At 58.8% G+C, this 57,671-nt stretch carries 49 protein-coding genes, 1 tRNA gene and 2 pseudogenes (2 of these 52 running past the window's edge); 29 read left to right on the top strand and 23 right to left on the bottom strand.

Going from position 1 to position 57,671, the window contains the following annotated elements; translation table 11 throughout:
- From ureE to CFAEC_RS12270, 4 genes are all read right to left on the bottom strand, one after another.
- Nucleotides 1-103 carry the 5' end (the start) of an urease accessory protein UreE gene (gene ureE / locus CFAEC_RS12285; RefSeq protein WP_290277222.1) on the bottom strand. It extends 374 nt beyond the left edge of the window, so 103 of the gene's 477 nt are visible here — the first part of the coding sequence; the start codon lies at nt 101-103; its stop codon lies off the left edge, out of view.
- A gap of 155 nt (nt 104-258) precedes the next feature.
- On the bottom strand, nt 259-1,971 hold the full coding sequence (ureC, locus tag CFAEC_RS12280; RefSeq protein ID WP_290277221.1) for an urease subunit alpha: 1,713 nt from the start codon (nt 1,969-1,971) through the stop codon (nt 259-261).
- A 48-nt stretch (nt 1,972-2,019) separates the two neighbouring features.
- Nucleotides 2,020-2,331, bottom strand: a complete 312-nt coding sequence (locus CFAEC_RS12275) for an urease subunit beta (protein ID WP_290277219.1) — start codon at nt 2,329-2,331, stop codon at nt 2,020-2,022.
- Between the two features lie 30 nt (nt 2,332-2,361).
- Nucleotides 2,362-2,664: an urease subunit gamma gene (locus CFAEC_RS12270; RefSeq protein ID WP_290277218.1), complete on the bottom strand. Its 303-nt coding sequence runs from the start codon at nt 2,662-2,664 to the stop codon at nt 2,362-2,364.
- A 642-nt stretch (nt 2,665-3,306) separates the two neighbouring features.
- On the opposite strand from CFAEC_RS12270, the gene CFAEC_RS12265 reads away from it, so the two are divergent.
- Nucleotides 3,307-4,419, top strand: coding sequence for a DMT family transporter (locus CFAEC_RS12265; RefSeq protein WP_290277217.1), 1,113 nt, complete (start codon nt 3,307-3,309; stop codon nt 4,417-4,419).
- Nucleotides 4,420-4,851: 432 nt separating this feature from the next.
- Nucleotides 4,852-5,970 (top strand): DMT family transporter, encoded by a 1,119-nt coding sequence (locus CFAEC_RS12260; protein ID WP_290277215.1) that lies wholly within the window; start codon nt 4,852-4,854, stop codon nt 5,968-5,970.
- Between the two features lie 90 nt (nt 5,971-6,060).
- On the opposite strand, the gene CFAEC_RS12255 is transcribed toward CFAEC_RS12260, so the two are convergent.
- From CFAEC_RS12255 to CFAEC_RS12245, 3 genes and pseudogenes are all read right to left on the bottom strand, one after another.
- Nucleotides 6,061-9,099: an alpha-(1->3)-arabinofuranosyltransferase domain-containing protein gene (locus tag CFAEC_RS12255; protein ID WP_290277212.1), complete on the bottom strand. Its 3,039-nt coding sequence runs from the start codon at nt 9,097-9,099 to the stop codon at nt 6,061-6,063.
- Nucleotides 9,100-9,189: 90 nt separating this feature from the next.
- Nucleotides 9,190-9,387 (bottom strand): annotated as a pseudogene (locus CFAEC_RS12250) (DUF2613 domain-containing protein); the annotation flags it as partial.
- Between the two features lie 21 nt (nt 9,388-9,408).
- Nucleotides 9,409-9,876 carry a universal stress protein gene (locus CFAEC_RS12245; RefSeq protein WP_290277210.1) on the bottom strand — a complete coding sequence of 156 codons (468 nt, stop codon included), beginning with the start codon at nt 9,874-9,876 and terminating at the stop codon, nt 9,409-9,411.
- 164 nt (nt 9,877-10,040) lie between these two features.
- On the opposite strand from CFAEC_RS12245, the gene CFAEC_RS12240 reads away from it, so the two are divergent.
- Nucleotides 10,041-11,210: a glycoside hydrolase family 3 N-terminal domain-containing protein gene (locus CFAEC_RS12240; RefSeq protein ID WP_290277208.1), complete on the top strand. Its 1,170-nt coding sequence runs from the start codon at nt 10,041-10,043 to the stop codon at nt 11,208-11,210.
- A 159-nt stretch (nt 11,211-11,369) separates the two neighbouring features.
- The gene (locus tag CFAEC_RS12235; RefSeq protein ID WP_290277207.1) at nt 11,370-13,070 is read left to right on the top strand and encodes a VanW family protein; all 1,701 of its coding nucleotides are present in this window, start codon (nt 11,370-11,372) and stop codon (nt 13,068-13,070) included.
- A gap of 59 nt (nt 13,071-13,129) precedes the next feature.
- Here CFAEC_RS12235 and CFAEC_RS12230 read toward each other — a convergent pair whose 3' ends face one another.
- The 5 genes from CFAEC_RS12230 to CFAEC_RS12210 form a co-directional block, all read right to left on the bottom strand.
- The gene (locus CFAEC_RS12230) at nt 13,130-14,062 is read right to left on the bottom strand and encodes a cation diffusion facilitator family transporter (protein ID WP_290277206.1); all 933 of its coding nucleotides are present in this window, start codon (nt 14,060-14,062) and stop codon (nt 13,130-13,132) included.
- Entirely contained in the window at nt 14,059-14,541 is a 483-nt protein-coding gene (locus tag CFAEC_RS12225) for a transporter substrate-binding domain-containing protein (protein ID WP_290277205.1), read from the bottom strand. Before CFAEC_RS12225 ends, CFAEC_RS12230 begins: the two co-directional genes overlap by 4 nt.
- Before the next feature lie 69 nt (nt 14,542-14,610).
- The gene (locus CFAEC_RS12220) at nt 14,611-15,723 is read right to left on the bottom strand and encodes an SDR family oxidoreductase (RefSeq protein ID WP_290277204.1); all 1,113 of its coding nucleotides are present in this window, start codon (nt 15,721-15,723) and stop codon (nt 14,611-14,613) included.
- Between the two features lie 236 nt (nt 15,724-15,959).
- The gene (locus CFAEC_RS12215) at nt 15,960-17,759 is read right to left on the bottom strand and encodes a BCCT family transporter (protein WP_290277203.1); all 1,800 of its coding nucleotides are present in this window, start codon (nt 17,757-17,759) and stop codon (nt 15,960-15,962) included.
- 237 nt (nt 17,760-17,996) lie between these two features.
- Nucleotides 17,997-18,070: transfer RNA gene (locus CFAEC_RS12210), tRNA-Gly, on the bottom strand.
- Between the two features lie 65 nt (nt 18,071-18,135).
- Here CFAEC_RS12210 and dcd point away from each other — a divergent pair.
- Both dcd and CFAEC_RS12200 read left to right on the top strand, forming a co-directional pair.
- On the top strand, nt 18,136-18,705 hold the full coding sequence (gene dcd, locus CFAEC_RS12205; protein ID WP_290277202.1) for a dCTP deaminase: 570 nt from the start codon (nt 18,136-18,138) through the stop codon (nt 18,703-18,705).
- 127 nt (nt 18,706-18,832) lie between these two features.
- The gene (locus CFAEC_RS12200; RefSeq protein ID WP_290277200.1) at nt 18,833-20,152 is read left to right on the top strand and encodes a UDP-glucose dehydrogenase family protein; all 1,320 of its coding nucleotides are present in this window, start codon (nt 18,833-18,835) and stop codon (nt 20,150-20,152) included.
- Between the two features lie 259 nt (nt 20,153-20,411).
- On the opposite strand, the gene CFAEC_RS12195 is transcribed toward CFAEC_RS12200, so the two are convergent.
- From CFAEC_RS12195 to CFAEC_RS12185, 3 genes are all read right to left on the bottom strand, one after another.
- Entirely contained in the window at nt 20,412-21,728 is a 1,317-nt protein-coding gene (locus CFAEC_RS12195) for a pyridoxal phosphate-dependent aminotransferase (RefSeq protein ID WP_290277199.1), read from the bottom strand.
- Between the two features lie 103 nt (nt 21,729-21,831).
- The gene (locus CFAEC_RS12190; RefSeq protein WP_290277197.1) at nt 21,832-22,467 is read right to left on the bottom strand and encodes an NADPH-dependent F420 reductase; all 636 of its coding nucleotides are present in this window, start codon (nt 22,465-22,467) and stop codon (nt 21,832-21,834) included.
- Nucleotides 22,468-22,578: 111 nt separating this feature from the next.
- Complete coding sequence (locus tag CFAEC_RS12185; protein WP_290277195.1) at nt 22,579-23,175, bottom strand: DUF1707 SHOCT-like domain-containing protein; 597 nt, start codon at nt 23,173-23,175, stop codon at nt 22,579-22,581.
- Nucleotides 23,176-23,446: 271 nt separating this feature from the next.
- Between CFAEC_RS12185 and CFAEC_RS12180 the strand changes: the two genes are divergently transcribed.
- A complete protein-coding gene (locus tag CFAEC_RS12180; RefSeq protein ID WP_290277193.1) occupies nt 23,447-24,607 on the top strand; it encodes a globin domain-containing protein in 1,161 nt (386 codons plus the stop codon).
- Here the strand turns inward: CFAEC_RS12180 and CFAEC_RS12175 are convergent.
- The 4 genes from CFAEC_RS12175 to CFAEC_RS12160 form a co-directional block, all read right to left on the bottom strand.
- Nucleotides 24,604-25,200, bottom strand: coding sequence for a DNA-3-methyladenine glycosylase I (locus tag CFAEC_RS12175; protein ID WP_290277191.1), 597 nt, complete (start codon nt 25,198-25,200; stop codon nt 24,604-24,606). The genes CFAEC_RS12180 and CFAEC_RS12175 overlap by 4 nt on opposite strands.
- Entirely contained in the window at nt 25,197-25,391 is a 195-nt protein-coding gene (locus CFAEC_RS12170) for a type II toxin-antitoxin system antitoxin (protein WP_290277189.1), read from the bottom strand. Before CFAEC_RS12170 ends, CFAEC_RS12175 begins: the two co-directional genes overlap by 4 nt.
- Nucleotides 25,392-25,394: 3 nt before the next feature.
- Complete coding sequence (locus tag CFAEC_RS12165; RefSeq protein WP_290277187.1) at nt 25,395-26,405, bottom strand: SPFH domain-containing protein; 1,011 nt, start codon at nt 26,403-26,405, stop codon at nt 25,395-25,397.
- Between the two features lie 281 nt (nt 26,406-26,686).
- Entirely contained in the window at nt 26,687-28,114 is a 1,428-nt protein-coding gene (locus tag CFAEC_RS12160) for a cytochrome b/b6 domain-containing protein (protein WP_290277185.1), read from the bottom strand.
- Nucleotides 28,115-28,887: 773 nt separating this feature from the next.
- Here CFAEC_RS12160 and CFAEC_RS12155 point away from each other — a divergent pair.
- The 7 genes from CFAEC_RS12155 (at nt 28,888) to CFAEC_RS12125 (ending at nt 41,300) form a co-directional block, all read left to right on the top strand.
- Nucleotides 28,888-29,709 (top strand): MetQ/NlpA family ABC transporter substrate-binding protein, encoded by an 822-nt coding sequence (locus tag CFAEC_RS12155; RefSeq protein ID WP_435384288.1) that lies wholly within the window; start codon nt 28,888-28,890, stop codon nt 29,707-29,709.
- Nucleotides 29,709-30,713 carry a methionine ABC transporter ATP-binding protein gene (locus CFAEC_RS12150; protein WP_290277180.1) on the top strand — a complete coding sequence of 335 codons (1,005 nt, stop codon included), beginning with the start codon at nt 29,709-29,711 and terminating at the stop codon, nt 30,711-30,713. Before CFAEC_RS12155 ends, CFAEC_RS12150 begins: the two co-directional genes overlap by 1 nt.
- Nucleotides 30,710-31,375, top strand: coding sequence for a methionine ABC transporter permease (locus CFAEC_RS12145; RefSeq protein WP_290277178.1), 666 nt, complete (start codon nt 30,710-30,712; stop codon nt 31,373-31,375). The genes CFAEC_RS12150 and CFAEC_RS12145 overlap by 4 nt, the downstream gene beginning before the upstream one ends.
- Before the next feature lie 10 nt (nt 31,376-31,385).
- Nucleotides 31,386-32,711, top strand: a complete 1,326-nt coding sequence (locus CFAEC_RS12140) for a M20/M25/M40 family metallo-hydrolase (RefSeq protein WP_290277176.1) — start codon at nt 31,386-31,388, stop codon at nt 32,709-32,711.
- A 470-nt stretch (nt 32,712-33,181) separates the two neighbouring features.
- On the top strand, nt 33,182-39,127 hold the full coding sequence (locus tag CFAEC_RS12135; protein WP_290277175.1) for a choice-of-anchor G family protein: 5,946 nt from the start codon (nt 33,182-33,184) through the stop codon (nt 39,125-39,127).
- A gap of 763 nt (nt 39,128-39,890) precedes the next feature.
- Nucleotides 39,891-40,124 carry a hypothetical protein gene (locus CFAEC_RS12130; RefSeq protein ID WP_290277173.1) on the top strand — a complete coding sequence of 78 codons (234 nt, stop codon included), beginning with the start codon at nt 39,891-39,893 and terminating at the stop codon, nt 40,122-40,124.
- 213 nt (nt 40,125-40,337) lie between these two features.
- A complete protein-coding gene (locus tag CFAEC_RS12125) occupies nt 40,338-41,300 on the top strand; it encodes an integrase core domain-containing protein (RefSeq protein ID WP_290277172.1) in 963 nt (320 codons plus the stop codon).
- A 179-nt stretch (nt 41,301-41,479) separates the two neighbouring features.
- Here the strand turns inward: CFAEC_RS12125 and CFAEC_RS12120 are convergent.
- Nucleotides 41,480-41,814: pseudogene (locus tag CFAEC_RS12120) on the bottom strand (transposase); the annotation flags it as partial.
- Nucleotides 41,815-41,994: 180 nt separating this feature from the next.
- Here CFAEC_RS12120 and CFAEC_RS14290 point away from each other — a divergent pair.
- From CFAEC_RS14290 to CFAEC_RS12110, 3 genes are all read left to right on the top strand, one after another.
- Nucleotides 41,995-42,150, top strand: coding sequence for an integrase core domain-containing protein (locus tag CFAEC_RS14290; RefSeq protein WP_353960112.1), 156 nt, complete (start codon nt 41,995-41,997; stop codon nt 42,148-42,150).
- 38 nt (nt 42,151-42,188) lie between these two features.
- Nucleotides 42,189-42,380, top strand: a complete 192-nt coding sequence (locus tag CFAEC_RS12115) for an efflux permease Rv1217c-related protein (protein ID WP_290277169.1) — start codon at nt 42,189-42,191, stop codon at nt 42,378-42,380.
- Between the two features lie 68 nt (nt 42,381-42,448).
- Nucleotides 42,449-43,138, top strand: a complete 690-nt coding sequence (locus CFAEC_RS12110) for a YczE/YyaS/YitT family protein (protein ID WP_290277166.1) — start codon at nt 42,449-42,451, stop codon at nt 43,136-43,138.
- On the opposite strand, the gene CFAEC_RS12105 is transcribed toward CFAEC_RS12110, so the two are convergent.
- Nucleotides 43,129-44,325, bottom strand: a complete 1,197-nt coding sequence (locus CFAEC_RS12105) for an MFS transporter (RefSeq protein ID WP_290277165.1) — start codon at nt 44,323-44,325, stop codon at nt 43,129-43,131. The genes CFAEC_RS12110 and CFAEC_RS12105 overlap by 10 nt on opposite strands.
- A gap of 59 nt (nt 44,326-44,384) precedes the next feature.
- On the opposite strand from CFAEC_RS12105, the gene CFAEC_RS12100 reads away from it, so the two are divergent.
- Genes CFAEC_RS12100 through CFAEC_RS12090 form a run of 3 tightly spaced genes read left to right on the top strand, consistent with a single transcriptional unit; the run spans nt 44,385 to nt 46,741 of the window.
- Nucleotides 44,385-45,110: an AAA family ATPase gene (locus CFAEC_RS12100; RefSeq protein WP_290277162.1), complete on the top strand. Its 726-nt coding sequence runs from the start codon at nt 44,385-44,387 to the stop codon at nt 45,108-45,110.
- The gene (locus tag CFAEC_RS12095; protein WP_290277160.1) at nt 45,110-45,847 is read left to right on the top strand and encodes an AAA family ATPase; all 738 of its coding nucleotides are present in this window, start codon (nt 45,110-45,112) and stop codon (nt 45,845-45,847) included. Before CFAEC_RS12100 ends, CFAEC_RS12095 begins: the two co-directional genes overlap by 1 nt.
- 48 nt (nt 45,848-45,895) lie before the next feature.
- Entirely contained in the window at nt 45,896-46,741 is an 846-nt protein-coding gene (locus CFAEC_RS12090) for an NADPH-dependent oxidoreductase (protein WP_290277158.1), read from the top strand.
- Here CFAEC_RS12090 and CFAEC_RS12085 read toward each other — a convergent pair.
- Entirely contained in the window at nt 46,680-47,105 is a 426-nt protein-coding gene (locus CFAEC_RS12085) for a hypothetical protein (protein ID WP_290277156.1), read from the bottom strand. The genes CFAEC_RS12090 and CFAEC_RS12085 overlap by 62 nt on opposite strands.
- 536 nt (nt 47,106-47,641) lie before the next feature.
- Between CFAEC_RS12085 and CFAEC_RS12080 the strand changes: the two genes are divergently transcribed.
- On the top strand, nt 47,642-48,310 hold the full coding sequence (locus CFAEC_RS12080) for a hypothetical protein (protein WP_290277154.1): 669 nt from the start codon (nt 47,642-47,644) through the stop codon (nt 48,308-48,310).
- A 153-nt stretch (nt 48,311-48,463) separates the two neighbouring features.
- Here the strand turns inward: CFAEC_RS12080 and CFAEC_RS12075 are convergent, their stop codons facing one another.
- Complete coding sequence (locus CFAEC_RS12075) at nt 48,464-49,837, bottom strand: FAD-dependent oxidoreductase (RefSeq protein WP_290277152.1); 1,374 nt, start codon at nt 49,835-49,837, stop codon at nt 48,464-48,466.
- A 481-nt stretch (nt 49,838-50,318) separates the two neighbouring features.
- Here CFAEC_RS12075 and CFAEC_RS12070 point away from each other — a divergent pair, with 481 nt between their 5' ends.
- The 8 genes in view from CFAEC_RS12070 to CFAEC_RS12035 are tightly spaced (at most 24 nt apart) and all read left to right on the top strand, a layout consistent with a single transcriptional unit that may run on beyond the window.
- Nucleotides 50,319-52,043 carry a nitrite/sulfite reductase gene (locus CFAEC_RS12070; protein ID WP_290277151.1) on the top strand — a complete coding sequence of 575 codons (1,725 nt, stop codon included), beginning with the start codon at nt 50,319-50,321 and terminating at the stop codon, nt 52,041-52,043.
- On the top strand, nt 52,040-52,303 hold the full coding sequence (locus tag CFAEC_RS12065) for a hypothetical protein (RefSeq protein WP_290277149.1): 264 nt from the start codon (nt 52,040-52,042) through the stop codon (nt 52,301-52,303). Before CFAEC_RS12070 ends, CFAEC_RS12065 begins: the two co-directional genes overlap by 4 nt.
- On the top strand, nt 52,300-53,085 hold the full coding sequence (locus CFAEC_RS12060) for a phosphoadenylyl-sulfate reductase (protein ID WP_290277147.1): 786 nt from the start codon (nt 52,300-52,302) through the stop codon (nt 53,083-53,085). The genes CFAEC_RS12065 and CFAEC_RS12060 overlap by 4 nt, the downstream gene beginning before the upstream one ends.
- Entirely contained in the window at nt 53,082-54,008 is a 927-nt protein-coding gene (gene cysD / locus CFAEC_RS12055) for a sulfate adenylyltransferase subunit CysD (RefSeq protein ID WP_435384235.1), read from the top strand. The genes CFAEC_RS12060 and cysD overlap by 4 nt, the downstream gene beginning before the upstream one ends.
- Nucleotides 54,008-55,366, top strand: coding sequence for a sulfate adenylyltransferase subunit 1 (locus tag CFAEC_RS12050; protein WP_290277145.1), 1,359 nt, complete (start codon nt 54,008-54,010; stop codon nt 55,364-55,366). Before cysD ends, CFAEC_RS12050 begins: the two co-directional genes overlap by 1 nt.
- 24 nt (nt 55,367-55,390) lie before the next feature.
- Nucleotides 55,391-56,128 carry a sirohydrochlorin chelatase gene (locus CFAEC_RS12045; RefSeq protein WP_290277143.1) on the top strand — a complete coding sequence of 246 codons (738 nt, stop codon included), beginning with the start codon at nt 55,391-55,393 and terminating at the stop codon, nt 56,126-56,128.
- A gap of 11 nt (nt 56,129-56,139) precedes the next feature.
- Nucleotides 56,140-57,084: a sulfite exporter TauE/SafE family protein gene (locus tag CFAEC_RS12040; protein ID WP_290277141.1), complete on the top strand. Its 945-nt coding sequence runs from the start codon at nt 56,140-56,142 to the stop codon at nt 57,082-57,084.
- A protein-coding gene (locus CFAEC_RS12035) for an LLM class oxidoreductase (RefSeq protein WP_290277140.1) crosses the window boundary here: on the top strand, nt 57,081-57,671 show its 5' portion. It continues 366 nt past the right edge of the window; only the first 591 of its 957 coding nucleotides appear in the window; it begins with the start codon at nt 57,081-57,083; the stop codon falls past the right edge of the window. The genes CFAEC_RS12040 and CFAEC_RS12035 overlap by 4 nt, the downstream gene beginning before the upstream one ends.

The raw sequence follows: 57,671 nt of genomic DNA, 5'->3' as shown, positions 1-57,671 counted from the left end.
TGGTCAGATCCAGGTTGGTGAGCACGAGACGCTCTTCCTTTTTCCCGTTGAGCTCGGATTCGGTCAGTTCAGACCGGTTGCCGAGGATTTCAGTGATTAACAATCGACTGCTCCTTTGCGCGTGATGATGATCATTCAAATAATCAGTAATAGTGGCGGCGTGGCTGGATAAAGACCATGCCCACTGAATGGCAGAACCCACCCACGGCTGTGGCACGGCCTGGCACAACCGTGGGTGGGTTCTAAAGGGGAGGGCTACTAGAAGAGGAAGTAGCGCTGAGCCATCGGAAGCTCGTCGGATGGCTGGGAGGTGATGACCTCGCCGTCCACGCGAACCTCATAGGTCTGGGGATCGACCTCGATGCTCGGGGTGGCGGAGTTGAACTTCAGATCCGCCTTGGTGATATTGCGCATGTTCTTAGCTTCTGCGAAGGTGCGCGTGGTGTTCAGCTTGTCCGGCAGTCCATCCTCCAGTGCCACGGTGGGCAGGAAGGTGAGGGAGGAGCTGTGGACAGCGGTGCCCAGGGAGCCGAAGGAACGGCGGTGGGTAACCGGCTGAGGGGTCGGGATGGAACCATTGGAATCGCCCATGGCGCTCATCACGATCTGTCCGCCCTTGAGCACGATGGAGGGCTTGATGCCGAAGAAACGTGGCTCCCAGATCACGATGTCAGCGAACTTGCCCACCTCGATGGATCCGACCTCGTGGGCGATACCCTGGGCAATCGCCGGGTTGATGGTGTACTTGGACACATAGCGCTTGATGCGGTTGTTGTCATTGCCCTCGGAGTCACCCTCCAGCGGGCCACGCTGCTTCTTGTTCTGGTGGGCAACCTGCCAGGTACGCAGCACCACTTCACCGACACGGCCCATGGCCTGGGAGTCAGATGAGGTGATGGAGAAAACGCCCAGATCGTGCAGTACGTCCTCCGCGCCAATGGTGGCACCACGGATACGGGAGTCGGCGAAGGCAACATCCTCCGGAATATCCGGGTTCAGGTGGTGGCAGACCATGAGCATGTCCAGGTGCTCATCGATGGTGTTCTTGGTGTACGGCAGCGTCGGGTTGGTGGACGCAGGCAGAACATGGGGAAGCTCGGCGATCTTGATGATATCCGGAGCGTGTCCGCCACCGGCACCCTCAGTGTGGAAGGTGTGGATGACGCGACCATCAATCGCGCGGACAGTGTCCTCCAGATAACCACCCTCGTTGAGGGTGTCAGTGTGGATCGCGACCTGGAAGTCCAGGTTGTCAGCAGCGGTCAGGGTCTTATCGATGGAAGACGGGGTGGAGCCCCAGTCCTCGTGGATCTTCAGGCCGATGGCACCACCACGGATCTGATCCTCGAGTGGCTTGAGGGTGGAGGCGTGACCCTTGCCCAGGAAACCGACGTTGATCGGCAGGTCCTGGGTTGCTTCGATCATGCGCTGGATATGCCAGGAGCCAGAGGTGATGGTGGTGGCCTTGGTGCCCACGGAAGGTCCGGTTCCGCCACCGATGAGGGTGGTGGTGCCGTTGCCCAGCGCGGTATCAACCTGGTCTGGGGAAATAAAGTGAATGTGGGTATCGATCGCACCGGCGGTGATGATCATGTGCTCACCAGCGATGATATCTGTGCTGGCACCGATCGGGATGGTGATGTCATCCTGAACATCCGGGTTACCCGCCTTGCCGATTCCGGAGATGCGGCCCTCGCGGATGCCGATATCAGCCTTGTAGATTCCGGTGTAGTCAAGGATGAGGGCGCCGGTGATGACAGTGTCCGGGACGCCTTCCTCGCGGGTGAGGCGACCGTTCTGGCCCATGCCATCGCGAATGGTCTTGCCGCCACCGAAGCGGACTTCATCGCCGTAGCTGGTCAGATCTTTTTCGACGCGGAGAACCAGGTCGGTATCGGCCAGACGCACACCGTCACCGGTGGTTGGTCCGAAAAGCTCCGCGTACTGCTGACGATTCATCTCAAAAGACATTTGACAGTACTCCTTTAGAAAGTTTGTGGGTCTGTAGGGTGCGCCGGGTTAGCTGAGCGGGCCGTTGATTTCGTCGTTGAAGCCGTGAACCTCACGGGCTCCGCCGAAGTCGATCAGCTGAACGCTTCGCTTATCGCCGGGCTCGAGACGTACTGCGGTGCCGGATGGGATGTCGAGACGCTTGCCACGGGCGGCATCGCGGTCGAATTCGACCGCCTTGTTGATTTCCGCGAAGTGGTAGTGGGAACCGACCTGGATGGGGCGGTCGCCGGTGTTAACCACGTCGAGGGTGATGGCTTCATAGCCATCGTTACAGACAATGGGGCCGTCGGTGCTGATGAAGTACTCGCCAGGTTTCATTGCAGAATCTCCAGGGTTCTCAGAAGTGGATTATCGGATCGGATCGTGGACGGTGACCAGCTTGGTGCCATCAGGGAACGTTGCCTCAACCTGGATGTCCGGGATCATCTCTGCAACGCCGTCCATGACGTCAGCCTTGGTGAGAATTTCCGCTCCAGAGCTCATCAGCTCGGCGACGGTGCGACCGTCACGTGCTCCCTCCATCACCTCAGCGGTGATGTAGGAGACTGCCTCTGGGTGGTTGAGCTTCAAACCGCGGTCCTTGCGACGCCGTGCCACATCTGCGGCAACAACAATGAGAAGCTTCTCCTGCTCGCGTGCTGAAAGGTGCATGTCACTCCTTGAAGTAGAGGTCGATAGGTATTACTTAACCATTTGATTTAGTTTTAGCATGTTCTATCCGAGATGTCACAGAGAAAATAACCACCAATTGGAAGTGCAGGGCCGTAGTCCTTGCGGGTGACGATGTTTATGGCGGTTCCGAGTTCTTCCGTGAAGCCATTATGGAAGCCATTATGGAAGCCATTATGGAAGCCATTATGGAAGCCATTATGGAAGCCATTATGGAAGCCATTATGGAAGCCATTATGGATACTTCCCGAGTCTATCGACTTATTTAAAAGAGGGCAGCGGATCGCGTCAATTGAGAGGCCCGGTGAGATGCCCATCTGCCCAATGCGTGAAATCGATGAGCTTATCGGGCAAGTTTCGTGTTACCAGTAGGCACCCTCTAGTGGGCTGTTCTCCGGCGAGCTTGATGTGGTTGTGTTCTACTAAAGTGAGATAGACAACACTATGGATGGACGGCGAGGATTTTCCGCGGGCGTCTACCATGCACACTATTTTCCAAAAACTGATTCCTGTGCGCAGTCTGGTGAGCCATGGGGGTCTCCACAATAAGACTTTTAGGAAGGGAAGTGAGAAAACATGCCTGAGCGATCTTCTACGAATAAAACGGGCGGTCCGGTTTTTAGCATGAGCCATGGCCGTGCGGTATGGATTCTGATGATCGGTACTGCCTGCCTTGCGTTTACCGCCATCTGGGTTAAGGGTGCCAACTTCGAGCCGGCCACTTCGGTGGTTCTTCGCTGTTGGTTGCCGATGGTCATCTTCATTCCGTTCGCCTATCGCGAATATAAGAAGAAGGGTGGCATCAACAAGGCCGGTTTCTTCTGGTCTGCAGTTGCAGGCTTCATCCTGGGTATTGACTTCACGGCCTGGAACTATTCAATCTTCTTCGTCGGAGCCGGTATCGCTTCGGTGCTGCTGAACCTTCAGGTGATCATCCTCCCGGTCCTGGCTTTTGTCATCGACCGTGAGCGCATTCCTAAGTCCTACTGGTTCGTTCTCCCGATCATGTCCGTCGGTATCGTCGCAGTCGGTGGTGTCTTCGACATGCTGCTGCCAGGTTATGAAGCTGCTGCAGGTCCTGCTGAGGTGTGGGGAGTTCCGACCGCGGTCATGGGTACTCTCGCTGGTCTGACCTCGGGTGTTTGTTACGGTGTTTACCTCTATACCTCCCGTAAGGCCACCGTGGTCAACCCGGGCAAGTATGTCCAGCCGATTGCGATCGTCTCCATCTTCCAGGGTTTTGCACCGATCATCTGGATGTTCATGCGTGGCGAAGGCTTCAACTTCACCCAGGGTGTCATGATCGATGGTCAGCTCCCGCTTGAGAACCCGGAGGCCATGGCTGGCGATCCCATCACTGCTATGAACTGGGTCAATATGATCCTGCTCGCTGTGCTCGGCCAGTTCATCGCCTGGACCTTCGTCCAGATCGGTTCCTCCAACATGAACGCAACCGTGTCCGGCGGCCTGCTGCTGCTGTCCCCGGTGTCCACCATCTTCATCGCTGCCGCGATCTATGCCGAGATTCCAACCCTGCTTCAGGTCGCCGGAGTGGTTCTGGTGCTGGGTGCGGTGAGTTACCAGAATGGCTTGCACACTCTGGTCATGAAGAGAAGGGATCCCATGTCCTTCCATGAGGAAGACGTGGCCAAGGGGATCCCCCATGATGATGAAGGGGGTGGCGGGACTGTCACGGCGACAGGTAACTCCGACACCCCCGGAAAGCTCGATTCGTGAGAATAGTGCCTCTTCCTTTCTTTATGTAAAGGTTTGATGGCGTGCGGGGGATGAGATCTCCCCACTGTGATGTCCCCGGTTGCCGAATTCGGTAGCCGGGGACATTTTTGTCTTGGTGGGATGATGTGCCGTTGTTTTGACTGCAGCGCGCCACTATTCATCAACGCCGAGGGGATGCTATTTGGGCAACCAAATAACACTGATAGGTGGGCCTGTGATGCGGTTAATAGGATGATCGTACTTCCAGGTCAGGGGCACTTTTTGGGCCTAAAAAAGCGGGGCTTCAACTTAATTAACACGGGACTTATTGCGCTAATTAAATGGTGGTACTAATCTGAAAAACATCAAATGATCGCACCTTTCAGGAAGGAAGTAGAAGACCACATGTCTGAGCCATCTTCTACCAAGCAGGCAAAGAGCCCTGTATATAGCATGAGCCACGGTCGAGCCGTCATGATTCTGCTGTTCGGCACCGCGTGTCTCGCATTCACCGCCATCTGGGTCAAGGGAGCCAACTTCGAGCCAGCCACCTCAGTTGTCCTCCGCTGTTGGCTGCCAATGGCACTCTTCATCCCCTTCGCTATCCGCGAATACAAGAAGAAGGGCGGCATCAACAAGGCCGGTTTCTTCTGGTCTGCAGTCGCCGGCTTCATCCTGGGTATTGACTTCACGGCCTGGAACTACTCAATCTTCTTCGTCGGAGCCGGTATCGCTTCGGTGCTGCTGAACCTCCAGGTCATCATCCTCCCGGTCCTGGCCTTCGTCATCGACCGTGAGCGCATCCCGAAGTCCTACTGGTTCGTTCTCCCGATCATGTCCGTCGGTATCGTCGCAGTCGGTGGTGTCTTCGACATGCTGCTGCCAGGTTATGAAGCTGCTGCAGGCCCCGCTGAGGTATGGGGAGTTCCGACCGCGGTCATGGGTACTCTCGCTGGTCTGACCTCCGGTGTTTGTTACGGTGTTTACCTCTACACCTCCCGTAAGGCCACCGTGGTCAACCCGGGCAAGTATGTCCAGCCGATCGCGATCGTCTCCATCTTCCAGGGTATTGCGCCCATCATCTGGATGTTCATCCGCGGCGAAGGCTTCAACTTCACCCAGGGTGTCATGATCGATGGTCAGCTCCCGCTTGAGAATCCCGAGGCCATGGCTGGCGATCCCATCACCGCTATGAACTGGGTCAACATGATCCTGCTCGCTGTGCTCGGCCAGTTCATCGCCTGGACCTTCGTCCAGATCGGTTCCTCCAACATGAACGCAACCCTCTCCGGCGGCCTGCTGCTGCTGTCCCCGGTCTCCACTATCTTCATCGCTGCCGCGATCTACACTGAGATCCCAACGATGCTGCAGGTGATGGGTGTCATCCTAGTCTTGGGTGCGGTTGGTTATCAGAATGGTCTGTTTACAATCTTCACCAAGAAGAAAACCCCTGAAGTCGAACACCCAGAGAATCTTCCTGACATGGGTCATCTCGGCACCGGGGGGAGAGAAGCAGACAGTGTCGTCAGTATCGTAGGTGGCTCCGAGGAAACTGACAAGGCTAGAACTTAGCCCTGATACCTTCCGCTCCCATCCAGAAGCGGAATCACGAAAGTGAATTCTCCTCACTGCCCCCGGGAATCAAATTCCCGGGGGCATCGCCTATTTCTGAAACCTTCGAGGGAGATATACGGACGCCACCGAAATGGCAGCGAGCAGGCTCAATGCCCCGGAATCTCCTGGGTATGCCGCTGCGGGCCAAGGCGCCTGGGCTAACCAGAGGCCTGCGATGGTGATGGGGGCCAATGCAAGAACCCATCGGGGGATGAGGGTGAAACGGGGGACGAGCCAGGCAGCCACAGCGGGAAGCAACCACCATCCGAAGACCGGAAGTAACAGCAAGGCAGCAAGGGGGGCGTCGCCCTGATCCTGAAAGGAGCCTCCCTCAGAGGGACGGCGGACAAACACCAGGCATCCTGAAATGACAAGAATCGCTAGACCCGCGCCGGTGAATAGACTGATCCGATAAGGCAGCTCGCCGGCGAAGCGGAAAGAAACCTCTCCGGACACCCCGGCAGGAATGACAAATGCCTGTGCGGCTGCATCCACTTCCTCTGCGACAAGACGCTGATCCTGAATGAACGCCTGTGACCCCGGGTTGAAGGCGCGGGAGGTGAGAAGCAGACGGTCAGTATCCGCCGCGGACACCATGGGGCCGGTGGGGACGGCTCCTGCGGTCGGAGCCATCGCGGTGAGCGTGACCCATTCCGAGCTGGTGCGCAGGAGGTGATCCCCCTGGGGAAGTTCCACGACCCCGCAATCGACGCGTTCGCCATTGAGTTCAATATTGCGACAGGATTCAGCGTCAACCGTCACGGTCATAGCCCGGGGTGCGGTGAAGGCGCGGTCCAGGTGGGGTGTGGGCACCGTGAGTCGTTGGAAGATGAACTGCTGTACATCGGGTGAGGTGTCGGGGACCGTGATCGTCCGGGAGAGTCCTTCCATGCTGATCTCGGCGATGCCGGCATATCGGTCCAGATCAATCCGTGCGTCAGGTTCAGGCAGAGTAAAAGTGGTCCACTCGCCCTTGGTCAATTCGCGGACGGTCACCGAACCACCGGAAGTCACCGTCACGGTGACGTTATCGGTCGGCATGACATCAAGAGTGGTTCCGGAGCCTGAGATCTTCATCCAGGGCTCCACATCACCCGGTGTGGGGTACCAGGCTGTGGTGGTTCGGCCATCAACCAGGGCGTTTGGTGAGCGAGCTGGATTCGATCCGCCGAAACTGGTGGCATCAGATGCGGAGGACGACACGCTTATGGAACCCTCTGTGGCCACCTGCGTCATGGGCCCGGTGGAGGGGTAATCTACGATACGGTTCCGCACCTCTGTCTCTGAGAGATCCGCCAAGGCGGCAGAGGACTGCCCATCGCCGTAGTTGGTGCCCACCAGTTGGGGAGTGTCGGTGACGATATCGGCACCGCCGGCCACGAGTCTGCGTGGGGAATGCCCGTTGACGGTATCCAGCAGTGACAGGATCTCACCACCGCCGGCCACGGTGGGCACCTCGGCATCCGCCAGCCACATGCTGCGGTCAGTGTCCAGGAGATGCACATCCACCTCACCGAAGGTGGTTTTCTGTCCGCCCAGTTCAGGGATCGTTCGCGTTTCCGGCCCGGCTTCCAGGTCATGCCTCACGATCACCGCCCCGATCCCCAGGCGTTTCAGGGCTTCGTCGTTAAGATCCGGGCCGAGGGAATCCAGGCCGTCCAGTCCACGAATCGCCTCCGGGGGAACCAGTGGGATGGCATCACGGACAGCCCAGGGGACATCAAGTAATGGTTGGGCTGGTTCATCACGTGTCCATCCCCAGTCCTGACGGGCGAAGGGTGAGCTGGGCAGGATGAGCGTGCGGGTTCCGGCTGCCTCCCGGTTGAGGAACTCAGTGGCCTCATACCAGTAGGCGGGAATTTCCTCCCAGGTGCCGCGGTGGAGTAGGCGACCGGACCACGCCGGCGCGATGGAGCCGACAGCAACCAGAATGACAAGAATTCCCACGGCTTCCCGCCTGCCTGGGATCAGATCACGTGGCACCGCGATATATGAACCCAGTGCCGCCACCCCCACCAGCAGTGGCATCCTGACCAGCAGGTCGAATTTATGGATATTGCGCAGCGCCGCACCGGGGCCATCAAGGAAGGTCTGCACCGCCTCCAGTTGGGTAGCGCCCAGGATCAACAGCCCAACCGCCAACATGAGCGCCCATAATCCCCTGCGTTCCATAAGCGTGAGGCCAGCCAGACCCAGAGCCGCCACCAGTACCGTGAGCATGACAAACAGTGGGTTGTTGACCAGCAGGTAACCGGCCTGGCGTTCGGTGTCCACGAATGGGGTCCAACTGGTGGTGCCACGGAGGATCTCCACGGGATTGAGCCAGTTGGTGGTGACCGCTGCGCTCTCAATGAATTCCGTGAAGGGTGGTGCGTAGCGGCCCAGTATCAGGAGGGGGCCGATCCACCAGGCGTTGACCGCCAGCACGCCAGCTGACCACGCCAGGCCGTGGAGCCAGTGGCGTCGATAAGCAATGATCAGTGCGGCAGGCACCAACGCCGCCAGGGTGGCGGTGGCGTTGACCGCGCCGATGGCCGCCACCGGGATGAGCGAGAGGGCTATGCTGCGGGCGTTGATGCGTTTATCCAGCAGCGGCAGGCAAATCCACGGTGCCACCATCGCGGGCCAGGTCTCGGATGAGATCGCGGTGAGTGTTGTCAGCGTGCGCGGCGATAACGCATAGAGCAACGCCGCTATGACGCGTAACGGTATGGAACCTACGCTGAGCTTGGATAACAGCAGGTAGAAGCCGGAGAACCCAATGCCCAGCACCATCCACCACCACAGGCGCTGGGCTATCCAATCGGGGAGCGGATCAGTGAGAAGGAAGAAGAGACCCTGGGGGAAGAGGTACCCATAGGCCTGGTTCTGCAACTGCCCCAGGGTGAAATCATCCGTCCAGGCGTGCAGCGCGCCGCCGAGAAAACCTGCGGGATTGAGCACCAGATCAAGTTTGGTATCGGCGGCCACCTGCCCGGGAGGCTGGAGAAACGCGATCAACCCCAGAATCAGCCACACCGGGACATGAACACCTGAAACAAGACGCCGCAGGGAGTGGCCAGGTGAGGCCGGAAGGGGCCGGTTCATGTGTTCAGCCTCCCGCACGGGGTGGGGTTAGTCTGAGTCGGACTGCGCAGGCTGACCTGCCTGCGCCACCCGGCCGCCGACGGTCTGGGTGGATTCGCGGGATCCGTATTCAGGACCGCCCAGGAGAGCATCATCAGCGGTCACCGCATTGGTGGCGGGGACGCTGTCCTGCCCGGAGATGATAGAGACACCCGCGACGGCGACAGCGCCAAGTGCAATGCCGATGGCGGCGCTGGCGATTGCAGGGCCGAGCGTGCGACGGTTGAGTGAATCGGTTTCATAAGCCATGACGAGTGTCGAGAGTACCAGTTATTCTTCCCTGGTAGCCAATGGTGGAACCACAAAAACCGGAATGCCGGCATGGTGGACAACATTATCGGCCGTGGAGGACTGCCACAGGGACTTCCACCCGGTGACCCCACGCGTGCCCGTGACAATCACATCAGGACGCAACTCTACGGCGGCGTCCACGATGGCGCTCCAGACGGCGGTGGCGGATTCCACCAGGTGAGCCCGTGCGCGCAGCCCCAGGGATTCGGCGAGATCCACGCCCTCGCGGCAGGTATCACGCGCCGCCAGATAGGCGGGGTCATCATTCTCCGAACCCAGTGTGGTCAGCGTGATGGCCCGGGCAGCCTGACGGTGCAGAGGCTCCCAGGCGGTGAGGATCTCCACCTTGCGCGGTCGCAGCAGCTTCGCCGAATAGGTCAGCGCACGTCGGGCTTCCTCCGAGCCGTCATAGGCGATGAGCATGGTCTGATCAGCTTGGTCGGTCATGGATGTCCCTTCCGCTTCTTGTAGCAGTGTGACCCAGCTTAGCCCGCACGCGTCGAGGCGTCGGGCCGACGCCGGGTCCCGCAGCCGGGTGCCGACGCCTGGTGCTGACGTCCCCCAGCTGTCGATTAAGAGATTCTCAGGTTGTGTTTCTATAGTTGTTAATCGTGTTCAAGCAATCTCGCGCAGCCGCCCTACTTGTCTGCCTCGCTCTGGTTGGCTGCTCTGACGAGAGCTTGTCGACGCCCCCCTCGCCGTCCACCACTGACCCCGCATCAGTTGCGGCGTCCTCGGCGGCGCCCCCGGCGCCCACCACCAGCGCCGCTCCCACCCCGGAGGATCTCGCCCGTGAGCAGATCCCCGGAGATCAGCGGGCCCAGGTGGCCTCGCTGATGATGGTGGGCGTGGGAAATTTTGATCAGGCACTCGATGCCCTCCACCAGGGTGCTGGTGGGATCTTCATCGGTTCCTGGACGGATGAGGCACTGCTCACGGAACCTGGCCGGAATATCGCGGCACTGCGCGAGATCGTGGGCCGGGACTTCTCCGTCAGCATCGACTTTGAGGGCGGCCGCGTCCAACGCGCCAGCCACCTGCTGGGGGATTTCCCCGCACCGCGCGTGATGGCTCACACCATGACACCGGAACAGGTGGAGGACCTCGCCGAGATCCTCGGCACCGGACTCGCGGCACATGGTGTGACCGTCAACTTTGCCCCTGTGGTGGATGTGGATGCCTGGGGGCTGCCCGTGGTCGGTGACAGATCCTTCTCCGACAACCCGGATATCGCCGCCACCTATGCCGACGCCTTCGCCCGCGGACTGGAGAACGCCGGCATCATCCCCGTGTTCAAACATTTTCCTGGTCACGGTCGTGCCAGCGGTGACAGTCACCTCCAGGATGTGATCACCCCGCATCTGGAAGAAATGAAAACCTATGACCTCATCCCTTATGGAAAGGTCCTGCCCGACACCGGGGGAGCGGTGATGGTCGGACACATGATCGTCCCCGGACTGGGCGCAGATGGTGTCCCCTCCACCCTGGATCCGGCCACCTACCAATTGCTCCGCAGCGGTGACTATCCGGGCGGGGTGCCTTTTGATGGTGTGGTGTACACCGATGACCTCTCCGGCATGAGTGCGATCTCTGCAACACTCAGCCCACCCGATGCGGTGCTGACCTCCCTCAAAGCTGGTGCGGATCAGGCGCTGTGGATCGATTTCCATTCGCTCGGTGCCGCCATCGACCGGGTGGATGCCGCGGTGACCAGTGGCGATTACCCCAGGGAACAGATGCTGGAATCCGCACTGCGGGTGCAGCTGCAGCATATTCGCTGAGTGCCGGTTGCTGGGTAGGTGCTACTGGTTTGACCCCGGGGAAAGTCGGGGAGGATGTTCCCAGTGAGTGACTGGGTCACACGGGCAATGATTCGTGAGGTTTTCTGTTTTTCGTGCATTAAAGTAGGAAAAACGGTAACTCGGCGATAGCCTTGGTCTGTGAAAGATTCCGGTAAGCATGCCTCAGGTAAAGCGCGTAACCGGGCCAGTGGCATCATCGTCGGTGTTCTCGCTGGTCTGGTGTTGATCATCGCTGCGATCTACGCAGCTGATGTGATGCTGTCCAAGGACCGCATCCCCCGTGGAACCACCGTCGGTGGAGTGAATATCTCCAACATGACCAATGAGGAAGCCAGGAGCACCCTCGAATCCGAGCTGCATGAGGCCTACACCAAACCCGTCACCGTGATCGCCGATGAGGCCACCGCCGAGTTTGATCCCGCGGTCTCCGGCCTGGGCATCGATTGGGAGGGTACAGCCGCCGGCGTGCCGGAGCAGTCATGGAACCCGATCAACCGAGTCATGGGATTGTTCACGGAGACGGAAGCCCCGATCGTGAGCATCGTTGATCCAGCACTATTCGGCCCCACCCTGGATCGTCTGGTCGGGGAGCTCTACCGGGAGCCTGTCGTAGGTGATGTCTCTATCGATAACGGCACTGTCGTCTCCAATCCTTCTCTGGAGGGACAGTCCGTTGACCGGGCAGTCCTGGAGACAGAAATCACCGAGTTCTGGCTCGACCCTGAGGGAGTTGAGGTGGACACGGATGTGGTGCCACCCGCCATCAGTCAGGACCGCATCGAGGAGCTTGTCAACGGCCCTGCCGCCGAGGCGGTCTCCGCCCCCTATGTTGTGCGCGGCGATGACGGAGTGGAGGGGACACTTCCCGTAGAGCGCATGGGGGAGATCGTCACCTTCCCGGAGATCGACGGAGATATTCAGGTCGTGGTGAACCGCGAACTATCCGAGGAAATCCTCTCCGGTCAGTTGGCTGAAACGGAAAGCGAACCCACCAACGCCCGGATCAGTTTCTCCGGGGGCTCCCGCGTGATCACCCCGGAGATCGACGGTCATGAGATCGACTGGGAGCAGACACTTGCGGATCTGGAGGCTGGTCTGGTCGGTGACGGGCCACGTGAGGTGGATGCTGTCTATGAGGACACCCCTGCCACCTTCACCTCAGCGGATGCCCAGGCAGCCACCTTCAATGAGGTCGTGGGTGAATTCACCACCACCGGATTCTCCGCCGCCTCCGGCACGAATATCCGCCTGACCGCGCAGATGGTCAACGGTGCGGTGGTGTCCCCTGGTGAAACCTTTTCCCTGAACGGGCACACCGGCCCACGTGGTTCCGCGCAGGGGTTCGTGGATTCCGGCATCATCATCAACGGTCGCTCCGGCACCGCGGTCGGCGGTGGAATCAGCCAGTTCGCCACCACCTTGTACAACGCTTATTATTTCGCCGGTCTGGAGAACATCACCCACACCCCGCACAGTTATTACATCTCGCGCTACCCCGCGGGACGTGAGGCCACCATCTTCGACGGCGCGATTGATCTGCAGTTCCGCAACAACACCCCGTATCCGGTGATGATCGATACGTCGATGGGCTCGGACAGCATCACCGTCCGCATCCTCGGGGTGGATACCACCTCCGTTCGTTCGGTCAACAATGGTCGCTGGGCCCCCACCCAGCCCAATACGGTCCGTGTCTCCGGTGGTGAATGCATCCCCTCCTCCGGTGCTCCGGGTTTCACCACCTCGGACACCCGCATCATCAGCGACCTCGCCGGAAATGAGATCACCAGGGAGACCACCACCACGGTCTACGATCCCCAGCCGAATGTGATCTGCGGCTAGCGGAACTATCCGGGCACCTGATGTGGGTCGAGATCGCTGACCGGCACCACAACCACATCCTATAGTTTCCAATCCAGATCCATGATGAGGTGCCTGATATCCGTCAGTTCCTCCAGGGTGATCTGATGCCCGGCCACCGGCACCACGAACATCTCTGTGTGGAATACATGACCCTGATCGCGTACCCGGGCACGGGCGACCTCCACCCAGTCCACCTGTTGAACCACCTCCTCCACCTCATCGGTCAGCGGATGTGGCCGGCTGTTGTCATAGATGGTGGCGCGGGCATCGCTCAGGCCGGAGATCGATCCTCTGATATTGGAGACCCCGTCTTTCAGGATGGATAAGGAAAACACCAGTGCAGCGACGGCATCCGCCCACCACAGGCCCACGCCGATGCCGAGCACACCGACGATGGTGGCCAGAGCTGTTCCCCAGTCCGCTCTGGCCATATCAGCATCAGCATAGAGAACCTTGTCATGGAGATCCCTTGCCAGCGCAATCTTAATATGGCCGAGGATCACCGACGGGATCGAGGTCAGTGCCATGACGCTGATCATCAGCCAGCCCGCCCAGAAGTCGACTCCGAACAACACCATCATGCCAATCGGCGGTTTCTCACCTGACAGCAGAGCCGGGACGGACTCGTAGACCAGGAAACATCCCATGGCGAAGAGAGACATGCCCGCCACCAGATGGGCGACGGCGATGGACCGGTGCGGTCCATAAGGGTGATCGCGGTTGGGGGCCTGCCTGATGATGCGGGTGGCCACCAGGAAGGCGATCGGAGGGATCAGGGAAATGATGTCCTCGGACCAGGCACTCTTCATGGCCTGGGACTGCCCCGCCACCAATCCCACCAGGATGATGGTGATGATGAGAGTGCCGATGGTGATCCACTCATAGCGGATCGCTTTACGCAGTGTGGCCTGCTGGGGGTGGGGAAGTCTTTCAACACCGGAGCCGAATCCGGGGTTTTGGTGGGCTTTCACGGTGTCTCGCCAGATTCCCCGGCATCTTCAGCCAGGTGGCGTTCCAGCTCCACCAGGAACTGGTTCTCACCCAACCGGGCACCCATGACCATCTTCTCCCCATCCACCTCTGCGTAGGGGCGGGTGAGGGCCATATGAGAGGACCAGGGGGAGGAATCGGTGAGACCGCCGATGATCACGTCCACCTCACCCTCCTTGATCCGCTCAGCCAGGATGGATTCGGGGCCCTGCTGCCACTCGATCTGGGCATTGATGCTGTCCGCGAATCCCACGATGAGGTCAACCTCCGAGCCGGAGATGTCTCCCTCATCGGAGATAACGGTCCAGGGATGGTGCTCGGACACACCGACCACCAGGGTTCCGTTCTCCGCGCGGGAGAATGTTCCTTCTGCATCCGCGGGGATGGTGGAGCAGGCGCCCAATAGCAGGGCGACTGCGCCCAGCGGGGTTGCCTTTCTAAGCAACAGATGGGGGGTCATGCGGCCCAGCATAGGCTCCCGGGGTGACCCCAGGGTTCTCCATAAGCGGATTGAGCTGAGGAGCAGTCTTTAACCTGCGGACAGGGTGGGTGGGAGAACCTTCAACTCAATGAGTTCATCAAAGAGGTCGAGCAGGCGGGTCTCTGTATCCAGGGCATCGGCGAAGCCGGCCTGGCGTGCCTTGATGGTGGAGGTGATGTTGTCTGCCTCGTGATGGAAAAGAAAATCTCCGACAGGCCAGGCGACAAGGTCGTCGAACGGGGTGTCCACCAGGTCATGGGCCTGCACCAGGGCCTCCCACACGTCACTGCGGGTAGGCATCGCATCGGTGAGCGACATCTGCTGTGGTGGGGCGTAGTCCATGCCGAAATGCTCGGCGAAACGCGGCCACAGTTGTGCCCAGCGGAACTGGTCACCGTTATTGATGTTGAAAATCTGGTCTCGTGCTGATTCATTCGCACCTGCCCAGATGGTGGCCCGTGCCAGTAGTTCAGCATCGGTGGTCTGGTACAGCACGTCGTAGGCAGCGCGGGTTCCGGGGAATCGCATGGGCAGTCCGAGTTCCTTGCAGATGGCTGCGTAGACACCGATGACCATGAGTAGGTTCATGGGGTTTCCGGTGGCATATCCTGTGACACCTTCCGGGCGCAGGGCGGTCCAGCTGAAGTTTCTTTCTTTCGCGAGCCTGCGCACCAGGTCTTCCTGGGTGTAGTAGAAATGTGGGGCGATCAGGCGGGGATCGCTCTCCTTGGCTGGTGTATTGAAGAATCCGAGGTGATGCCCATAGGCTTTGCCACCCTGGTAGAAGGTCACATGCTGAAGTGGGGCGCCGGCTGCACGCAGGGCATCAAGGGTGTTCTGGAGCAGTGCGTCATTGACCTCAATGAGTTCCACGTCGGTGGGTTTTTCCACATAGGCGCCGAAGACCAGGTGGGTGACATCTTTCAGCTCCGCCAGGCCAGTGGTTGCAGCCTCCGGATCCAGCAGGTCCACGCTGTGGTGGGTCCACGGGACATCATTGAGCGGGCGTCGGCTCACTCCGTGAACGTCCCATCCCAGTGCATGATAGGCCTTTGCCGCGTAGCTTCCGATGAGTCCGCCATCGCCGGCAACCAGGACGGTGCCGGCAGTGCCGGAGGTGGTGGGAAGGTCAGTGAGGGTGAGGCCGATGTTGGTGGGCATGGGGAAACTCCTAAGGCTTGTGGTTTAGACCCGAGCCTAAGAGAAATTACTTGAAGCGTCAAGTAATTGGGTTGTTGTGGCGCCCTTCCCGTGGCCCGTGGCTGGCCGGCCACCTCGTCTCCGCAGGTGGAGCTTCGCTTATGGAAGCGCTGAACCCCCCGGTGTGCGCCGATAGCTGGGGTAGCTATCAACACCGAGGGGCTCAGGAGTGTGGCTGTTTCAGTGAAGAGTTACGCCTATTTGTCGTCCTCCGGCACCTTGGGGCTGGAGATCTCCACGTATTTCACCTTGTTGGAGTCATCGTCCTGGTCATCCCCGCTCCGGATCCCCTCGAGGACGGCTCCGATGACAGCTGGGTTGACGGGATCATCGGATTCCACATCGGGGATGTGGTGAACGGGGCCGATGGGCTCGGGCGAGGACACTGCCTCGTTCTTCTCCCAGGCCTCGGGATCATTGGCGGGTTCCCATTGGCGGGTGACCACAGGGATTGGCCTGCCGGCATCATTTTTCAGCGCCACATAGAGGCTGTACATCTGGATGAAGCCCATGATGAAGAACGGCAGGCCCACCACGATGATGGTCTGCTGCAGGGCGGTGAGACCGCCCGCACCTGTCGCAACCAACAGAACCGCCGCCACGGCGCCCATGAGTGCGGTCCAGATGAGTTTCTGGTGGGTGGGGGCAAAGCGTGGTTCCTGCCCGGAGGCGATCATGTCGGTGACCATCGCCGCGGAATCCACGGAGGTGGTGAAGAAGATGATCACGATGAGAATCGACATGCCGGAAACGAATGTCGCTGCCGGATAGTTGGAGAGGAACTCGAACAGGGCACCCGGGATATCGCCGTCGCCGACCACACGGTCGACCAGTCCACCCTCGCCGTTGCGCTCGATGTTGAACGCGGCGGTGCCGAAGGCACCGAACCAGAGCAGGGAGAACACAACCGGCAGGCCGAGGACGCCGGCCACGAACTCACGGATGGTGCGACCACGGCTGATACGTGCGATGAAGATACCCACGAACGGTGACCAGGTGATGGTCCAGGCCCAGTAGAACACCGTCCAGGTATTCTGCCAGGTTTCATTCTCCGGGCTGTTGGGAACGGTGTTGTTCCAGAACGCCAGCTCGGGAAGCCAGCGCAGATAGGTGCCCACGGACTCGAAGGTGCCCTTGAGAATCAGGACGGTCGGGCCGGCCAGGATGACAAAGACCAGCAGGGCGATCGCCATGAAGATGTTGATATTGGAGAGAACCTTGATGCCACGGTCCAGTCCCAGCGCCACGGACACCGAGGCGATCGAGGTGACCACCACGATGATCACCAGCTGGACCAGGGGGGATACCTCGATGCCGAACAGGTCCGCCAGACCCGCGTTGATCTGCAGGGTGCCCAGTCCGACGGAGGTAGCCACACCGAAGACGGTACCGATCAGGGCCACCACATCGATTGTCTTACCGATCGGACCGTAGACCTTGGACCCCAACAGTGGGGAGAAGATGGAACTCACCCGTGGTGGCATCTTCCGTTTGTAGATGAAGTAGGCGAAACACAGCGCCGGCAGGGCGAAGATTGTCCAGGTGTGCAGCGCGAAGTGGTAGTGGGTCAGCGCGATGGCCTGGTTGGCGGCCTCCACTGACTCCGGTTCGGTGTCGCCGATCGGCGGGTTGGCGAAGTGGGAGATCGGTTCCGCCACCCCCCAGAACATCAGGATCGTGCCGATACCCGCGGCAAACAGCATGGAAAACCATACCGGGGTGGAATATTCGGGACGTTCATCATCACTGCCCAGTCGCACATGCCCGAAGCGGCTGACGGCGATGAGGACGAGGAAGATGAGGAACACCGTGACGCCCAGGACATAGAACCAGCCGAGGTTGGTCAGAATCCAGTCGGAGGCGGTTCCAAAAACATCTGAGACGGTATCCCCGGCGATGATGGTGATGATCACGAACGCGATCATGATGCCCACCGATGTGAAGAACACCGCCGGATCGGTCTTCAGACGAAGCGCTTTGGCCATACGTTCAAGCATGTGTGGGGTCCTCGCATGAGAGATTCGGATAGGTATACGTCCCATCCATCTATACCCACGTGCGCGGGCAGTGTCACGCAGCAAAGGGCTCATTCAAGAGCGAAAATTATAATAAACTGGGCGCGAGCTGGGCAATTGCTGTATATAACAATTGATTAAAGATTGCTTGACGACGCAAATACCGCCCGATTTCCACCCCGCGGGAATTTTCGGTGTGATGCCCCCAGACATCTCTAGTGGAGCCGGTGACGGGAATCGAACCCGCGCCGCCTGCTTGGGAAGCAGGGGTTCTACCATTGAACTACACCGGCATCGGCCTGACGGCCACTGGATAACTATAGCAGGTGGGGTTGTGCCAGTGACGTAGACTGGGCACGTGCTTCTTTCAGATCGTGACATTCGTAAAGCAATTGACTCCGGCGACCTGGGGATTGATCCATTTGATCCCGAGCTGATCCAGCCGTCGAGCATTGATGTTCGTATGGATCGTTATTTCCGGGTGTTCAACAACTCGAAATACACCCATATCGATCCCAAACTGAATCAGGACGAGCTGACCAGCCTCGTCGAGGTGGAGAAGGGGGATGCCTTCGTCCTCCATCCGGGCGAGTTCGTCCTGGCCGCCACCCTGGAGAAATTCACCCTCCCCAATCACCTCGCGGGACGCCTCGAGGGCAAGTCATCCCTCGGTCGCCTTGGTCTTCTGACCCACTCCACCGCCGGGTTCATTGATCCCGGTTTCAGTGGTCACATCACCCTTGAGCTGTCCAATGTTGCGAACCTCCCGATCACCCTGTGGCCGGAGATGAAGGTCGGCCAGCTGGCCATGTTCCAGATGAGTTCGCCTGCTGAGACCCCCTACGGATCCGGAAAACTGGGCTCCAAATACCAGGGGCAGCGTGGCCCGACCCCATCAAAGGGTTATCTGAACTTCGCTGACAAGTAGTGCGTCGAACTGCACGTTCACCGGGAGTGGCGTGATGTGGGTCGGGGGTGGAATGCCTCCGGTCGCGGGCCTGCGCTAAACGTGTTGAGATGAACTCTGGTCTTCATCATCGAAAGGAATCTCCCACATGCGGATGACAGTGATTGGCACCGGATACCTCGGCGCAACCCATGCGGCATGCATGGCGGAACTCGGCCATGAAGTGATCGGTGTGGATGTTGATGAGGCAAAGATCGCCTCACTGCGTGACGGAAAGGTTCCCTTCTTCGAGCCGGGCCTGCCCGAGGTCCTGGAACGTAACCTGACCAATGGCAGATTGTCTTTTTCCACGTCCTACGAGGATGCTGCCGGTTTCGCCGATGTCCACTTCCTGGCCGTGGGCACCCCGCAGAAGAAGGGTTCCTTCGCCGCGGACCTGACGTATGTCCGTGCAGTCATCACTTCTTTGGTGCCCCTGCTGGAGGGAGACCACCTCATCTTCGGCAAGTCCACCGTCCCGGTCGGTACCGCTGCGGAATTACAGGAACTCGCTGATTCTCTGACCCGCCCCGGTGCTTCCGTGGAGATCGCCTGGAACCCGGAGTTCCTCCGTGAGGGATTCGCGGTCAAGGACACCATCACCCCGGATCGGATTGTTCTGGGCGTCCGTGAGGGATCCTCGGCTGATGATGTGGCCCGCGAGGTCTACGCCACCGCGATCGAGAATGACACCCCGTTCCTGGTCACTGACCTGCCCACCTCTGAGCTGGTCAAGGTGTCCGCCAACGCGTTTTTGGCCACCAAGATCTCCTTCATCAACGCAGTCGCAGAGATTTGCGAGGCCACCGGCGCGGATGTGGTGCAGTTGGCGGATGCCATCGGCCACGATGACCGCATCGGAAGGAAGTTTCTCGGTGCGGGCCTTGGATTCGGTGGCGGCTGTCTGCCCAAGGACATCCGTGCGTTCATGGCGCGTGCCGGTGAACTGGGTACTGATCAGGCACTGACCTTCCTGCGTGAGGTGGATTCCATCAACATGCGCCGGCGTGACCGCGTTGTCCAGCTGGCCCGTGAAGTCTGCGGTGGAAACCTGCTGGGCAAACGCATCACCGTGCTCGGTGCCGCCTTCAAGCCAAATTCCGATGACGTGCGTGATTCCCCGGCACTGTCTGTCGCCGGTTCCATGTCTCTGCAGGGTGCAGCGGTCTCCGTCTACGATCCGCAGGCCATGGACAATGCCCGGAAGGTGTTCCCCACCCTCAGTTATGCCACCAGCACGCAGGAGGCCCTGGAGGATGCCGATGTGGTGGTGCTGGCCACCGAATGGCAGGAATTCCGCGATCTGGATCCGGTCACCGCACGGGGGATCGTCACTGATCCCATCATCATCGATGGCCGCAATGTCCTTGATGTGGATCAGTGGAAGTCCGCCGGTTGGACCATTCACGCCCTGGGCCGCAACGTCTGAGGCTGAGGCGCCCCCAACGGGGATCTGAACGGACTTCGCCGGTGACGGTAGCGCCCGGTACCTCTTTTCATGGCTGCAAAAATGACATTCACGAATTAAGTTGGGCCTTGAGAGCACCACTTAGATGAAAGTGCTCGTTCCTCCATATGCGCTGGGGCCAGGGGGAGCGTAAATGGGCTACCTAGATTATGACAAAAACTCCGATCGCACGAGAATCCCCAGGATGCTCATGCGGTCGGAGTTGCCATAATGCCAGTTGTTACTGCTTGTAGCTGACCAGGAAATTCCCCAGGCGCTCGATGGCGTTTTCCAGCTGGGAGGCCCAGGGGAGGGTCACCACGCGGAAGTGGTCATGGTTCGGCCAGTTGAAGCCGGTGCCCTGCACCATGAGGATCTTCTCCGCGCGGAGGATATCCAACATGAGCTGGGTGTCATCATGGATTTCATACACATTCGGGTCCAGTTTGGGGAAGGCGTAAAGCGCACCCATCGGCTTGAAGCAGCTGACACCGGGGATCTCATTGAGTTTCTCCCAGGTGACATTGCGCTGCTTCAGGAGGCGGCCGTGCTCACTGGTGAGGTCATAGATGGACTGCCGCCCACCAAGCGCCACCTGGATGGCGTGCTGTGCCGGGACATTGGGACACAGACGGGTTCCTGCCAGCAGCTCCAAGCCTTCGATGAAGCCCTTGGCAAAGCGTTTCGGGCCGGTGAGCACCATCCACCCGGCACGGTATCCAGCCACCCGGTAAGCCTTGGACAGACCGTTGTAGGTGATGCACAGCAGGTCCGGGCACAGGGAGGCCATATTGATGTGTTCGGCGCCGTCGTAGAGGATGCGGTCATAGATCTCATCAGCCAGGACCAGAAGATCATGCTCACGGGCGATGTCCACGATCTGCTGCAGGATGTGGCGAGGGTAGACGGCACCGGTGGGGTTGTTCGGGTTGATCACCACGATGGCCTTGGTCTTGTCCGTGATCTTGGACTTGATGTCCTCTATGGAGGGATTCCACTCATCCTCCTCATCACAGAGGTAGTGCACCGGCTTGCCACCGGAGAGCGAGGTTGCGGCAGTCCACAGCGGATAGTCCGGTGCGGGGATGAGCACCTCATCGCCGTCATTGAGCAAAGCCTGCATGGTCATGGTGATCAGTTCGGAGACACCATTGCCCAAAAAGACATCTTCTACATCAAAATCGGGGAAGTCCGGGATGACCTCATAGCGGGTCACCACGGCACGGCGCGCCGGGATGATGCCCTTGGAGGTGGAATAACCCTGGGAGGTGGGTAGGGCGGCGATCATGTCACGCATGATCACGTCGGGAGCATCGAAGCCGAAAACAGCCGGGTTACCGGTGTTGAGCTTGAGGATATTATGTCCATCCAGCTCCATGCGTTCCGCCTCCGCGGCCACCGGGCCACGGATCTCGTACAGCACGTCCTTCATCTTCTCCGACTGATCGAAGATGCGACGGGACTTCCGTCGTATGGGACGCGCCGCCTGAGCATCCGAGCCCACAACCTGGTTAGCGGTGTTGGTGGTCTCTGAGGTGTTGCGCTTTTTGGTAGTCACCCGGTATATGTTGCCACTTTGTACCGGGACTTTAAAGTGAATCGGGTTTCACCCCACCCTATTCGGGAGCGAGGGTGGGGCGGTTCGTCGATAAGCGTGGGGGTTAGAGCTTGCTGAGCGCAAGCTCCTGCAGGGCGTCGGCGGTCAGCCACACGCCGAAGGCCTCGTTGGCCGGCTCGAGGAGGCGGCCGTTGGCCAGGGGGCCCACATTGATGGGGGCAAAACCGAGGCGGTCAATGAGCTCGGCGACAACTTCGCCGGCATCGGCATCATCGGTGGCGTATCCCATGGCGCGGCGTTCACCACCCGGTTCGTGGACTGCATCCTGCTCGAGTTCGTGGTATCCGACGTGGTTGAGGGATTTCACCAGGCGGGCGCCGTCGAAGTGCTCAGCGATGACCTCGGAAGTGGAGCGGGAATCACTGTCCAACTCCTCCATGGGGCCATTGACCGGCACCCAGTGGTTCATGGTGTCGATGACGATCTTGCCCTGCAGCGCAGCGACATCCACGGACGGGTACTTGTGGAGTGGGACTGCCAGGATGACCATGTCTGCGCCCTCCACGGCATCGGCGGCGAGCATGGGGACGGCACCCGGCATGAGGATCTCGGCGGTCAGCGCAATCTTGTCCACGCTCCCGGAGCCGGCCACCCGCACGGTATACCCTGCGGCGACGGCGGCGCGGGCGAGGGAGGAGCCAACACGTCCGGCACCGAGGATGGCGATGGTCTGCGTCATGAGGGGATGCACCTTTTCATCGTTGTTAAGAATGTTGAGAATAAAATCCAGGATGTTTCACGGTAGAGCCTGGTTTGTTTATTAGTCAACAATCAAAGGATGACGTTTATTTCACCGCTTCTTCCTGGTGGGGATGGCGCTCTCTGCAGCCTTGAGTGCCTTGTGGGTGAGGGAGTGGGTCAGTTCCTTTCGGCGGGCACGCATCTCCAGGTCACGGAGTTTTTCCTCCTTGCGTAATTCCTCCATGCGTTCGCGTTCCAGCTGGCGGGCACTGGGGGCGTACCAGTCAGCTGGGCCGACCTTCATCACATAGAGGAGGATGAACACCACGGGAATCAGGGCGAGCAGCGCCCAGGCCGCCGGGGTGGTGGTGGCCAGAATGGTTGCGGTGGTGAGGGAACCGACGGTGGTGAGTCCGAGGATGCCGGCGCGGGGACGTGCCCCCCGCTTATGGAGGTTGTCCACTTCTGTGGCGGTGAATGTCATTTCCCTGTTTCCGGCCACTGCGACTTCAGTCTGGGGCAGGTCTGTGAACAGTTTGTTGAGCTCATCGCGGGTTTTGGCACCGGCAACCGCGTTGCAGCGTTCGTCGGTTTCCTCCATGGAGAGTCTGCCCTCTGCATAGAACTGGCTGAGTGCTGCGAGTGCTGCTGATCGCTCAGTGTCACTGACCCGTACGTGGGGATCTCCCGGAAACTGTTTACCCATGGCTTCCAGGTTAGTTGGATTTGATGTCATCCGAAATCGGGGCTTTCCCGGAGTTTTGCTGTCGGCAATCGGGGGTAGAGGGGGTCGGACACATTTAATACGGGTTTTTCCGTCGTTTCGCCCGACCACTAGGCCCTTGGTGTCAGGGTTAAATCGGAATGCATGAGTACGGGGTAGTCAAACTAAAGTTGTAGAAATTCAATCGCGGGGGTTTAATTAGTTAGAGTAAAGCCGTAGTTAATCAATCCAGTTCGAACCCGGAGGTTCCCTCGTGATCGTCTCAACCCAGCCAGTAACCGACCGCAGCAGGCTCTCTGATGAGCACGCTGACATGATCAAGGCCACCCTGCCACTGGTCGGAAGCAAGATCAACGAGATCACCCCGGTGTTCTACAAGAGAATGTTCACCGCCCACCCAGAGCTTCTCCGTGACACCTTCAACCGTGGCAACCAGAAGCAGGGCGATCAGCAGAAGGCTCTCGCGGCATCCATCGCCACCTTCGCCACCATGCTGGTGGATCCTGAGGCTCCGGATCCGGTGGACATGCTCGCCCGCATCGGTCACAAGCATGTCTCCCTGGGCATCACCGCGGACCAGTACAACATCGTCCACGAGCACCTGTTCGCAGCAATCGTGGAGGTGCTCGGCGAAGATGTGGTCACCCCGCCGGTCGCCGAAGCCTGGGATGCCGTCTACTGGCTCATGGCTGATGTGCTCATCACCATGGAGAATAAGTTGTACGCCGCCAGGGAAGTCGAGCCCGGTGATGTGTTCCGCCACGTCACTGTCACCGGCAAGAAGCAGATCAGTGACAAGGTCTGGGAATACACCCTGCAGGGTGACCTGAGCGCTCCGGAGCCGGGGCAGTACACCTCCGTCGGCGTGGTGCTTCCCGATGGCGCACGCCAGCTGCGCCAGTACTCCATCATCAGTGGCACCGACATGGAATACCGCATCGCTGTGGAGGACCACGGTGAGGTGGCAGGCTTCCTGCGCGACAACGTCGAGGTCGGCGACACCGTGGAGGCCACTCTGGCCGCCGGTGACCTGGTGATGAATCGTGATGACAACCCGGTGGTGCTGGTCTCCCAGGGCATTGGCTCCACCCCGATGGTGGGCATGCTGGCACAGGTGGCTGCTGATCGCCAGGTCACCGTTCTGCACGCCGACCAGTCTGAGAGCGACCACGCTCAGCGTGCTGAGATGGCCAGCCTGGTCGAGGGCCTGGACAACGCCACCCTCCACACCTTCTACCGGGACGCCGACCAGTGGCTTGAGGTGGCCGGTCACATCACCCCGGACGCCTCCGTCTACCTCTGCGGTGGCACCACCTTCCTGCAGAACGTGCGTGAGCAGATCCAGAACCTGGACGAGCAGCCCAAGGAAGTCCGCTTCGAGCTGTTCGCACCGAATGACTGGTTGATCTCCTAAGCGGCTCCAGGCCAGATCCCAGAACTACCCCGCCGGTGGCTGGCCAATAGGTGGGTGTCCACCATCCCGATCGCCTCCATGAGAGCGAACATGGTGGTGGGCCCCACGAAGCTGAACCCTTCCTTCTTCAGCGCTTTTGACAGCGCGAGGGATTCAGCTGATTGTGTGGGCACCTCCTCCGGGGTCTCCGGCCGGGGTGTGTCTGCCGGTTGGAACCCCCACACAAAATCCACCAGGCCACCCTTCTCCCGCAGGAGAAGGGTGGCTTTGGCGTTGTTGATGGTGGCGCGGATCTTGCGCTGGTTGCGCACGATGGCTGGCTCGGCCAGAAGCTTATCGACGTCTGCTTCAGTGAACGCCGCCACCCGTTCAGGATCGAAATCACAAAAAGCCTCACGGAAGGCGAGTCGTTTACGCAGGATGATCGCCCATGAGAGTCCGGATTGGAAAGCCTCCAGTGAAATGCGTTCGAAGAGGCCCTGTTCATCCCGGACGGGCATGCCCCACTCGGTGTCGTAGTACTGCATGAGCAGGGGATCGGTGGCGGCCCAGGGTGGTCGGGCCAGTCCATCCGGGCCAATGATGGTGCTCATGGTTGTTCCTTCGGGCGTCCGGGTTTAGGGATCTCGCCGATATTGCGGGGCAGTCTGCCTGCTCTGCGGAGTTGATCCCTGAGCATGACTTCAATCTGGGCGTTGGTGCTGCGGGCCTCATCGCCGGCCCACCGTGCGATCGCCTCGTAGACCGCCGGATCGAGGCGAAGTGGCACCTGTTTGCGAGCCATTGTCTAGTGGTAGAGACTGCCGGCGTTGACGATGGGCTGGGCATTGTTATCGGAGCACAGCACCACCAGGAGATTGGAGACCATCGCGGCGCGGCGTTCCGGATCCAGGTCCACGATGTCACGCTCCTGCAACTGGTCGAGGGCGGACTCGACCATGGTGACAGCGCCTTCGACGATGGTTTCACGTGCATCAACAATGGCTGCCGCCTGCTGACGCTGCAGCATGGCCTGAGCGATTTCCGGGGCGTAGCTCAACGATGAAATGCGGGCCTCGATGATTTCAATGCCGGCAACGGCGGCGCGGGCGGCCACTTCGTCGGCAAGCTCTCTTGAAACCTCTTCCGTGGAACCGCGCAGGGAAATGCGGCCGTCGACCGGCGCATCATAGGGGTGCTGCGTCGCCACATGGCGCAGGGCTGAGTCGGCCTGCTGGGTCAGAAACTCTTCATAATCCTCGACGGAGAAGCTCGCCTGCGCGGTATCGGCGACCTGCCACACGATGATGGAGGCGATATTGATCGGGTTGCCGTTGTAATCGTTGACCTTGGCCTCTTCGGTTTCAAAATTGCGGACACGCACCGAGACGCGTTTGGTCACGCTCAGGGGCGGAACAAAGGACAGGCCTGTGCGGCGCAGGGTGCCGATATAGCGGCCGAAGAACTGCGTGGTCAGAGTATGTCCGGGGCTGACCACCTTGATGGAGGTGGACAGGACGACGGTGGCGATGATGAACAACACGATCGAGACGATCAGTCCGGCCAGGCCTTCCGCACCACCGGTGCTTTCCAGGGAGTTGATCGCGCTGATCCCGGTGACAACAGTGGCGATCAGGACGGCGAGGAGAAGGATCAGGACGATCGCTGTCGGGCCGGCTCCGAGTGACCAGACGGGCACTTCCTTGATGTGAACGCGTTTGCCTTCGCTGCCCACAGGTTGCGTGGATACCGCGACGGGTGGTGCTTCCGCATCGTTGTCCGGGTTGTGGGGGATGTCGGGGTGCTGTTCCTGCTTCATGATGTGGGTCCCTTCATGGGGGTGGTGGTCTGGGGGGGGAGCGCGCTGGGGATGAATGATTAATCTGATATCAGATTACAGGAAAGTGATATCACATTAAAGGGGTATGGGGTGGTCAGTGTTCGCCATAGCTTGGGCCGGTGCTGGTGGGAAGCTCTTTTGAAAATCGGAAAAATTATTGATTTGCGCGTGATCGACACGTGACGGGCATAGAAAAGGGCCGTGTCCCGATCCCCGTTGCGGGGGTCTGGACACGGCCCATGTGCCGAAGCGAAAGAAGATTATCGGGCGGTGACGTTGCCGAAGAGCTTCGCGATCGGCGCCACGATGACCGGACGTGCTGCCGCCAAGCCGGCACCGATGACAAACAGCGATGCAACGAACACCCAGAAACCCGTCCAATTGGTCGCATCCTGACCGCCATACATATGGTTCAGGTTGCGCAGTGCACCTGTGGCAAACACCAGGAACACATGGAGGATCACAAACACGATGTAATAGATCATCACCGGGAAATGGACCGCGCGCGCCACTCCAATGGGGAAGATCTTGTTGAGCACCTTGTTGTCCTTCGGCCAATAGGCAGACATCCGCAGACCGGAAAGGATAGCCAGTGGTGCGGCGATGAACACGGTGATGAAGTACACCAGTTCCTGCAGACTGTTGTAATTCACCCAGCCGTTCTCCGTGGGCCAGTCCAGGGAAAGATACTGCAGACCTGAGCTGAGTGCATTCGGGAGGAATTCCCAACTGGTGGGCACAATCCTCATCCACTGACCGGTACTGAACAACAGAATGTAGAAGAGCACACCGTTGAGCACCCACAGCAGATCAAGTGAGAGATGGAGCCACAACGTCAACGAAATCTTCTTGCCGCCGCGCTTGGATGTCCAGTACCCCTTCGGACGCCTCGTCTGGTTGATCTGGATGCCGGTCCGGATGATCAGCACGAGGAAGAACATGTTGAGGAAATGCTGCCAGGCCAACCATCCTGGAATGCCCGCAGGGGCACCCTCTGGATTGTCATACTTGCCCGGGTACTCCGTGATGAAGTTCTGAGCCATATCAGTGCTGAGGAACAACTTCGCAGCCACGACCGCCACCGCAGCGACAACAACCGCGGCGAGGAAAATCAACCCGAGCGTGCCGTACCACTGTTTCCTGGTCAAGGGCTTCATCAGGTTGTAGCGCAGGGTGAACTGCTTCTTCAGGTTCTCAGACCGTGCTGGCTTGAGTTCTGCTTCGGATGCAGGCCTGGCAGCGGTTGCCGCTGTTGCGCCCGGGGCTGCCGGAGTTGCTTGAATTGCCGGGGTGGGGACGGCGCCAGGAGTAACTGGTGTTGCGCCCGCTCCCGGAGCAGGAATGGAACCTGGTGTTGGTAGCGCGCTGCCTGGAACCGCTGCGCTGGGAACCGAGGGGACGCCACCTGGTGCAGGTACTGCCGTGCCGGGAGCTGCTGCGCTGGGAACCGAGGGGACGCCACCTGGTGCAGGTACTGCCGTGCCGGGAGCTGCTGCGCTGGGAACCGAGGGGACGCCACCTGGTGCAGGTACTGCCGTGCCGGGAGCTGCTGCGCTGGGAACCGAGGGGACGCCACCTGGTGTTGGTAGCGCGCTGCCTGGAACCGCTGCGCCTGGAACCGGCACTGCTGGTACTGCTGCAGGGGCGCCGCCTGGAGCTGGGATCGCTGAGCCTGGGGCGAATGGCATGGTGGAGCCCGGTGCGGGCACCGCTGAACCCGCGAGCGGCGTGGTCGCGCCGGGGGCTGCCGGGGCGGAGGTTCCAGGAGCTGGAATAGCTGCACCTGGAGCCAGATTGGTTGCAACTGGAATAGCACTCCCGGGGGCGGGCGCCATAATGGGAGCCGATTGGCCCGGGGCAGGCGCAGCACCACCTGGGGCGGGCGCCGCACCTCCCGGGGCAGGAACTGCGCCACCTGGGGCGGGCGCCGCACCTCCCGGGGCAGGAACTGCGCCACCGGGGATAGGTGTGGCACCACCTGGAGCAGGAACTGCGCTAACTGGGCTTAGCGGAACGGGGGCGACACCGCCTGGTGCGGGAATGGTTGAACCGGGTGCAGGGGGCGGGGTGGCGCCGGTGGCGGGCATGGGTGGTGCTGCCGGGATGGTGTTTGCAGCAGGGATTGACCCGCCGGGAACGGGGATGGCGGATCCCGGTGGGGGCGGTGGGGTGTTCAGGTTCTTCGGTGGGGTGCCGTCCATGTGGGAAGTTGCCTCTTGCTGCGGTTTTGTTGAAGGTTGGGTTGTCGTTGTCATGTTCAATCCAAGCTTTAGTTTCGTAATCAGGGTAGCGCCCGGATGGTGATTTTCCATATCAGCTGGAGGTTTGGAGTCAGTGGAAAATCTGCGGGGTACTAAACGGGGGCAAGTATAGACCGCATAGTCTATACAAATTGAACGCTCCGGTCTACGGTGGACTGTTAGAAACATATCGAACTTAAATCACAGGAGTTATTGTGGGTATTTCACTTTCACGCAAGATCGGCGCCACGATCGGCGCGGCGGCACTGGCTTTCTCCCTCGTTGCCTGCGGCAGCGATTCTGAGGGCGATGGCGATGTGATCAAGGTTGGCACTTCCCCCGGGCCTTATTCCGAACTCTTCAAGGACGGCATTGATCCGATCCTCACTGAGCAGGGTTACACCCTGGAATACACCAACTTCTCCGATCTTCAGCAGGCAGACACTGCAGTTGCTGAAGGCTCTGTTGACCTCAATGTTGATCAGCACACCGCCTATATGGAGGTGTTCAACCGCGAGCGCGATGCCAACCTCGCATCCCTGGTGGAGATCCCCACCGTTCCGGCCAAGCTCTACTCGGAGCGTCACGGTTCTCTTGAGGATGTCGCTGAGGGCCAGACCGTGGGTATTCCACTGGACGCCTCCAACCAGTCCCGCGCCTATAACATCCTGGTTGATGCGGGCTGGATCACGCTGAACGAGGGGCATGATCCGATCCAGATCACCCAGAATGACATCGCGGAGAACCCCTTCAACCTTGACATCATGCCGATGGATTCCGCCACCATCCCACGTTCCCTGCAGGACCTGGACTGGGGTGTCATTCCGGGTTCCATCTCCTACTCTTCCGGTGTTGATCCTGAGCTGGCACTCATTGATGAGGAACTGCGCCCAGAGCTGATTCTGGTTGCTGTGACCACCGAGGACAAGGCTGATTCCGAGTGGGCGCAGGCCGTGATCGATGCCTACCAGTCCGAGGAATTCGGCGCGTTCATCGATGAGGAGAACTCCAACAATTACTGGTTCGTTCCGGAATACAACTAATGCATGCTGTTTCTTTTCGGAACGTCTCTAAGAACTACGGGGACCTCCATGCGCTGAAGAACATCAGCCTGGATGTCCCCGAGGGTGAGATCTTCGGGGTGGTCGGCACCTCAGGTGCAGGCAAATCCACACTGATCAGAACCGTCAATGGCCTCGAAACACCGACCTCCGGTGTGGTCGAGGTCCTCGGCGTTGAACCGGCGAAACTCGGTGTGAAGGATCTCAGTAACCTGCGTTCGAATGTGTCCATGGTGTTCCAGCATTACAACCTGCTGGCATCACGGACCGTCGCGGAGAATGTCGCCATGCCGCTGGTGATCGCGGGTGTTCCCAAACGCGAGATCGATAAGCGGGTCGCTGAATCGCTTGAGCTCGTCGGTCTTGCAGACCGTGCGGCCAACCGCCCGAAACAGCTTTCCGGTGGTCAGCAGCAGCGCGTCGGCATCGCCCGTGCGTTGGTGACCAGGCCAAAGATCCTGCTTTGCGACGAACCAACCAGCGCCCTCGACCCTCTCACCACCGACCAGATTCTCGACCTGATTGTGAAGATCAATTCAGAGCTCGGTGTCACGGTGTTGATCATCACCCACCAGATGAATGTGGTGGCCAAGATTGCTGATGGCGTGGCAGTTCTGGAATATGGGGAACTGATAGAAAGTGGTTCCGTCGATAAGGTCTTTTCCAAGCCTCAGCAACCGCTCACCAGGCGCTTTGTGGATACCGTCGTGCCCAGCCGCCTGCCTGAAGATGTCGCCGATGACATCGCCTCGGGGCGCGCCGGCACCGCCGTGCGTGTGACCTACCGGGAACGCGCGGCGCGTGACCTCATCACCGACATGGCCACAAATTTCAATGTGTCCATCTCCCTGTTGAACGCCACCGAGGCGCCGCTGCGCCGCACCACCGTGGGCACACTCGTGCTCGGCATCAAGGGGGACAAAGCCATCGAGGCCGCCAACTGGGCATCGGGGCTTGAAGGATTGGATGTGGAGGTGCTGTCATGACCGAACTTTTTGATACCCGCGTATCCAACCAGCAATACCTGGATGCGTTCTATGAAACCATCTACATGGTGGGCATTTCGCTCTTCCTCGGCAGCCTGCTGGGCATCCCGATCGCGGTGATTCTGGTGCTCACCCGCAAGGATGGCCTGAAGCCGAATGCCGCTATTTACAATGTGCTCAATGTGGTGGTGAACATTGTGCGCTCATTGCCCTTCATCATTTTGATGGTGGCCATCGTGCCGTTCACCAGGCTGATTTCTGGGACATCGATTGGCACCACGGCTGCGCTGGTACCGCTGACCATCTACATCGCGCCGTATATCGGCAGACTGATTGAGAACTCCCTGCTCGAGGTGCCCGACGGCATCATGGAGGCCGCCCAGTCGATGGGCGCATCCACCTGGCAGACCATCCGGCATTTCCTGCTCCCTGAGGCCAAGAGCTCCATCGTGCTGGCCATGACCACCGCATGCGTCGGACTCATCGGCGCCACCGCCATGGCCGGTGTCATCGGTGGTGGTGGCGTGGGTGACCTGGCTGTCTCCTATGGTTATCAGCAGTTCGATACCGTTGCCATGATCGCCACCGTGATCATCCTCATCATCGTTGTCCAGGGCATCCAGTCCCTGGGCAACTGGCTCGCGGCACGTTCCCGCTATTAGGAGAATTCACTTGACACTGTATGACGACACCCTGCCCCTGCTCCGGGAACTCATCCGCAATGCCTGCGTGAATGACCTCACCCCGGATTCCGGCCAGGAGATCCGCAACGCCGACACCCTCGAGCGTTTCTTCGCCGGTGTGCCCAATGTGAAGATCCAGCGGCTGGAACCACGGCCCGGCAGAACCACCATCATCTTTACGGTGCCCGGCACCGATCCGACCGCCGAGCCGCTGACGCTGCTCGGACACACCGACGTGGTGCCTATCGACGAACCGAAGTGGACCAAAGATCCCTTCGGCGCCGAGATCTCCGATGGACAGATCTGGGGCAGGGGAGCAGTGGACATGCTCTTCATCACCGCCACCCAGGCGGCTGTGACACGACAGGTGGCCCGCGAAGGTGGACTTCGCGGAACACTCACCTTCGTGGGCATCGCCGATGAGGAGGCCCGTGGCGGCCTCGGTGCGAAGTGGTTGTCCGAGGAACACCCAGAGGCGTTCAGTTGGAAGAACTGCCTCTCCGAAACAGGCGGATCCCACCTTCCGGTGCGTGATGGCAGCGATGCGGTGGTGGTCAATGTTGGTGAGAAGGGTGCTGCTCAACGGCGTCTGCATGTGCACGGCGATGCCGGCCATGGATCAATCCCCTTTGACCGCGAGAGCTCGATTGTGAAAATCGGTGAGGTGGCCAGGCGTATCGCGGCGGCCGACCTGAAGGTGGCCAAGGACGATATCTGGCAGGGCTTCGTGCAGGCCTTCCGCTTTGATGCGGATACGGAACAGGCGCTGCTGAACGGCACAGATCCTTCTGCTTATGGGGAGTTCGGTGACCTGGCCCGTTTCGCCCACGCCGTGTCCCACCTGACCATCGCCCAGACTGTGGTCCGTGCAGGTCAGGCCATCAATGTGTTGCCCTCGCATGCCTACCTGGAATTGGATATCCGCACTCTGCCCGGTCAGACCAATGATTATGTGGATGAGGTACTGCGAACTGCTTTGGGGGACCTGGCTGATGAGGTCGAGATCGAACACCTCATCTCAGAGGAGGCCACCGTCAGTCCCACCGATTCCGGTCTGTACCGCGCGATCGAGAAGGTACTGGGGGAGTTCTTCCCGGAGGCACCCGTGGTGCCGATCATCTCCTCCGGAGGCTCCGATCTGCGCTTCGGCCGACGCCTGGGCGGCGTCGGATATGGTTTCGCTGTGCATGCTCGTGGGCGCACCCTGGCAGAGGCGATGGGGCAGCTGCATTCCCATGATGAGGCACTCCACCTGGAAGACCTTGAGTTGACCGTTCGTGGCTATGACGCCCTGGTCAGGGAGTTTCTGGGGTAGGCGGTTATTTGGTTCATTATTTAACATCTGCTATCCAGCAAGGCATTTATTTCATGATTGCACTTTCACTAAAAGTAAATAGTGGCATTTGAAAAATGGGTGGAGCCTTTATTGATAGTTATATTGGGGGTGGGAATGGGGGATGCCAGTACAGAATCCGGAAGGCTCACAAGCTTTCAGGAGGATGAAATCTTACTTACGAGATGATTAATTGAATCTAACGCTTTGCCTTGAATGTGTAGATTTTAGTATTTTTCCTCATTTTGAGGCGAATTTAAGATGATTTGAATTTCCTCTGGCTAGAGAGCCCTGAGTCTTAATTGTTATCGTGTTGTGCCTTGTAGGTGAATTGATTATTCTGTGTCAGATTTAGTTTTTCTGGGAAAGCTCTGGGATTCTGGTTTTGTCTGAAGGTTTTCCTTGTAAATATCTAAAACATAACTATTTGACCGAGTAGTTCGGAGACCTTCATGACACCGAAGTCGAGGCCCTTCTCAGCCAGAGACTCTTTCCGCCGCCGGTGGGCGCGGATTGGCGTTGCAACAATAACAAGTACAGCTCTAGTGGGGGGTGTATTGGTTGCTGTTCCTGCTCATCCACTATTGCCTGCAGGGATGGTTTCCTCTGCTAATGCTGCAACTCTTCCCGCAACATATATATCGCTAGCAGATGGAACTCTCATTGATTTATCATTATTTGAGCCATTCTTGGCAGCAGGCTCTCAAAGTGCTTTTGATGATGCCTTAGTAGCGGTATCTGCACAGCAGTCGTGGCCAGCAGATGATGGGGAACCCGCACAAACAAGTACCCTTGATATTGCACTACTCCAAGCAATCGAGGTAGAGATTGGTGGAATTAATCTGCCACTCGTAGGAAGTGGTCTCACGACAGGATTGCTTGATCTGGGGACTCCTGGAGTCGGAGTTCTTTCCTCTTTTGCGGCCGCCCCCAATGCTACTGGAGCTCAAGCAGCCACAGGCGCTCTGACCCAAGACGGATTCATTGATGTTGATGCTTATGATGGATCTGGCAATATTCAGACTCAGATTCAGCTCACCAGCTTCCTCTCTCAGCTGGGTATAGCAGACCTGACTGATCAGATAATTGATGATCTTTCCTTGCGTCTTGGTGCAGTTAGTTCGAGTGCTCAAGAAGCAGGTGGGACTATCACCGCTGAATACGCTATTGCGAATGCAGAACTCAATGTTCATAGCCCGCTTTTGCAAACTCTCAGTGGTTCATTCCTGCCAGGAAACGTAGGAGCTGGTCTTGACGCAGCGGTAGAAGATCTTGCTGACGATAGTGGTCTCATTAACGGCGTACTTGGGTTAGTTAATGGTGCGCTTACTTTCTTGGGGCCTTTGTCTCCCCTGAGCGCTGTAACTGATGGCCCGGTCATTATTGATACGGACATCGAAAATGGTTTAAATACGCTTCTTTTGGAGCCTCTCTACAATGGGCCCACTCCGGAAACTTCCCTCGTTGTTCTTAATCTTGGCACTGGGGATATTCAAGTTAACTTAGAGTATCTTCATGGTGGAAATCTCAGTAACTTACCGGCTAATACTGGGCTGCTTAGCGCTGGTGAAATCAACCAGATTGTAGATGCAATTGGTGCTCTTCTTACTGATCCAGCCACTGGTCTGACTAAGAAAATCCAGGACACGGTAGAGCAGGCTATTCTTGCAACCGAGATTGAAATTCCACTAAAGATTTCACTTTTGCCAGGATTAGGCGGTGGAGTTGAACTTGCACAGGTTAAGATCGACGGCACACTTGGGGACATTATCAACGGAGCACCAGGTATTGTTACTGGTAGTCTGCTTGGCGGAACCATTGAGCTCGATGACCTTCTTGATGCCGTTATTGGAGTGCTTAATCCTGTTGGAAATCTGATTAGGACTACTCTTCTTGAGCCAACTACAGGCATTCTAAATGGAGTCTTTACGACAATCAATGGAGTGGTTAATACACTTGATCCGATTCTGCAAGATATTCTTCAGAATGTTTTGGATATCACGATTAATGAGCAGCCGAATGTCTTAACTTCTAATGGTCAGCCAGTTGATGGTCGTCCGAATGCAGTTCAAGGAACGGTCACAAATGCTACGGATCCTTTTGCCATCACGGCAATTAAGGTAGACCTCTTGAATCTTGGAGGTGGAGCAGGCACTGTTTCTCTGCCCCTCGCTACTTCTATTGTGGCTGCTGAAGATAGTCCCATCGTCACTGATCTTACGATTGCTCCCGACAATGGGCCCCGTGTAGGTGGCACTACTGTCACCATCTCTAATACACGATTTGGATTCATGGACGATATGGGAAGCCCTTATCCCGTAGATGCCGTGTATGTTGCGGGATACCGTGTCAGTCCCGTAACTCATGATGAGGTTGCTGGCACTGTTACCTTTACAACTCCTCCGTGGGTTGACCTGAATGTTGTTGGGGGTACAGTCCCGATAACTTTAGGAAGTGAAACAACACGTTCTGAAGAGCTGCAGTATTCTTACACTGGTCTCAACCTCGCTGAGGAGAATGAACCAGGATACGATTGGCTCACTATTGAAGCCGGCGGAACGAAAACCGTGGCTCAGACATGGGATGCCGATATGCCTCCAAATACTATTTATAGTATTGACCCTACATGGCGTGGTCTAAATGCTGGTTGGACTATTACGGTTGAACCTAGTAGTGGTTTGCTCTCTGTTACTGCACCTACCGATGCTCCAATTGGGCTTGTTTTTGAAGTTCCTGTGATCGCTACCTATGAGGATGGATCATCAGATCGAGCACCTGCTCGGGTTAATGTTGTTACTACGCCCTTCGGTGTTAAAACTATTGAACGTTTCGCCGATTACACCAGGGTGACGTTCACAGATGATACTTTTATCGATATTCCACATGGAGAAGACGGTGTAACGCCTCACATTGATCCGGAAACAGGCAACTGGTTTATTGACACCACCGATACCGGAATACCGGCAACTGGCGCAATGCCTCACATTGATCCGGAAACAGGCAACTGGTTTATTGGTGCCACCGATACCGGGGTGAAAGCGCAAGGGCCTAAGGGTGAAGATGGCGATGACGGGGCTAATGGCGTTGATGGTGCGACGCCGACGATTGGGGCGAATGGTAACTGGTTTATTGGTGCCACTGATACCGGTGTTAAAGCCGAGGGCGTTGATGGACTGACTCCGTATATTGGGGCGAATGGTAACTGGTTTATTGGTGCCACTGATACCGGTGTTAAAGCCGAGGGCGTTGATGGTGCGACGCCGACGATTGGGGCGAATGGTAACTGGTTTATTGGTGCCACTGATACCGGTGTTAAGGCTGAGGGTCTTAACGGTGCCGATGGTGCGACGCCGACGATTGGGGCGAATGGTAACTGGTTTATCAACGGTGTTGATACCGGTGTTCGTGCTGAGGGTCAGGATGGTCTGGATGGTCTGGATGGTCTGACTCCGTATGTTGATCCAGTTACGGGTAACTGGTTTATTGGCGTGGTTGATACCGGTGTTAAGGCTGAGGGTCTTAACGGTGCCGATGGTGCCGATGGTGCCGATGGTGCCGATGGTGCGACGCCGACGATTGGGGCGAATGGTAACTGGTTTATCAACGGTGTTGATACCGGTGTTCGTGCTGAGGGTCAGGATGGTCTGGATGGTCTGGATGGTCTGACTCCGTATGTTGATCCAGTTACGGGTAACTGGTTTATTGGCGTGGTTGATACCGGTGTTAAGGCTGAGGGTCTTAACGGTGCCGATGGTGCCGATGGTGCCGATGGTGCCGATGGTGCGACGCCGACGATTGGGGCGAATGGTAACTGGTTTATCAACGGTGTTGATACCGGTGTTCGTGCTGAGGGTCAGGATGGTCTGGATGGTCTGGATGGTCTGACTCCGTATGTTGATCCAGTTACGGGTAACTGGTTTATTGGCGTGGTTGATACCGGTGTTAAGGCTGAGGGTCTTAACGGTGCCGATGGTGCCGATGGTGCCGATGGTGCGACGCCGACGATTGGGGCGAATGGTAACTGGTTTATCAACGGTGTTGATACCGGTGTTCGTGCTGAGGGTCAGGATGGTCTGGATGGTCTGGATGGTCTGACTCCGTATGTTGATCCAGTTACGGGTAACTGGTTTATTGGCGTGGTTGATACCGGTGTTAAGGCTGAGGGGCTTAACGGTGCCGATGGTGCCGATGGTGCCGATGGTGCGACGCCGACGATTGGGGCGAATGGTAACTGGTTTATCAACGGTGTTGATACCGGTGTTCGTGCTGAGGGTCAGGATGGTCTGGATGGTCTGGATGGTCTGACTCCGTATGTTGATCCAGTTACGGGTAACTGGTTTATTGGCGTGGTTGATACCGGTGTTAAGGCTGAGGGTCTTAACGGTGCCGATGGTGCCGATGGTGCCGATGGTGCCGATGGTGCCGATGGTGCCGATGGTGCGACGCCGACGATTGGGGCGAATGGTAACTGGTTTATCAACGGTGTTGATACCGGTGTTCGTGCTGAGGGTCAGGATGGTCTGGATGGTCTGGATGGTCTGACTCCGTATGTTGATCCAGTTACGGGTAACTGGTTTATTGGCGTGGTTGATACCGGTGTTAAGGCTGAGGGTCTTAACGGTGCCGATGGTGCCGATGGTGCCGATGGTGCGACGCCGACGATTGGGGCGAATGGTAACTGGTTTATCAACGGTGTTGATACCGGTGTTCGTGCTGAGGGTCAGGATGGTCTGGATGGTCTGACTCCGTATGTTGATCCAGTTACGGGTAACTGGTTTATTGGCGTGGTTGATACCGGTGTTAAGGCTGAGGGTCTTAACGGTGCCGATGGTGCCGATGGTGCCGATGGTGCGACGCCGACGATTGGGGCGAATGGTAACTGGTTTATCAACGGTGTTGATACCGGTGTTCGTGCTGAGGGTCAGGATGGTAAGTCGGCGTATGAGTTGTGGGTTGAGGCCGGTAACAGCGGTGATATTCAGGATTTCCTGGATTCGCTGAAGGGTCTTGATGGTGCGACCGGTGCGACTGGTGCGACTGGTGCTGATGGTAAGTCGGCGTATGAGTTGTGGGTTGAGGCCGGTAACACTGGCACGGTTGATGATTTCTTGGAGTCGTTGATCGGTCAGCGTGGTGCTGATGGCAAGTCTGCCTACGAGGTGTGGAAGGAGCTTCCGGGTAATGAGTCTGGAAGTGAATCTGATTTCCTCGAGGCGATCAAGGGCGCCGATGGTAAGTCGGCGTATGAGTTGTGGGTTGAGGCCGGTAACAGCGGTGATATTCAGGATTTCCTGGATTCGCTGAAGGGTCTTGATGGTGCGACCGGTGCGACTGGTGCGACTGGTGCTGATGGTAAGTCGGCGTATGAGTTGTGGGTTGAGGCCGGTAACACTGGCACGGTTGATGATTTCTTGGAGTCGTTGATCGGTCAGCGTGGTGCTGATGGCAAGTCTGCCTACGAGGTGTGGAAGGAGCTTCCGGGTAATGAGTCTGGAAGTGAATCTGATTTCCTCGAGGCGATCAAGGGCGCCGATGGTAAGTCGGCGTATGAGTTGTGGGTTGAGGCCGGTAACAGCGGTGATATTCAGGATTTCCTGGATTCGCTGAAGGGTCTTGATGGTGCGACCGGTGCGACTGGTGCGACTGGTGCTGATGGTAAGTCGGCGTATGAGTTGTGGGTTGAGGCCGGTAACACTGGCACGGTTGATGATTTCTTGGAGTCGTTGATCGGTCAGCGTGGTGCTGATGGCAAGTCTGCCTACGAGGTGTGGAAGGAGCTTCCGGGTAATGAGTCTGGAAGTGAATCTGATTTCCTCGAGGCGATCAAGGGCGCTCCGGGTCAGGATGGTCTGACCCCACACATCGGTGGCAACAAGAACTGGTGGATTGGCGATATCGACACCGGTATTAACGCTGAAGGGGCCGATGGGCTTGATGGTCTAACCCCATACATCGGTGGCAATAATAACTGGTGGATTGGTGATATTGACACCGGAATCGTTGCGGGCCCCTACTCTGACCAGGGCTCTGGAGATATCGGAACCATTGATCTTGGCAGCTCGAATCTCAGCTCGAATAACCGAATCCAGCAGTGTGTTGCTGGTATTCCGGATGAGATCTTGGTACTGTTGGCAGCGGTAGGCATTGCTGGAGCAGTAGGTACACCTCTGCTCGGCCAGTACTCCCAGATTGTTGGAGCACAGATCGATGAGATCCTGAAGCCGATTTCGAGCTCTACCGGACCCAAGCCCGCCTGGCTCATTCAGGTGGAACAAGGGCTGGCACAGGTTGGAATGACGACCAATCAGATCGTCGTTCCGGTGCTGGTTGGAGTTGCCGTCCTGGCAGCTTTTGGTAGTGCCAGCGTTCTGTGCCCGGTTCCTGAGCCTGAGGCATAGAGCTGGGTCTGAGAAGCGTTCATCAGGCAGTGATAAGTTAAGTACCCCGCGGGAATCCTAAAATATAGGTTCCCGCGGGGTACTTCGCTGTCTTCTGTGTATTGCGCACGGCATAGCATCCTGGCGTGCGTGAGGGTGTGAGACCAGATCAGCTCAGTCGACTGGCAAGCCCCGGGTTTTGTAGGGACCTAACCCCTGTTTGGTAGACGCTGATAATGGGGGTCAGTCCCAGGGCCATCCGAAATGCCCCATTGGTGGACTGGCCACACTGTGTGTCTTGCATGTTGAGGCTACCCGCAAATCGTGGACAGTTAGTTAAGCTATAGCCGTCTCAAAACAAAAGCTTTGTAGAGTTGCGGGTCTGAACTCTGATGAGCTGGACTTTTCTTGCTGGCCTAGCTTCGCAGACACAGCTTTTGTTTTGGGAGAGCTATACTTCTCGGCAACAGTGGCTTCTTGCTGGTGATACGCATTCTCAAAAGTGGGCCCGACCCCCGGATAGTGGACACGAGGGTTTATTTAGGAAGCAGATTTGCCAAATGGGGTGAAATGGTACTGCAATTCCGGTGTTGTGGAGCTCTTTTCGGTAGCGCGGTTGGGTCTACCCGGTGTGCTCTATCATGACGTTGTGCACAGTAAGTATCACGACCTTATGCACACATGTATCACCAACCCTATGCGCACCACACCTGAACTTTTTCGGCTCTAAGAAAAAGGGCTCAGCAGCCCACGGATCACGCTGGGAATTCACGACAATGGGCAGATGCCAAAACCTCTCCCACCAGCACTCCGCCGGAAAATCATCAACTTCGACCCCACAGCCCCCGACTCCCCGCCGATCACCCAATTTTGCCGTGACCTAGGGATCTCCAGACGGGTTTACTACACCATCCGCCAACGCTTCGACGAAGAAGCCTCAGCAGCCCTCCACCCACATAGCAGCGCCCCACACACCATCCACCGCCGCTTTGATGAAGCCCCACCACCCGAGAACTGATCCGGTTGCGTAACAAGCTCAAAGCAGACGGTTGGGACTACGGACCCATTTCAATTCGCTATGAAGCCATCGAACAATCCAGCATGCTCGACAACCTCCCCTCCACCGCCACCATCGCCAGGCTCCTACGAGCCGCTGGAGTCGTGGAAACAAACCCAAAGAAGCGACCGAAGAAGACCCTGATCAGATTCCAACGCGCCCACGCGATGTCAAATGTGGCAACTCGATGCCTTCGAATTTCGCCTGCATAACCCGGATGCCACCGAAATCTGCATCTACCAGCTCGTTGATGACGCCACCCGCTTTGATGTGGGAACCCAGTGCTTTCCCAATCCAGAGAACTCCCTCGATGCTGTCACCGTGGTCCGCGCAGCAATTGCAGAATTCGGCGCACCACAGGAGCTGCTCTCTGATAATTCCTCTGCTTTCAACCAGCTCCGCCAAGGAAACATCGGTGCGCTAGAAGCATTCCTGGCCAGCAAAGGATGTCTCGCCATTAGTGGCCGCCCTGCTCATCCGCAGACCCAAGGTAAAAATGAGCGCAGCCACAGCACCTTGCTGAAATACCTGCGCGTTCACCAGCCCTCCACCCTGGAAGAGGCAGCACTGCGCATCGAGATGTTTCGCAAGCATTACAACACCAAACGCCCCCACCAGGGTTTACCCGGTCATTTGACCCCATTTCAAGCCTGGGAAATGATTGATCACGCCCCAGCAACTGAGCCCCTTGATCCCTCGGTATTGGCTCAACGAGTCCAGCACTATCGTCGTAGGAAAGAAGCCCAAACCGATATCTACCGCCAACCAGACACCGGACTGGTTGAGGCCCGTGCGGTGATTGATGACCCCGAATCAGATCGCAGTGCACCGGATCCGGACACCATCAAGATCACCAAGGAAAACTCCATTGTTTTCTACCAAGGCATGCGCATCGGCGTGCCCCGAACCCTGGCCGGCCGGCTATTCTATCGGACTATCACCGCTGATGAGCTGTGCCTGTGGGATCAACACACCGGTGAGCTGGTGTTGATGATTCCGTTGCCTGTGGTGGCGATGGCCCAATCAAGGAAGTTTATCAATTCTTACAAGATCAAAGGTGTGTATCTTGCGGAGCCGTCAACGACGTGGACGAAACGGCATGCCCAGTTCTGGGAAACTCTCGACAACATCGATTGATCGTCAGGCCTGGGATTGAGGTCCTTGATCCCATTCCCAGCAGGCCCCACCCCTTGGTACTGATGTGCACAAGGTGGTGATGTTGAGTGTGCATAACCTAGTGATACTGACTGTGCACAAGGTGCTGATACTTTACACCGGATAGACCCAACTGCGCTACCAAAAAGCGCTCCGTAACAATAGGTCTTGGAGGTGTCATCAACGAACCGAAAGCTGATCAAAGTCTCGTCTCTTGCCGGGAAAATATTTGGCGGCCTTCCGCCACGATATCGCGCTCTTCTCTCAAGCGGCTGACCTCGCGTTCCAATTGGCGGATCCGCTCAGCTTCAGTCACCGAGGCTGGTGAAGGCGTTTCGGTGGGAGTTGTGGTGCGGTATTTTTTCACCCAGTTCGCTAACGTGGCGCGATTGACCCCAAGATCGGTGGCGATGGTCTGGATCGAGGTGCCTGGGGAGTTCTCATACAAGGCGACGGCGTCGCGATTGAACTCCTCTGAATAGGTCTTGATCGGCATGGTGGCAGATTACCTTTCCCAGCATCATGCTGGTTTCAAGGTGTCCACCAAACGGGGGTCAGGTCCTTCAATACCGCAGCATTGTCTACGGTGAGACCCTGGCGGAATCAGACGTAGTTGCCTCGGTGGGATCCAAGGGGGACTCTTATGACAATGCGATGGCTGAGGCATTGAATTGAATTGAAGTGTTCAAGGCGGAGCTTATCGATCAGCGGGACGTGGCCATCTTTAACAGATGTTTTGGTGGAATCCTCGAAGTGGATTGGGTGGTACAACAGTCGCCGGCTGCACTCGTCACTGGATTACCGACCGCCGCGGGAGGCCCACCAGGACTAGACGATGCTTCAGGTTCAAGCGGCCTGATAGTTAAGTAAATGACCCTCTACAAAACCCGGGGCTTGACAGGTCGGGCCCGGGAGTGGGTGCTGGCGATCAGTCCCTTCTGGCATATCCCACAGATCACCGGGGATTCCAGGTGGTTGGGAATCGGTGTGGTTGGATTCATCGCCTGCGTGTTTATGGCAGTGGGTGTGGTGGGGTTCCGGCGCAGGGATCTGGCGACCTGACGCCTGCGGTGGGTGCGTGGCGGACACCAACATAGTGGGCCTTACTATGATTGCTATAGAAACATATAGTGCAAGTTGATAAAGAATGGTTGGCCACGGATATGAGCTTCAGGGATCTTGTTCATCTGCTCAAAAGAACAGGCTTGTTCCCCCTCGGTCTGTTCATACTCGCCTTCGGCGTGGCCATCTCTGTCCGGGCGAACCTCGGAACTGGCCCGATCGTGGCGATCCCCAGCGTGTTGTCCTTTGCCACCTCCTTGTCCGTGGGCACCCTGACGATCATCCTCAACCTGGTGCTCATGGCTGTGGCCATCGCAGTCAGCGGGAGGAAATTCCCCCTCATCCAGTTGGTTCAGATCCCGGTGGCATTCCTTTTCGGATTCTTTGTGGATATCGCCATGATGTTGACCCCCTGGATCACACCCACCAACTATTTCGTGCAGTGGGTGTGGGTGGTGATCAGTGTACCGGTCATCGCGCTGGGTGTGTACATCGAGATGAAACCAAAACTCACCTATATCCCCGCCGATGGTCTGGTGGCTCTGTTGGCTACCGTCATGCATAAGAAGGTGGGCAATGTGAAGATCGTCTTTGACTGGTCGATGGTCACCATCGCGGTCATCCTCTCCGTGGTGTTGCTCAGCGGTTTGGAGGGTGTGCGCGAGGGGACAGTCTTCGCGGCCTTCGGCGTGGGGATGGTGTTGAAATTCTTTGCCAACCTGGAACAGCAGTTCAGGGTGGATCGGCGTTATAAGTAGGTGTTCTTCGGACGTGTCAGGAACGACTGCACCAGCACCACAATAAGGACAAGGGCTGCGAGGTACTGCATGCCGGTGGCCCCGACGATGATGCCACCTAACAGTCCACCGGTGGCACCGGCGAGGTTCATGGTCAGGTCGGAACGGCCCTGGGCGTAGGCCCGGTGATGGGTGGGGGTTGCGTCGTTAAGCATGGCGGAGGAACCCACAAGCGCGGAGTTCCAGCCCAGGCCGAGCAACACCAATGAGGCAATCACTGACCACTGTGGCTCTGGCCAGATCACCAGCAACAGCGCCGATGTGGCGAGCATGGCAAAACCGGTGCCGATCGTGACGCCGCGCCCGACGCGGTCGGTGAGGATACCGAACAGCGGTGAGAGTGCATACATGCCTGCCACGTGGAGGCTGATGGTGAAACCGATGATGGTCAGGCTCGCGCCGTGGCCCTGCATGTGCACGGCGGTCATGGACATGATGCCGACCATGGAGAAATGCGCCACGGCCACGGAAGTGATGGCGCGCCGCGCCATCGGGGTGAGCGTGGCAGGGGTGTTGTCGGGCGCCTCGATTGCACCTGGTTTCAGCCCCTTGGGCAGGGTGAACACCCACACGCCGATGGCGATGAGCTGACCGATCAGACACAACACATAGGCGCCGGCGTGCTGTTCCAGGCCGACCATCGCGCTGAACCGGGCGCTCGGTGTGAACAGGTTCGGGCCGATGATCGCACCGATGGTGGTGGCCCACACCACCAGGGACAGGTCGCGCCCCCGGGTGACTTCACCGGACACATCCGTTGCCACGAACCGGGCCTGCAGGTTCACCGCGCTCATCGCACCCAGGAACACAAACGCCAGCAGCACCACAGGAAAAAGCCCGAACTGGGCGCCGATCACCGCGAGCACGGCGCCGAGTGACCCCAGCAGCATGCCGGTGCTTAACGACGTCCGCCTGTCATAGCGGGTCACCATCTTGGCCAGTGGCACCGCCCAGAGAGCGGCACCGATCGTGGTCAGTGTTGCTGCGGAACCACCCCAGGCCACACCCGCCATGGATGCCGCGAGCAGGCTGCCCATGGACAGGGTGATGCCGTTGGAGAGCCCGATCATGATCTGGGCGAACATCAACCCGGCGATCACTTTCCTACGGGCGGGATGCGCTGTGGCCTGGGCGGGCTGGGTGGTCATGAACGTAACCATAAAGCAGCGGGTGGACACGCCTGCCCAAACGGGGGAGGATCGGGGTTATGTTCCTCACCGCTGCGCGTCTTGATGATCCCCCTGAGCTGCTGGAACCTTATCTGGAAAACCTCGGTGTGGTGTGTGCATTGCAAGAGAATCCGTTGAAGTTCCGTGCACCGATCACCGTGATCACCGGGGAGAACGGGGTGGGGAAATCCACGCTCGTGGAGGCGCTCGCGGTGGGTATGCGGTTGAACCCTGAGGGAGGTTCCCGGCATGCAAATTTTGGCACGGTGGAGGGTTCAGTGTCCTCGCTGGGGGCTGCACTGACACTGACCCGCAGGGAGAATCCCCGTGATGCCTTCTTCCTGCGTGGGGAGTCCTATTTCAATGTGGCCGGGTATTACGAGGGCTTGGCACCGCCACCACCGGGAAGCCCACGGATGGATGATCTGTTGAAGATGAGCCATGGCCAGGGATTGATGGCGTTGATTGAACGCCGGTTCCACAGCAATGGGTTATTCTTCCTCGATGAGCCGGAAGCCGGACTGTCGGTGCTCCGCCAGCTGGAGCTGCTGGGCAAGTTGTACCACCTGGCACGGAAAGGCTCGCAGATCATCATGGCCACTCATTCACCTGTGCTGCTGGCGATCCCCGGCGCAGAGATCTGGGAATTCACACGCGATGGGGTGGAGGTTGTGGCCTTCGACAGCACGGAATCCGTACGCGCTGCGCGGGAGTTCGTGGCTGATCCCCGCGGGACCGCCAGGTTCATGATCGGAGAAGAATAATGAAGCCCTTCATCCAGCGTTATTATGCACTTGACCAGCCTTTAGGTGAGGTTGCCCGCTGGGTGGACACTGTTCCCGCCTTCCGGGCGCTGAGGTCCGCAGGCTACCTGGATTTTCGGGCGCCCATCACCATCATCACCGGGGAGAACGGGGTGGGAAAATCCACCCTGTTGGAGGGCATCGCCGTGAGCTGTGGGTTCAATGACCAGGGAGGCCCCTTCGGGGCGCGGGTGACAGGGCGAAATAACCCCCTGCGCAATGTCGCCTCGGTGATCAAAGGTGTACGTGCGATGGATGGTTATTTCATGCGCGCGGAATCCCACTTCAATGTGGCCAGCGAATACGGCAATGACGCGCCCGGAGTGACCAACCTGCACCAGATGTCACACGGGGAATCGGTCCTGCAGGTGGTCCAGGAAGCGTTTGCAGGTAACGGACTCTACCTTCTCGACGAGCCCGAAAGTGGCTTGTCCACAATCCGCCAACTCACTCTCCTTGCGGAACTCCATCTCTGTGCGGAGGCGGGGGCCCAGATTGTCATCGCAACGCATTCGCCTGTATTGCTGGCCATCCCCGGCGCTGAGATCTGGGAGTTCACCGCCGAGGGGGACTTTAACCGCGGGCTGGATGTTGAGGAGACAGTGCCGTTCCGGGCTCTCCGGGACTTCTTCGAGGATCCGGAGGACATCGCGGAGTTCATGGTGGAGGTGACCGGGCCGGGATCCACCCATCGGTAGCCTGGTTGAATAGTGCCTCTATCAAAGCAACCGAAAGGACTCACCTACTTGAGCAGTAGTAATCCGGCCCACGGTGACTCAACGCCCACGGAGCTCATCCACGCCCGTTATGGAGCGGCGGTTGACTGGGAACCAGGGGAGTGGAATGACACCCTGGACGTGATCCTGAGCCACCGGTCGGTGCGTAAATGGTTGGATGAACCGGTCACCAGGGAACAGATCCAGACCATTGTCGCGGCAGCCCAATCCGCACCGAGTTCCTCCAATAAGCAGACCGTTTCAGTGGTGGCGGTGCAGGATGCTGAGCTCAAGAAGGAATTGCAGGTGGTGGGCCGACAGATGTTCAACCACATCGAGACCGCCCCTGCCGTGTTGATCTGGTGCATTGACCATTCCATTGCACGGGTGCTGGCGCAACGTGATGGCAAGGAACTCGGCGCTCTGGAGTATTTCGATGAGGCCGGTCTCGGTTTCCTGGATGCTGGAATCATGTCGCAGAACGCTGCGATTGCGGCGGAATCCTTAGGGCTGGGCACGGTCTATCTGGGATCCATGCGCAATGACATGGAGCGGGTCCAGGAGTTACTGGGCCTGCCCGACCATGTTGTGCCGGTCGTGGGTTTAGCCATCGGCCATCCGGATCCCACTGAGCGGGCGGGCATCAAACCGCGCCTGCCCCAGGATCTCGTTCTGCATTGGGACGCTTATCAGGTGCCCGAGCAAACGCTTATCGACGCCTACGACACCGCCCTGGATACCTACTATTCCCGCTATGGGCAGCATCAACTCTGGTCACATCAGTTCGTCTCCCGCTTGAATGCGGAGAGCATCACTAAAACCAGTCGTCGGTTCGTTCGTCGCGTGCTAGAAAAAGCTGGCTTTGGCCTGAAATAGCCTCCACGAGCAGGGCCAACCGACGAAGATCCTCATGGACGATCTCGCAGTCGCGTTCAAACTCCGTCTCGGTGGAATCAAGACGCATCACGGTGAAGATCAGCTCGGCTCCATAGGGGTGGGGAGTCACCCGCAGCGGGTTATACGATCTGATGCCATTGGCGAGGGTCACGGTGTGATCGAGGATGCCGCTATCATTGCGCGGGACAAATTCGGTTCGCGCCGGTCCCATGGGGGTGTCCAGCTCTACGAGGTCATCGTTGATGATCTCGACTTTGCCAGTTGAGAGGCCTATCGCCCACTGCTGGAGGTATTCAACATCGCGTGCGATGGAGTAGACATCATGTGGGCTTGCATTAACCAAGATGGAAATATGTTGGGAATCCGAGATCCGCATAAGGCTCAGAATACGCGCATTTCGGTCCCATGAGAGCTGATCTGATTCCTTTACGGGGGGCGATGGAACTCCACATGGCGGATGAGAGGTCGGCACCACCATATTCAACATCGGCCGTTGGTGCCCCGGAAGTTATCCACAGGCCCGACGGGTTGGTTCTTGTGCGTCCCCTTGCGGGTCGTGTTTGATCCAGAGGCATGGGGGTATTGATCAAGGCATCCGGGATGTCTGCGGGGAAACGCCGAGATATCTACCGGCGTAGTTCTGCCGGTGAATTAACCAAACTTGCCCCGGGGATCTTCGCTCCTCAGGAGGTCTTGGAATCCGTTACACCCTGGAGGCTTTACCAACTCAGGTGCGCTGCAATGGGATACGCCTACCCGAAATTTGTCCTGGTAGGTAAGTCCTCAGCAGCAGTACAGAATATTCCTTATGGCGCTGTACCCGCCTGGGTGGAGATGGCACGGGCTCGGGGACCGGGAGGACTGACAAATGAGTTGGTCATGATTCGCGGCCTGGCGGCGCTTCCTGGACAGACAGTGCAGAAACGCTTCGGGCTGAATGTCACAACACCACTCCACACTGTTCTGGACATGGGGAGATGGCATCCGTTGGGGGACGCTGTCACTGCCGCAGATCACTGTCTACATGAGAACGTCTTTAGCCTTCCCTACCTGGAGGAGTATGTCTCCCAATTGAAAGGAATACATGGGATCAACAGATTAAAAGATCTGGTGCTCCTTGCACACGGTGCGTCAGAAAGCCCCCGTGAATCTGCACTGCGCGTGGCCATGTGGGAGAACGGCTTCCCCGCCCCTGAACTGCAAGCTTCCATCGTGAACGGGGATGGAAGATTTCTCGGACGAGTGGATGCCTTGTTCTCAGCGGAATCGGTGCTGGTGGAATATGACGGCAGAGATAAATACACACAATCTACTGAGAAAGCTCTCATGGAGGAACGCAGAAGAGAAAAAGACCTGCTGAACCTCGGGACACGTATGATCCGCGTGACTGCGGAGACATTTGCTGATGGTGAATGGATTCCAGCCTTGCGTCGTGAGCTTGAGCTGGGGCGGAACCGACCACTTCCGTTGGAATCGTGGGCTTCGAAGGGCCTGGGGTGGGGGAGCCTTCGTGACAAGCATCCCCGCGGTTCTGTCTACTCTGGGTAGATATCAAAAATGTTCGTCTGTGAGCACGCGGGTGCTCACACACGAACAAGGTCGAGGGTTTAGGCGGTCAGAGCCAGGTTTTTAGGCGGGTTTGTTCGTTTGGGAGCAACCGTCTGCTCCCAAACGAACAAACTCGCCCCGTGCCGGGAGAAACTAAGCAACAACCGGGACTTCGCGGGCGCGCTGGACCATTTCCTCCCAGTCAACGATCTTCTTGCGCTCGCGGCCTTCCTCCTCACCGAGGGCACGCTCGGCGGCATCGAGCTGGTACCAGCCTTCCCAGGTGGTGTAGGGGATGTCGCGGGCGTCGAGAAGCTTAACGATGGCATCGCGGTCGGTGTGCTTCGGGGCTTCCAGGTTGCCGGCAGCCGCATCTGCGATGAGCATATCGGTGGTTTCCTTGGCATCGGACTTGGTGTTTCCGATCAGGCCGATCGGTCCACGCTTGATCCAGCCGGTGGCGTACAGGCCCGGTACCGGAGCAGCCCCCGGTGCTTCGAGGACGTGGCCACCATCGTTGGGGATGACGTTCTTGCGGTCGTCGAAAGGCACGCCGTCAATGGCGTCGGACTTGTAGCCGACCGCGCGGTAGACAGCCTGGACCGGCCACTCGGTGAATGCGCCGGTGCCGTTGACATCACCATTGCCGTTGAGTTCGGTGCGTTCGGTGCGCAGGCCCACCACGCGACCATCCTTTTCCAGGATTTCCACGGGGTTCTCAAAGAGGTGGATCTGGAGGGTGTGCGGGGCATCCTTGGGTTCGCGGATGGCGTACTGCTCAAGGATCTGGCAGACCAGGTCCTGGGACTTGGAGGCACGGCGGGCATCTTCGGAAGCTGCGTCGTAATCGATGTCTTCGGGATCAACCACCACGTTGATGGTGTCGGAGTGGTCCAGTTCCTTTAGCTCCTGTGGGGTGAACTTCACCTGGGCAGGGCCCCGGCGACCGAAGACGTGAACCTCCTTGGCCTGGTTCTTCTTCAGGTTCTCGTAGACATTATCGGGGATCTCGGTGACCTTGAGCTCATCACCGGTCTTGGCCAGGATGCGGGCCACATCCAGGCCCACGTTGCCCACGCCGATCACGGCTACAGACTCGGCGGACAGATCCCAGTCGCGGGAGAAGCGTGGGTTGCCGTCGTAGAAGCCGACGAAATCGGCAGCACCGAAGGAACCCTCGGCATCAACTCCGGGGATGTTCAGGTCGCGGTCACGGACGGCACCGGTGGAGAAGACCACTGCGTCATAGTATTCGCGGAGTTCTTCAACGGTGATGTCGCGGCCCACGGTGATGTTGCCCAGGAGACGGAGGCGTGGCTTGTCCAGCACCTTGTGCAGGGATTTCACGATGCCCTTGATGCGTGGGTGGTCAGGTGCCACACCGTAGCGGATCAGGCCGAAGGGTGCGGGCATCTGCTCGAAGAGGTCAACGTAGATCTCGTGCTCCTCATTGCGGATGAGGAGATCGGAGGCGTAGATGCCGGCGGGACCGGCACCGATGACGGCGACGCGCAATGGAGTGGTCATCTGCTTGAAACCTTTCGTGCCCATAAGGGGAGAGGGGCGAGTTCTGATGAGGATCGGGATGCGTTACGTGCGGTGCTTCAGTGGGGCTGGAATCTTTATGACCCACTCGGTCTGCTAAAACAGACCAGGTTGTAGACCGCTTGGTCTGTAAACGTAGCAGTGAGTAGTCCTGGGTCAAAGTGAAAACTCCATTAAATTCACAAAACCGCCGAAGCCGATCCGCACCGCCTGGTTAAATTCACCCCAAACCCAACCTTATTTCGCCTGGACAAAGCATTTAGCTTGAGTTTTCCCGTAGTAAAAATCACAAAAAAGTGAATTTAAGGGTTGTTGTAGACAGAGCGGTACGTATAGGTTTCTTTCTTAGTTAAAGCATCTCCAATTGCGGCATCACAACAGCCCACATGGCGAAGCCCCAGAGCTAGAGCCCCGTCCCACAGCCATGAGGGCGCAGAGTTTTACAGGAGCGATGAGAACCCCAATGTCACCAACAACCACCCCGGCGCAGGTCGCAGAGCAGCCAGCTGGCCCAACTAGCCCCGCCACCCCGAAGCGCCCCGTCCGCAAGCCCAAGCCGGAGGGGCAGTGGAAGATCGACGGCACCGCGCCACTGAACCACGTTGAGGAAGTTAAGCAGGATGAACCCGCCTTCGCAGTGAAGCAGCGGGTCATTGATATTTACTCCAAGCAGGGTTTCGCCTCGATTGATCCGGACGATATCGCCCCGCGCTTCAAGTGGCTCGGCATCTACACCCAGCGCAGGCAGGATCTCGGCGGTGAACTGACCGGCCAGCTCTCCGATGCAGAGTTGCAGGATGAGTTCTTCATGATGCGCGTGCGTTTCGATGGCGGCCTCGCCTCCCCGGAGCGTCTTCGTGTAGTCGGTGAGATCTCCCGAGATTACGCCCGTTCCACCGCGGACTTCACCGACCGCCAGAACATCCAGCTGCACTGGGTCCGCATCGAGGATGTGCCCACCATCTGGGAGAAGCTGGAGTCGGTTGGTCTGACCACCATGCTCGGCTGCGGTGACGTTCCCCGCGTGATCCTCGGTTCGCCGGTGTCCGGCGTTGCGGCTGAAGAGCTTATCGACGCCACCCCAGCCATCGACGCCATCCGTGACCGCTACCTCGACAGCGATGAATTCCATAACCTGCCTCGTAAGTTCAAGTCTGCGATCACCGGCAACGCCCGCCAGGATGTCACCCATGAGATCCAGGACGTGTCTTTCGTGCCGTCTGTCCACCCGGAGCATGGCGTCGGATTCGAGTGCTTCGTGGGCGGTGGCCTTTCCACCAACCCGATGTTGGCGCAGCCACTGGGCTCCTGGATTCCGATCGAGGAGGTCCCGGAGGTCTGGGCCGGTGTGGCTGGCATCTTCCGTGACTATGGTTTCCGTCGTCTGCGTAACCGCGCGCGTCTGAAGTTCCTGGTGGCGCAGTGGGGTATCGAGAAGTTCCGCGAAGTTCTGGAGACCGAGTACCTGGAGCGCAAGCTCATCGACGGACCCGCCATCGAGACCAACCCGGGCTACCGCGATCACATCGGCATCCACCCCCAGAAGGACGGCAAGTTCTACCTGGGTGTGAAGCCCACCGTGGGTCATACCACCGGTGAGCAGCTCATCGCCATCGCCGATGTGGCAGAAAAGCACGGTATCTCCCGCATCCGCACCACCGCAGATAAGGAGCTGTTGTTCCTGGACATTGAGCGCGAGAAGCTCACCGAGGTTGCCCGCGACCTGGATGAAGTCGGTCTGTACTCCACGCCGTCCGAGTTCCGCCGCGGCATCATTTCCTGCACCGGCCTGGAGTTCTGCAAGCTTTCGCACGCCACCACCAAGTCACGGGCCATTGAGCTTGTCGACGAGCTGGAGGAGCGCATCGGCGACCTCGATGTCCCCATCAAGATCGCCCTCAACGGTTGCCCCAACTCCTGCGCCCGCACCCAGGTCGCCGACATCGGATTCAAGGGACAGACCGTCACCGATTCCGACGGCAACCGAGTGGAGGGTTTCCAGGTTCACCTCGGTGGCTCGATGAACCTGGACCCCAACTTCGGTCGCAAGCTCAAGGGACACAAGGTCATCGCGGATGAGGTCGGCGAATATGTCACCCGCGTTGTCAGCAAGTTCAAGGAGCAGCGCACAGAGGACGAGCAGTTCCGCGACTGGGTGCAGCGCGCTGCGGAGGAGGACCTGAGTTGAGTTTGCGCCGCAAGCCGAACCCCAATCGCAACCATCCCCTGTTCTGCCCCTACTGCGCTGGCGAGGTTCTCTTCCCCAACGAGGAAACTGACTTCGCCTGGCTGTGCGCAGACTGCACCCGCGTCTTCGAAGTGAAATACCACGGACAGGACGACCCGGTCAGCAGGCCGGCAGCAGCAAAATCCACATCACAGGCACTCAAAGAATCACTGGCCCGACACGGCCACAAACTACCCGGAGGAGGTGACCCGGAGCAATGAGTTTCACTGCCATCAACGCCCTGAAGAACACAGGATCCGTCAAGGATCCGGAGGTATCTCCTGAGGGCCCACGCACCACCGCGCCACTGCCCGAGGACATCGCTGCAAGGAACCTGGAGCTCGTCGACAAGCACGCGCAGGCGTTGTATGACGCCTCCGCGCAGACGATCCTCGAATGGGCCGCCGAGCATGCGCCGGGCCGCGTCGCGGTCACGCTGAGCATGGAGAACACCGTGCTCGCGGAGCTGGCTGCGCGTCACCTGCCGGAGTCGGATTTCCTTTTCCTGGACACCGGTTACCACTTCAAGGAAACCCTTGACGTGGCAAAGAAGGTGGATGAGCGTTACAACCAGGAGCTGGTCACCGCGCTGCCGATTCTGTCCCGCCCCGAGCAGGATTCCCTCTATGGAAAGAATCTGTACCGCAGCAGCCCGACGGCCTGCTGCCGAATGCGCAAGATGGAGCCGCTCGCGGCCAGCCTCTCGCCTTATGCCGGCTGGATCACCGGGCTGCGACGTGCCGACGGACCCACCAGGGCCCAGGCGCCGGCGCTGTCCCTCGACGCCACCGGCAGGTTGAAGATCTCCCCGATCATCACCTGGTCGCTGGAGGAAACCAACCAGTTCATCGTCGAGAACAACCTCATTGATCACCCCCTCACGCACCAGGGATACCCATCCATCGGCTGCGAAACCTGCACCCTGCCTGTCGCTGAAGGACAGGACCCCCGTGCCGGCCGCTGGGCCGGCAACGCCAAGACAGAATGCGGACTTCACTCATGACCACTGTTATCTCACCAGCTTCCACCACTGAACTCTCCCCACACCTGAAGGACCTGGAGAACGAGTCCATCCACATCCTCCGGGAGGTGGCTGGCCAGTTCGACAAGATCGGCCTGCTCTTCTCCGGTGGCAAGGACTCCGTGGTGGTGTACGAACTCGCACGCCGCGCTTTCGCACCGGCCAGCGTTCCTTTTGAACTTCTCCACGTTGATACCGGGCACAACTTCCCGGAGGTCCTGGAATTCCGCGACAACCTGGTCGAGCGCACCGGCGCCCGCCTGCGGGTGGCCAAGGTCCAGGACTGGATCGACCGCGGTGACCTGCAGGAACGCCCAGATGGCACCCGCAACCCACTGCAGACCGTTCCACTCGTGGAATCCATCGCCGAGCAGGGTTATAACGCTGTTCTCGGTGGCGCCCGCCGCGATGAGGAGCGGGCACGTGCCAAGGAGCGTGTGTTCTCCGTGCGTGACTCCTTCGGTGGTTGGGATCCCCGCCGCCAGCGCCCGGAGCTGTGGACCCTCTACAACGGTGGCCACCTCCCGGGTGAGAACATCCGTGTCTTCCCGATCTCCAACTGGACTGAGGCGGATATCTGGGAGTACATCGGTGCCCGCGGCATTGAGCTTCCCTCCATCTACTTCTCCCACGAGCGCGAAGTTTTCGAGCGTGACGGCATGTGGCTCACCCCGGGTGAATGGGGTGGCCCGAAGAAGGGCGAGGAGATCGTCACCAAGACCGTGCGTTTCCGCACCGTCGGCGACATGTCCTGCACCGGTGCGGTGCTCTCCGAGGCACGCACCATCGATGATGTCATCGAAGAAATCTCCACCTCCACCCTCACCGAACGTGGTGCCACCCGCGCCGATGACCGACTCAGTGAATCCGCCATGGAAGACCGCAAGAAGGAAGGCTACTTCTGATGACTGCTCCAACCCTGAACTCTGATACTGCAGCAGCCCAGGCTGCCAACGAAGCCAGCGCAGCCCAGGCAGCCGCCGGCGCCGCGGCCAAGATCTCCCAGCGCGAAACCCTGCGTCTGTGCACCGCCGGTTCCGTCGATGATGGCAAGTCCACCTTCGTCGGTCGTCTGCTGCATGACACCAAGTCCGTGCTCGCGGACACCCTGGCGTCCGTGGAGCGCACCTCCGCCGACCGCGGTTTCGAAGGCCTCGATCTCTCCCTGCTGGTTGATGGCCTGCGTGCTGAGCGTGAACAGGGCATCACCATCGATGTCGCCTACCGCTACTTCGCCACCGACAAGCGCACCTTCATCCTGGCTGACACCCCGGGACATGTGCAGTACACCCGCAACACCGTCACCGGTGTGTCCACCTCCCAGGTTGTTGTCCTGCTGGTGGATTCCCGTCACGGTGTGGTTGAGCAGACCCGCCGCCACCTTTCCGTGGCAGCACTGCTCGGTGTGAAGACCGTCATCCTGGCTGTGAACAAGATTGACCTGGTGGATTACTCCCAGGAAGTTTTCCAGGAGATCGAGAAGGAGTTCACCGAGCTGGCCACCGCACTGCGCGTGTCCGATGCCCGCGTGGTTCCTATCTCCGCCCTGCGCGGTGACAACGTTGCCGAGCGCTCCACCAACATGGACTGGTACGAGGGCCCCACCGTGCTGGAGATCCTGGAGTCCATCGAGGTCTCCCGTGGTCGCGCCAATGACCTGGGTTTCCGGTTCCCGATCCAGACCGTCATCCGTGAGCACGCCACCGATTACCGTGGTTATGCCGGCACCATCAACGCCGGTTCCGTTGCCGTCGGTGACACCGTTTACCTCCCCGAGGGTCGCACCACCGAGGTCACCCACATCGATTCCGCAGATGGCCCACAGCAGTCTGCAGCGGTCGGCGATGCTGTTGTCCTGCGCCTGGCTCATGATATCGATCTGATCCGCGGCGAACTCATCTCCGGTGAGGATCGCCCCGAGGCTGTGCGCAGCTTCAACGCCACCGTGGTTGGCCTGACCGACCGCGACCTGCGTCCCGGCGCAGCAGTCAAGGTCCGCTACGGCACCTCCCTCGAGCGTGGCCGCATCGCAGCCGTCGAACGTGTCCTGGACATTGATGGCCGCGAAGACAACGAGGCACCGGAGTCCTATGGGCTCAATGACATCGCGCATGTGCGCATTGATGTCGCCTCCGAACTCCCCGTGGAGGACTACGCCGCCCGTGGTGCCGTCGGTTCCTTCCTGCTCATCGATCAAAGCTCAGGCGACACCCTGGCAGCAGGCCTTGTCGGCCACCGCCTGCGTGACACCTGGGACATCTAAGTCCTGCCAAGATAGGAAAAACCCTTGATCCCCCTGATCACGCTGTCCCACGGTTCACGCAAGAAAACAGCTGCCGCCGGCATCACCGCGCTCACCGCGGAGACCGGGCGAATGTTGCGCGTGGATGCGGTGGAGGCGCACCTCGAGCTTGCGGATCCGTCACTCGATGACGTGGTCGGTCAGCTCGCTGCGCAGGGCGTGACCAGGGCGGCGCTGGTTCCGCTCCTGTTCACCGACGCCTTCCATAACAAGATCGACGTGCCTGAGGCCGTGCGCGATGCGCAGGCCAGACACGGCGTCCGGTTGTTGGTGGGCCAGCATCTCGGCGCGGGTGCGGATATTGCCGGGGTGCTTTGCGACGCCCTACCCCGCACCCTCCCCGTGGGTGCCCATGTGGTTCTGTACGCGGTGGGAAGCTCTGATGCAGCAGCCAACACCTCGGTGGAGAACCTGGCCAGTGAGGTCTCACAGGGATCCGGTCACACCGTGGAGGTCGCCTATGCCACGAGCGGACCCGGTGTTGGTTTCGGTGGCGCCGCGGTGATTGAGGCGGCCCGTGGGCACCGGAATGTTCATATCCTGCCCTTGTTTGTCACCGAGGGGCTGCTGCTTGACCGGGTGCTCGACCAGGTGGACAAGATCTCTGCCGCCACCGGAGCCCGCATCACCCACTCTGATCCCCTGACCACTTCTCTTGCCCCTCTGGTGGCGGCCCGGTACCGGGCGGCACTCAGCGAATTACTCGCAGAAACTACCGCATAAGGAACCCGCTCATGCAGACTCTCATTCTGATTGCGATTGCAGGCCTTGCAGCCCAGCTTGTCGACGGCGGCCTGGGCATGGGTTTCGGTGTCACCTCCACCACCATCCTCATTCTGCTTGCCGGCCTTGGTCCGGCACAGGCATCCGCCGTCGTGCACACCGCTGAGGTGGGCACCACACTGGTGTCCGGAATCAGCCACTGGAAATTCGGCAACGTGGACTGGAAGGTGGTGTTCCGCCTCGGTGTGCCCGGTGCCATCGGTGCCTTCGCCGGTGCCACCTTCCTGTCCAATCTGTCTATGGAAGCGGCAGCCCCGATCACCTCGGGGATCCTGGCGTTGATCGGTATCAACCTGGTGTGGCGCTTCAGCAAGGGCCGGGTGAAGCGGACATTCAGTGAGCGTCCGCATTCCTCCGGATTCCTCGGCGGCCTGGGTGTGGTCGGTGGCTTTATCGACGCCTCCGGTGGCGGCGGCTGGGGCCCGGTGACCACCTCGACCTTGTTGTCATTGGGACGCACTGAACCACGCAAGATCGTGGGCACTGTTAATACCGCGGAGTTCCTGGTTTCCCTGGCGGCCACCCTCGGTTTCATGATCGGGTTGTGGTCAGATCTGGTGGATAACCTCGCTGCCGTGTTTGCGCTGTTGATCGGTGGCGCCATTGCCGCACCGATCGCGGCGTGGATGATCAGCAGGGTCAACGCCACTGTTCTCGGAGGGTTCGTGGGAACAGCGATCATTGCCCTGAACCTGCCCAAGGTGTTGGATGCCACGGGGCTGTCCTTCGAAGGTGATTGGATCATCCAGGTGGCGGTCGCCATCGTGGGTATCTCCTTCACCGTGCTGGGGCTTCGCCGTTACCGCGCCAATCTTGCCCGTGTCCTGGAAGAAGAGGCAGCTGCTGAGGATGGCCGTGAAGTTTCACCGCCAGCCAAGGTGAAGAGCCGGTCGTGACACCCTTTTCATTGTCGTCAGCGCCCACTGATTCACTCCCCGGTTTCCGGAGGGTGTTTCCCGGTGGGCGTTTGACGTTGGGTCTGGCGCTTCCCCTGGATTCTGGATCAGCGGAAGAACCCGATGTGAACATCGCCCACCAGATCGCGCTGGTGCAGCGGGTGGAGGCTGCGGGGTTCGCCGCGGTATGGCTCCGGGATATCCCTCTGCGTGATCCCGACTTCGGGGATGTAGGCCAGACATGGGACCCGATCAGTTATCTGGGGTATCTGGCGGCGTCGACAAGCGTTCTTGCGTTGGGAACCGCAGCCATCGTGGTGCCGGTACGGCACCCGCTCCACCTGGCTAAACAGGCGGCCAGTATTGATCACCTGAGTGGTGGGCGTTTTCTTTTCGGTGTGGCCACCGGTGATCGGTCCAGTGAGTATCCGGCGTTCGGTGTGCAGGAGGGGCACCGCGATGAGATGTTCCGCGAGCATCTGGGCGTGATGCAACAGGCCTGGACCACGCAGCATCGTGGTATTCGCTGGTCAGGTGGTCGGATGTGGGGTGGGGATGTGGTGCCCAAGCCACTGGCCGTGCGCCCA

The organism is Corynebacterium faecale (assembly GCF_030408735.1).
Lineage (GTDB): Bacteria > Actinomycetota > Actinomycetes > Mycobacteriales > Mycobacteriaceae > Corynebacterium > Corynebacterium faecale.
This window is presented reverse-complemented; position numbering and strand designations above follow the sequence as displayed.

Coding starts and splice junctions, on each gene's coding strand:
- ureC (WP_290277221.1), bottom strand. CDS start 1,971: ATGTCTTTTGAGATGAATCGTCAGCAGTACGCGGAGCTTTTCGGACCA.
- CFAEC_RS12275 (WP_290277219.1), bottom strand. CDS start 2,331: ATGAAACCTGGCGAGTACTTCATCAGCACCGACGGCCCCATTGTCTGT.
- CFAEC_RS12270 (WP_290277218.1), bottom strand. CDS start 2,664: ATGCACCTTTCAGCACGCGAGCAGGAGAAGCTTCTCATTGTTGTTGCC.
- CFAEC_RS12265 (WP_290277217.1), top strand. CDS start 3,307: ATGAGCCATGGCCGTGCGGTATGGATTCTGATGATCGGTACTGCCTGC.
- CFAEC_RS12260 (WP_290277215.1), top strand. CDS start 4,852: ATGAGCCACGGTCGAGCCGTCATGATTCTGCTGTTCGGCACCGCGTGT.
- CFAEC_RS12255 (WP_290277212.1), bottom strand. CDS start 9,099: ATGAACCGGCCCCTTCCGGCCTCACCTGGCCACTCCCTGCGGCGTCTT.
- CFAEC_RS12245 (WP_290277210.1), bottom strand. CDS start 9,876: ATGACCGACCAAGCTGATCAGACCATGCTCATCGCCTATGACGGCTCG.
- CFAEC_RS12225 (WP_290277205.1), bottom strand. CDS start 14,541: ATGACCCCCCATCTGTTGCTTAGAAAGGCAACCCCGCTGGGCGCAGTC.
- CFAEC_RS12220 (WP_290277204.1), bottom strand. CDS start 15,723: ATGCCCACCAACATCGGCCTCACCCTCACTGACCTTCCCACCACCTCC.
- CFAEC_RS12215 (WP_290277203.1), bottom strand. CDS start 17,759: ATGCTTGAACGTATGGCCAAAGCGCTTCGTCTGAAGACCGATCCGGCG.
- CFAEC_RS12200 (WP_290277200.1), top strand. CDS start 18,833: ATGCGGATGACAGTGATTGGCACCGGATACCTCGGCGCAACCCATGCG.
- CFAEC_RS12190 (WP_290277197.1), bottom strand. CDS start 22,467: ATGACGCAGACCATCGCCATCCTCGGTGCCGGACGTGTTGGCTCCTCC.
- CFAEC_RS12185 (WP_290277195.1), bottom strand. CDS start 23,175: ATGGGTAAACAGTTTCCGGGAGATCCCCACGTACGGGTCAGTGACACT.
- CFAEC_RS12175 (WP_290277191.1), bottom strand. CDS start 25,200: ATGAGCACCATCATTGGCCCGGATGGACTGGCCCGACCACCCTGGGCC.
- CFAEC_RS12170 (WP_290277189.1), bottom strand. CDS start 25,391: ATGGCTCGCAAACAGGTGCCACTTCGCCTCGATCCGGCGGTCTACGAG.
- CFAEC_RS12165 (WP_290277187.1), bottom strand. CDS start 26,405: ATGAAGCAGGAACAGCACCCCGACATCCCCCACAACCCGGACAACGAT.
- CFAEC_RS12160 (WP_290277185.1), bottom strand. CDS start 28,114: ATGCCATTCGCCCCAGGCTCAGCGATCCCAGCTCCAGGCGGCGCCCCT.
- CFAEC_RS12150 (WP_290277180.1), top strand. CDS start 29,709: ATGCATGCTGTTTCTTTTCGGAACGTCTCTAAGAACTACGGGGACCTC.
- CFAEC_RS12145 (WP_290277178.1), top strand. CDS start 30,710: ATGACCGAACTTTTTGATACCCGCGTATCCAACCAGCAATACCTGGAT.
- CFAEC_RS12135 (WP_290277175.1), top strand. CDS start 33,182: ATGACACCGAAGTCGAGGCCCTTCTCAGCCAGAGACTCTTTCCGCCGC.
- CFAEC_RS12130 (WP_290277173.1), top strand. CDS start 39,891: ATGCCAAAACCTCTCCCACCAGCACTCCGCCGGAAAATCATCAACTTC.
- CFAEC_RS12125 (WP_290277172.1), top strand. CDS start 40,338: ATGTGGCAACTCGATGCCTTCGAATTTCGCCTGCATAACCCGGATGCC.
- CFAEC_RS12115 (WP_290277169.1), top strand. CDS start 42,189: ATGACCCTCTACAAAACCCGGGGCTTGACAGGTCGGGCCCGGGAGTGG.
- CFAEC_RS12105 (WP_290277165.1), bottom strand. CDS start 44,325: ATGACCACCCAGCCCGCCCAGGCCACAGCGCATCCCGCCCGTAGGAAA.
- CFAEC_RS12100 (WP_290277162.1), top strand. CDS start 44,385: ATGTTCCTCACCGCTGCGCGTCTTGATGATCCCCCTGAGCTGCTGGAA.
- CFAEC_RS12095 (WP_290277160.1), top strand. CDS start 45,110: ATGAAGCCCTTCATCCAGCGTTATTATGCACTTGACCAGCCTTTAGGT.
- CFAEC_RS12080 (WP_290277154.1), top strand. CDS start 47,642: ATGATTCGCGGCCTGGCGGCGCTTCCTGGACAGACAGTGCAGAAACGC.
- CFAEC_RS12075 (WP_290277152.1), bottom strand. CDS start 49,837: ATGACCACTCCATTGCGCGTCGCCGTCATCGGTGCCGGTCCCGCCGGC.
- CFAEC_RS12070 (WP_290277151.1), top strand. CDS start 50,319: ATGTCACCAACAACCACCCCGGCGCAGGTCGCAGAGCAGCCAGCTGGC.
- CFAEC_RS12060 (WP_290277147.1), top strand. CDS start 52,300: ATGAGTTTCACTGCCATCAACGCCCTGAAGAACACAGGATCCGTCAAG.
- cysD (WP_435384235.1), top strand. CDS start 53,082: ATGACCACTGTTATCTCACCAGCTTCCACCACTGAACTCTCCCCACAC.
- CFAEC_RS12050 (WP_290277145.1), top strand. CDS start 54,008: ATGACTGCTCCAACCCTGAACTCTGATACTGCAGCAGCCCAGGCTGCC.
- CFAEC_RS12040 (WP_290277141.1), top strand. CDS start 56,140: ATGCAGACTCTCATTCTGATTGCGATTGCAGGCCTTGCAGCCCAGCTT.